This is a genomic window from Acinetobacter sp. YH12052, assembly GCF_013419835.1.
Lineage (GTDB): Bacteria > Pseudomonadota > Gammaproteobacteria > Pseudomonadales > Moraxellaceae > Acinetobacter > Acinetobacter amyesii.
Genome location: NZ_VOZI01000015.1, coordinates 1 through 57,671, shown reverse-complemented (window position 1 = coordinate 57,671; position 57,671 = coordinate 1). Strand labels below are relative to the sequence as shown.

The window sequence follows — 57,671 nt, the reverse complement described above, 5'->3', positions numbered from 1 at the left end:
GATAAAACCCTCGTCTTACTTAATGGACGTCGTTTAGCTTATAGCCCATTTAGTACCTCTGAGACCAACTTAAATACCATTCCGCTTGCAATGGTTGAACGTATTGAGGTTTTACGTGATGGTGCCTCTGCAATTTATGGTGCAGATGCAATCGCAGGTGTAATTAACTTTATTACCAAAAAACAATACACAGGCTTAGGTATTAGCGGTGGTTTACTCAAACCAGAAGATAAAGGCGGCGAAGAATACGATGTTTCGATTTTTGGTGGCTATGGCGACTTAGATGAACAAGGTTTTAACGTTTATGGCGCAATTGACTACCGTAAAGCCAAAGAAATTATGGCAAAAGACCGTAAAGTCAGCCGTCGTGGTGGCCTTCTACCTGAGTTAGGTATCGATGCTGGTTCAGCAAATGGCTTCCCTGCTAACTTTCTTGATCCAAACGGCGGGCCTTTAGATGCAGACGGAAATCCTGAAGGTGTATTAGCGAACCCATACGGTGGAGCTGCAAACTGTAATAACTTAGTCAATGTAGTTGAAGATGGCGGACTATGTTTCCTCAACACCCAAGCATTAATTGGTATTCAGCCAGAAACTGAGGACTTGTCTGCAATTGGTCGTGCAACCATCAAACTTAGCGATAACTTCAACGCTATTGGTGAATATGTCTATGCAAAAAGCAAAGTGACGACTTCTATTGCTCCAGACGTCTACAGCCGCTCTGTCACGATTCCTAAAAGCAGTCAATATTATCCAGGCGAGGGTATTACCCCTGGTGTAGATGGTCTAAGTGGTGATCCATTACAACTTTACTTACGCTCTCAAGCCGGTAACCGTGTTTCACAATCTATCAATGAATCACATCGTATTTTTGCCGGACTTGAAGGTGAAGCATACGGTTGGGATATCAACGGTGGCGTAACTTACGCAAAAGGCGAAGCATCAGATAGCTTTGTAAGTGGATACTTAAATCGTAACAAACTACAAGAAGGATTAAATGACGGCACAATCAACCCATTTGGTCCATCTGCAGATGCTAACGTTTGGAACTCATTAAATGTGAGTGGTACAACAAACGAAGCAACACTTGATTCCACAACATTTGACTTTACCGTGAGCCGCCCGATTTACACCTTACCAGCTGGTGATGTTGGTTTTGCATTTGGTGGAAGTTTTACAACTCAAGATTGGGAAGCAAAAGTAAACTCTGAGTTAGTACGCCTTGTACCGGGTAGTGGTATTGACCCTGATAAACCTCTGAGTAAAGGTGACCGAGATATTACTGCCGCTTTTGCTGAGCTTCAAATTCCAATTACCAAAACTATTGAAGCTCAACTTGCAGCACGTTATGACGACTACAGCGATTTTGGCGATACGTTCAATCCAAAAGTCGGTATTCGTTGGGAACCAATGAAGCAACTTATGTTCCGTAGTACATACAGTACTGGTTTCCGTGCTCCAAGCCTTTGGGAAATTAATGCGCAACAAAGCAAAACCTACACTGGTGCAAAATATAACGACCCTGTCCTTTGTCCAGGCGGTAATCCAACTTCACCTCAATATCAAACCGAATGTAATACTCAGTTCTACCGTATGCAAGGTGGTAACCCAGATCTTCAGCCAGAAGAATCTAAAACATTTACCGCAGGTTTTGTTTACGAACCAATTAAAAACTTAGTTTTAGCTGTTGATTATTACAACATTGAAATTGAAGAATTAGTTGGCCAAGTGGGTGAAACTTCAATTTTTGAAGATCCTGAGAAATATGCTTCATTATTCGTGCGTGGTGCCGATGGTCGTATTGAATACATCAATACCATTCTAATGAATACAGGGGGTATTAAAACTCAAGGTATCGACATTAGCTTAGATTATCTTTCACCATTAACCGCGACAGGTCGTTTTGGCTTTGGCATTAATGGTACCTATGTCATCAAAAATGACTACCAAGAAGAAAAAGGCGGTGATTGGGAAGGCTTAGTAGGTGTGTATGACGACCCTGCTGTTTTACGTTGGAAGCACACAGCGAACCTAAATTGGAGCTATGAAAACTGGAAAATCATCTTCGAACAACAGTTCTTCCGTGGCTACGATGACCAAAACCAAATCGGCGAAGAAAAATTTGATAAACACCGTGTGCCTGATTACACACTGTATAACGTTGCAGGAACATACAGTGGTTTCAAAAACTTAGAAATCACTGGTGGTATCAAAAACCTATTTGCTGAAGAGCCTGCTGCATCGAACGTATTAGATAACTTCCAATATGGTTATGACCCTCGTTATAGCGATCCTACTGGTCGTACATTCTATGTCCGTGGTACTTACAAGTTCTAAAAGCTAAATTTGCCAGTACGATTCCAACTGGAATTGTACTGGCACTATTTATTTAATTAATTAGTCAAACATAAAAAATGCAAAAAACACTTATATCTCAAGTGCCAATTTCACTATTGATTGTTTGTCTCACATTTCAGGAGTAGTAATGGGCAAAAGCTTTTCCGAATTAGAAAATAATTCCGGCAAACGCCTGATCGGAATTGGGGCAGTCATTCTTCTGCATCTCATTGTACTCTACGGATTAATTACTGGCCTGTCCAAAAAAGGTGAGAAAACTGTAGAAGAACCTGTTGAATTAATCATTATTCAAGATAAAAAACCTGAGCCAGAAAAACCGAAACCAATTGAAAAACCACCTGAACTACCAAAACTCGTTAAGGAAGTGCTCAAAACACCAGACCCTCAACCTGAACAAAAGGTTGTTGAAAAAGCTGCACCAACACAAACAGTTAAAGCCGTTTCAACACCTACGCCTACAACCTCTCCATCTCCTAGCCCTGTTGCAGCACCTGCACCAGTCGCTGCGGCAGCACCCGCTCCTGCCCCTGCTCCAAAACCAGCTGGGGAAACACGTGGTGCATCTGAGGGTAGCGTTGGATGTAAAGAACCAGATTACCCTCGTGAAGCTGCAATGGCAGAAGAAGTAGGAACTGTCCGCATCTCTGTATTGGTTGGGCCTGACGGCAGTGCGAAACAAGTGAAGGTCAAAAAATCGAGTGGTACTAAATCTCTAGATAAGGCTGCTAGCAAAGCATTCAGCTTATGTACATTTAAGCCTGCACTCAAAAATGGTGAGCCAGTTGAAGATTGGTTTGATATTGAATACGAATTTAAACTTGATTAATGAATCTACAAAAATTTGGAGAATATAAATGAATAAAATGATGAAATCTGCGCGTATTTTTGCATCTGCTACAGTTTTAGTAACAAGTACATTACTCCCACTGCAAGCAGCATTTGCTGAAGAATCTGCAAATACTGCAACAACACAAGTAGAAACTACGAATACAACAAATACACCTGCACCGCCACCAATGCCTACAGCAACCAAAGAAGTCTATAACCCGTATGGCTTAGAAGCACTATGGCGTGAAGGTGACATCGTTGCTAAATCGACACTCTTTATCTTGGTCCTGATGTCGATTGGAACTTGGTACATCATGGTCACTAAATTTATTCAACAAGCTAAAATTAAACGTCAAGGCAAAGAAGCCGAAGCTAAATTTTGGGATGCTGCTTCAATTGATAGCGCAGCAGAAACCTTAGACGAATCGAGTGCATACCGCTTTATTGCAGAAAAAGGCATTAATTCAACCAAAAAACATGGCGGTAATCTGCTGGAACGTATCGACTTCAACACATGGGTGACTATTTCAATCCAGCGTGCTATCGATAAAATTCAAAGCCATTTAAGTGGTGGATTGGCTTTTCTCGCAACTGTCGGTTCGACTGCACCATTTGTGGGTTTGTTCGGTACAGTTTGGGGTATTTACCATGCTTTAACGGCAATTGGTATTTCAGGTCAAGCATCTATTGATAAAGTTGCAGGCCCAGTCGGTGAAGCCCTAATTATGACGGCAATTGGTTTGGCTGTAGCAGTACCTGCGGTTCTTGGCTATAACTGGTTAACGCGTCGTAATAAAGCAGTTCTAGATAATGTTCGTACCTTTGGTTCAGATCTACACACCGTACTTTTAAGCGGTGAGATCAAAAACAATAATAACGACACAAAATAAGAGAGGCATCAGCCATGGGAATGATGGTCAATTCAGATGGTGACGAAGATGATGTAATTTCAGCCATTAATACAACACCTTTGGTTGATATTATGTTGGTGCTGCTCATTATTTTCTTAATTACAGTACCTGTTGCAATCCATACAGTTCCGGTGAAGTTACCTGAGGAAAAAAACACACCTTATGAAACCAAACCGATCAATATTCAGATTGCTGTCAATAAAAATGGCGATATCTTCTGGAATGAAAAATACATTGCAGATAAAGATACGCTGATCAGTCGACTACAAGCGGAAGCTAAAAAGCGTCCGCAACCTGAAGTTCATATCCGTGGCGATCAGGTGACAAAATATGAAGCGATTGATGAAGTCATTAGTGCGACACAAGCAGCAGGAATTGGCAAAATTGCTTTTGTCACTACTCCTGTTGCCGCACCATAATCGGATGAGGGACAAGGTATGGGAATGAATGTCGGTTCCGATAAAGACGATGATGTTATGTTGGACGTCAACATGACGCCATTGATCGATGTGATGTTGGTTTTGCTCATTATGTTTATTATCACAATTCCAATTCCAAATAATTCGATCAATATTGATTTACCAAACGGTACGCCACCGCCAACCAATGAAAAGCCGCCTGAGCCGGTCACCTTACGCATTGATGCGCAGGGTAAATTATTTTGGAATGGTCAACCCGTTGCCAATAAGCAAGCTTTAGAAACACTTTTTGCTGGTGTTGCACAACAAGCAGATCAAGATACGATCAAAGTGCAACCTGACAAAATGACAGAATATAAAGATGTCGCTATGGTGATGGCAGCAGCACAACGTTTGAATGTCAAAAAAATTGGTGTCTCAGCAAATCAATAATTGCTCTCCAACAAAAAAAGCCAACTGATCACCTCAGTTGGCTTTTTTAATTCTTCACAGAAATCTATACAGTTAGTGACTCAGAAAGAAACTCTTATTATTTATTAAGTATTTTTCTGCTTCCAAAAATCGTATAGCTCATGATCACAGTTTGGCTTTAACTGACTAAAACTCAACCCTTGCTGTTCATGAGGTTCATGTCTTAATTTTTCGGCAATCTCTGCTGTAGATAAGCCATAGGCTTCTGCATCAGCATTTGAATAGGCATACACAATTTTTTCAACTCCAACCATTCGCAGAGCTGCCAAACACATTGGACACGGTTGTCCGCTCGCATAAACGACACAGTCCTTCAAAGACGTCGTATTTAAATTTTGTGCGGCTTGTCTTAATGCATTTAACTCGGCATGAGATGTCGGATCGCCTGAGATTAATATTTGATTCACCCCTGTACTCACCACAGCACCATGCTTAACGATCACAGCACCAAATGGTCGCCCACCTTGCTCAATATTTTCTTTCGCAAGTTGAATCGCAAGTTCTATAAACGCATGATCCGTCATAAATACGCCCAATTATTGTCAATATAAAGAGTTAGCCCATTATGCCAATACAGGAACATCAATCCATAACGCCTCTGGAAAGTGTTTGGCTAAATATGCTTTTAAATATTCAGCAGTATCTTTAGAAATCAATGCATCTTGCGATTCATCATTTAAATTATAAGCCAGTGCATAAAGCACTAAGCCACGACTTTTTAGTGCTTCCAAACTTAAAATCGTATGGTTAATGCTGCCCAAACGACCTGATGTCACCAAAATAATGGGATATTGTTTCTCTACAACATAGTTGATGGTTAAAAGGTCTGTGGTTAAAGGCACCATCAAACCACCCGCACCTTCGACTAAAACGTTGTCATATTTTTCAGTTAAACGTTTTGTCGCATATTCAATTTTAGCAAAATCAATGTCACGTCCATCGATTTTGGTGGCGAGATGTGGCGACGCAGGATAACTAAATATTTCAGGCATCGTGAGTTTGGTTTCATCTTCGACCAACAACCCCGTGCCCATAATTTGACGATGTTGTTCTATATCCTCAGAAATATCGACATTGCCTGTTTGAATCAACTTTTGCGTGATCGTTCGCACCCCTTGTTCATTCCATATTTTAGCCAAATAGCCCGTGGTATATGTTTTACCGATGCCTGTATCGATCCCACTAATGAAATAAACTTGCCCTGTCATGGCATTCTCCGTGCAATACAAAAAATCGGATGATAGGTCAGTGCATAACGCATCTGCCCAGATTCATCACGCAAAGAAAACTGTTGATATGCTGAATAAAAATCAAAGAGCGATTGTTTCGTCCAACGAAAATGTGAGGCTGTCGCAGTCACACCTGTCGCTTTTAAATGCTGCAAAACCTGCTTTGGATGATCAAAATATAATGCCGCTGTCTGCTCTGAAAGATGCAGAATTTCAAAACCATTTTGACTTAATATAGCTTGAAGCATGTCGATATCGAGGTAGTCCAAACCCTGCCCAGTCAAAGCTTTTATTTCCTGTAAATTCTGCTGTCCAAAGGTCGAAAAACAAAAATATGCCTCTGGATTTAAACTTTGAAAGGCTTTTTCGACAATGCCCGCAAAGTTCCCTACCCATTGCAAAGCCGAACTCGATGCGATCAAGTCGATATGCTGTGGAAATTCAAGTTGTTCGATATCTCCAAGTCTGTACTGAATCTGTGGACTTGACGGAAAATGCTGTTGAATTTCTGCATATAGATCATTTAAAACCATACGATTGATTTGCATATTTTCCAGCATTAAATGGCTTAAATTCCCCGAGCCACATCCAATTTCAAAAAGCGTTTCCACAGGATGATTTTGCAACTTTGGATAATACTGCTGCATCAACTCAAATAAATGTTGAGCAATCTCTTTTTGTGCTACGGCATGTTCAGCATAGCTGTGCCCTGCCTGAGCAAAGCGTAACGCCACTTGGGATTTATCAATCTCAAAATTATTCACAAGTCACTCACAACAATTGAGTCAACTGATCAAGATCTGTTTGTGCAATCTGAGCAGTGAGTGAAATGCGTAAGCGCGAACTATGCTGCGGCACAGTGGGTGGACGTACAGGCATGATATAAAAACCTGCCGCTTGCAAAGCTTGAGCCTTAGCAACAGTTTTATTCGACTCGCCAATAATGACGGGCACAATATGTGATGTAGATGGACAATCAAAACCTTGGGATTGCACCGCTTGTTGCAAATTTTGACTGATTTGCTGTAAATGGTGACGCTCTGCTTTTAAATTTAAAACGTTCTTGAAAATAAAATCTGTCCACACCATACAGATCGGGGGCTGTGCAGTACTAAAAATCAACGGTCGCATCGAGTTAATCAAATAGTCACGAATAATCGAATGACAAATGAGATACCCCCCTATTGAAGCCAGTGCTTTACCAAATGTACCGACTAAAAGATCAATATCATCCATCACCTGATATTGCTCAGCACAGCCTAAACCACGCTCACCGCGCACACCGATTGCATGCGCCTCATCGACATACAACATCACTTTGGAAAATTGTTTTTTGATCCGTACCAATTCAGCCAAATCAGTTTCATCACCATCCATACTGAAAATCGATTCAGTCACCACAATGATCCGCTCAAAAGCCTCATCTTCATGGTATTTACATAAAAGCTGAAATAGATGCGCCAAATCATTATGGCGATAACGTACATATTTCGCACTCGATAATCGGATGCCATCAATCATACTGGCATGAATCAGCTTATCCGCCAATATCAAGGTTTTACTGTCTGCCAGTGCAGGTAAAATCCCGATATTCATGTGATAGCCGCTGTTAAATAACAGTGCTGATCGGCCATGAAAGGCATCACTTAATGTTGATTCAAGTTGCTCATATTCTGGAAAATTCCCCGTCAGCAACCGCGAAGAGGATGAACTCATCCAACGCTGTGCGTTCGGGGTTTCATCAAAAAATTGTTCACGTAGATGTTGGTTTGAAGCCAAACCTAAATAGTCATTTGACGCTAAATTCAACATGTTGTGATCGTGAATACTAATGTAACGATCGTGCTGATGATTTGAAGTGAACTGACGTAAGTTGCCTTGCTGTTTTAGTTGATCAAGTTGATCTGAAAAATGGTTGAGCAGATTCATGCTGGCTGCTCCATGTTTTTCACCACCTCAACCATTTGTTCTAGCAAAATTTTTAATTCATGCTCAGAAATAATATATGGCGGCATCACATAAACTAGCTTACCGAATGGACGAATCCAAATGCCACGACGGACAAACTCCTGTTGTAGCATTTTCATATCTACATTGAAGGTCAATTCCACCACACCAATAGCACCAAGTATTCGCACATCTTTGACATGTTCAAGCGATGAAAGTGCTAGTAAATGAAACTTCAATTGAGTTTCGATACGTCGAATATTGGCTTGCCAATCTTGAGAAAGCAGCAGTTCGGTACTTTTTACAGCCACAGCGCAAGCCAAAGGATTTGCCATAAAGGTTGGGCCATGCATAAACACGCCGGCTTCGCCTTGGCTAATCGTATTTGCGACTTTCTGCGTAGTCAGGGTTGCAGACAAGGTCATATAACCGCCTGTCAGCCCTTTACCAATACACATAATATCTGGCTCGACTGCAGCCCATTCCCAAGCAAAGAGTTTTCCTGTTCGCCCAAAGCCAGTCGCAATCTCATCAAAGATCAGCAAGATATTGTATTGCTTGCAGAGTAATTTAGCTTGACGCAAATATTCAGGATGATAGAAACGCATACCTCCTGCGCCTTGTACAATCGGCTCAAGAATCAATCCCGCAATATTTTCATGCTGTTCAATCAGAGTCTTTTCTAGTTCAGCAATATCCGCTGAATTCCACGCTTGGTCAAAGCCAATTTGCGGCGCAGGAACAAAAATTCGATTTGGCAAACTTGGGCCAAAAATTTGATGCATCCCTGTCACGGGATCACACACAGACATCGCATTCCAAGTGTCGCCATGATAGCCAGAACGTGGAGTGACAAAATTGGTTTTATTCGGTTGATGCAAAGACGCCCAATACTGCACTGCCATTTTCAAGGCTACTTCGACAGCAACCGAACCTGAATCGGCAAAGAAGATTTTATCTAAACTGGGCGGGGTGATTTTTAACAGTAATTTAGCCAGTTGAATCGCGGGATCATGTGTCAATCCACCAAACATGATATGAGACATCTGTTGCAGTTGATCGGTCACAGCTTGATTTAGCTCAGGATGGTTATAACCATGAATCGCACACCACCATGAAGACATACCATCAATCAATTGACGACCATCTTCAAGCTCAATCATCACCCCTTGCGCACGTTTCACTTTAAACGTTGGAAGGGGCTGAGTCATCGATGTATAGGGATGCCAAATATGCTGCTGATCAAATTGTAGATCGGTTAAATTGGCCATCCCTCACTCCATGTATCAGGCTAAAACATCAATGTGGCAAGATGTTAAACCCACGGCAAGGAAAAATAAATTGCCATAAAGCCCAGCTATTCAGAGATTTGTTCTATTTTCTTTAAATATTGGCAGATTTTGCAACTTATGACTTCAGATTCAAACAATGGAAAGCCATGTGAGCCAGAAACCAATTCTGTCTCAAAAAACTTTACAGCTAAATTACGCAATAATCGTTCAACTTTGTAACTAACCAAATAATCTTGTTTAGCAAAAATATGGTATTGATGACCAGTGTAATTTTTCAAGATACTGACATTATTAAGCTCCTCCAAACAGTTCAATCCTGCTCGAAGCACATCTAAATTTTGCGCTTGAATCAAACTTTGCAAGGTGATGAAATCTTGCTTGCTGCTATCAGTGCCCTGACAAACCATATAACCAAACTTTTTTAGGGTCGAAATTGCATCCTGCTCGAAAGATTGTTTGAAGCTTTGAAAACTGACTTGATCCATCGCAGCAGGCCACTGTTCATCAGCCACAAAACTTGGATTTGAACCTAATGTGATCAGCACTTTCTGTTGTTGATATTTTTTTTGAATTTCATCTACCAAAATCGTCGCCAATTGACCGCCAAGAGACCAGCCAATAATCACATCAAATTGCTTCGCCAATTTAACTTTCTGTTCGAGCACTTCTAGATTTAAGGCATCAAAAATATTCCATAATTCGACCTGATAACCTTGTGCGATCAATGCCTGCTGTAAAGGAGCAAGTAATTTACGACCGCCGCCCCAGCCAGTAATAAGTAAAATCTGTTGTTTCAATGCAAACCCTAAAATTAAACGATTCCAAATAGTATAAAAGTTCAGAGCATGTTTGATAGTGGCATTTCAGCACATCAACCGATTTGCCAAAAGACATTCGAAATCGACTTCAATAAATATAAAATCAGCTAGCCTACAGCGCTTTAAAATTTGCTAAGATCGGATAAAGAACGATATAAACTGATGCTCTATGAAAGTTTCTTCATTGCTAAAAATCTGTTTAATGACATGTGCTTTAATAGCAACTACCCAAATCACAGTTGCCGAAACATCAATACTCAGCACCAGTCAAAACAAACAAAAACAATGGGTAGGCACACCCGCACCCAACTTTAAATTGCAAGATCAAAATGGAAAATGGCACGAACTGAAGCAATATCAAGGGAAATGGCTCGTTCTGTACTTTTATCCCAAAGACAACTCACCCGGTTGTACAGAAGAAGCCAATCAATTTAAAACCCTATATCCACAATTTTTAAAAAGTAATGCGGTTGTTTTGGGCGCAAGCTTAGATGATGTTGCATCACATCAAAAGTTCTCTAAAGCACTCGGACTTCCCTTTCCAATTCTTGCCGACCAACAGCACATGCTGGCGACTCAGCTAGGTATTGTACGAAACTTAGGGATTTTGAAAGTTGCTAAACGTGAAACCTTTCTCATTGATCCGAAAGGCATTATTGTTTATCACTATACCAGTGTGAATACACAGACACATGCGGCGCAGGTCTTGGCAGATATCAAAAAACTACAACAATAGTTTTCATGGCCCAATAAAAAACCCAGCTTCTGCTGAGTTTTTTGGATATTTTTTAAATTACATTTGAGACTGAATATAGTTTGGGAGACCAATAAGTTCGATCAAACGCATTTGCTTTTCAAGCCAGTAAGTATGATCTTCTTCAGTATCTGACATTTGCTGACGGAGCATATCACGGGTCACATAGTCACCCTTTTCTTCACACAATTTTACGCCTTGAGCAAGTTTCTCACGAACATGATATTCAAGCGCCAAATCCGCTTTTAAACAAGTCACAACGTCTGTACCGACTTCAATATCATCACGATTCATATTCGGCGTTCCTTCAAGGAACAATACGCGACGAATCAATGCATCTGCATGTGAGCCTTCTTCTTGGCTTTCATGATCGATACGTTCAAAGATTTTGCTCAGGCCCCAATCTTCATACATACGGGAATGAATTAAGTATTGATCACGAGCAGCCAGTTCGCCACCGATCAGCATATTTAAGTAGTCTACGACTTCTGGATTGCCACGCATTTTCTTCACTCCATACCCTTTTCAAATATTATGGACAAGTTTCAAAATGAATGCAAAATATAATTTTTGTAAGTTTATGATTTATATAAAATTTAAATGATAAACATACGCATTTGCAGTTCAATTCCGCGCATTTTTCACATATAAAAGAAGCCCTTGCAGAAAATTTAAGGCATTTAGAACACGAAATAATCAAAAATCGCTGGATGCTGTTTTTTGTAACAATTAACAATGCGTCTTGTTTAGCAAAAATATCTCCAGATTGATTCAACACACTGAGCTTATCGCTATGGGAAACTTTATATTGATGCCCTATGCATTGCTGTCAAAGACAAGGCGAAAATCTCCAACGAAGACAGACTTAAGCTGAAGTCCAACGTGCATTCTTCCACGCTTGCTGTTGCCTTAAATCTAGAAAAGTCCAAGCGACAAAACGGCTTTCTTTTTGTCCCTGCGTCATTTTAATGGTTTTCACATCCACTGCACCGCTCTTCGCTAAGGCCTTTAAAAGCACTGGCAATGTTGTTTTCTTGGAAACTAGTGTACTAAACCAAAGGCATTGCTCTGCAAACTGAATGCTCTCTTGCACCATTTGGCAGACAAATCGTTCTTCGCCGCCATCACACCAGAGTTCGTTTTTTTGACCTCCAAAGTTTAACACCACCTTGGTACGATCAACCAGCTTGCCCAGTTTTCTTAATTTTTGCGTTGCTGTCGCGTTGGCTTCATCTTGCGAGGCATGAAATGGCGGATTACACATGGTCAAATCAAAACGATCTGAAGGTTTGATCACACCATTGAAAATATTGCTCGCTTTTTTCTGCAATCGAATCTGAATACCTTTACGCAGATTCGGATTGGCCTCCACAATAAATTGAGCACTTTTAACCGATGCAGCATGTATGTCTGAGCCTACAAATTTCCAGCCATAGCTCCGATGACCAATAATCGGATAAATACAGTTCGCGCCAACCCCAATATCTAAAACTTGAACAGCGTGTCCAGTTGGAATCTGAGCTTTATTGTTGGCACTCAACAAGTCAGCCAAATAATGAATATAGTCAGCTCTGCCTGGAATAGGCGGGCAAAGAAAATCTTTGGGAATATCCCAATATTGAATGCCATAAAAATGCTTGAGCAATGCTTTATTGAGCATTTTCACAGCGTGAGGATCAGAAAAATCTACCGATAAATCATTATATTTATTTGGGCTGACAAAGGGTCCAAGTTCCGGACAGCTCTGTATTAACTGAGGAAAATCGTAACGACTGCGATGCAGATTTCGTGCATGTAATTCCGATTTTTGCTGCGGAAAAGATTTCTTTACTTGCGCCATGTGTATGCCAATATTTAACGGGAGAACAGAATCATCTGATAAGGCAGGATCTATACCTGCAAATAAATCGATATTGTACGTGAATTTAACTGACAATGACGCCCCAATCCTTTTATTTGCCTATCTGCAAAATCCATAACCACTTGGAAGCCTATTCTTATTTTATCTGGACATTTTTGTTTGCTATAGCATTCAATCTCATTAAACAAAACTGTGAAAAATTGCTCAAAATTTAAGCATGGAACGGAAAGAATCTCGTAAAAAGCCCAATCACACATGATTGGGCTTTTTACATCAAGATAAAATCTTGTAATTTAAAGATAAATAAAAAGATGTTATTCCCAAGTAGAAATGTCCTACCTAATAACCAAATAGAAATGTCCTGTTTTTAACTACAAGAGTCAAGCACAGGATTTAAATTTCTTTGTTCAATAACAACTTTCTGAGCTTTACGACTCGGCATACTTTTCTTGAGACGGGAACGTTTATTCTGTTTCTCCAATTCCTCATGTTGCTGCTGGATATGGGCCAGGACCGAACCTAATCTTTTATTCTCAACCACATCATTCTGCTGTAGTCCAGCCAGTTTATTGAAGACGCTATAGTTGATCTTCCGTCCTTCATGCATGATTGCCACAGTACCATCCGGGTACTCCAGAAATGAAATGTATTGCCCAACAAGCTTATGATTCAGCTCTGTCGGTTCAAGCATATAAATACACTTGTCATAGGTCAGGGTCAGATTCTTGGTGACCTTACGCGGTTCCTGCCAGGTAAAAATATCATCCAGTTCAAGATCAGATTCGCTTAATGGCCGATGCAGGTTCTTTGAGTTTCGCGCACATTTGGCGAACTTCTGATTGAACTGCTCAATAAAGCAGGGTAACCATATATTGGCCTCTGCAATCGAACCGATGCCTTCCAGGCGCATCTCCTTGATCAGACGGTCCTGAAGGGTTCTGTTGGCACGTTCCACACGACCTTTGGCTTGGGGTGAGTTGGCAAAGATAATATCGATGTTCAAATTATTCAGAATCCGCCCAAATTGCGTAATCTGGCTGTCTTGCCTGGATTTCTGATTAACTCTGAATACCGAATGCTTGTCGCTATAAAAGGCTAGAGGTTTGCCGTATTGTTCAATGTAGGCTCGGGTTGAAAGCATGTAGTCAAAGGTCGTTTCAGCCTCACAAAAGCGCAGATGCAACAGCTTTCCAGTAGCATCATCGATATAAACCAACAAGCAGCATTTTGCAGCTCGACCTTCAAACCAGTCATGATATGAGCCATCAATTTGGATCAGTTCACCGAAGCAATCCCGGTTATAACGTGGCTGATATGGACGCTTCAGGCGCTTGGATCGCGGAATCCACAGGTCATTGGCCGTCATCCAGCGCCGAAGCGTTTCTACCGGGATATTCAGGTCAAACATGCTGCTGAGCTTCTCATGCGCCAAGGTGGGTCCAAAGCCCAGCAAATGTTCAGCAATAATGGAAAGGCACTTTGATTTTAACAAGTCATCATGGCGACGATGGCCAGGTTGACCACGACTGGCATGTGCCATACCTGAGACACCATCTTGATTGAGCTTCTGCAATAACCGGGTAATTTGACGGGTGGAAAGATTTAGGATTTCAGCAGCACGGACCTGGGTAATACGATGATCTCGAACGTCTTGCAGAACTGCAAGCCGTTGAATTTCTTTGTCAGACATAGTGATCAGCATCTATATTTATATCCAGTCCATGGTGATAAAAACCATCATAAACTAGACATTTTTATTGGTGAGAATATAGACACTTTAAATGGGTTCTAACAAAAGAATTTCGTATAACGTGTATTATGTTAATTTTAGATAATATTAACAATGTGGGAAATATGAATGAAAATAATTGAAGGTATTGAGTAATGCAAGATATTGGCGATCTATATCCAAATGGTGAAGTTGAAAAGAAAGTAATTCAAAACTTTGCTAATACTCTAGGTGTAGAATTCCCACCTGAATATATTAAACTTATTTCACAACATGATGGATTTTATCCCCAAATTAGTAGCTTTGATTTTGTTGATACTAATGGAGAGCTAAATATTTCTTGTATTGCTGAATTTGGTGGATATATACATACGCCTCGAATAGAAGGTATGCAGTTCCCTGAAGGTGACGATGACTATAGTGGCAAGTTAATTGGATTTGGTATGACGCCTGGAGGCGACTTTATTTGCTTTGATTACAGATTTCCATGGATAAAAGATCAACCTAAAATTGTCTTAGTCCTACATGATGATTTCTATGATTATGGTGTAAATGAGGATAAGAGAAAAGTTCTTTATTTAGCTGATAGATTTGAATATTTTATAAATTCATTACATGAATATATTGAATATTAAAAGGTTTCAAAAGACTATTTTTTATTTAAAATGATGGCTGTTATAGAAAATGAAGAAGCCTAGACCGAAGATCTAGGCTTTAAATTTAAAAAATATATAAAAATTAAGTCTATAGTATCAATTTTTTCAACTTCGCATCACGTGTATTATGCTAATTTTAGAGAAAATCAAGAATCAGTTGGAATAATCAATGACATTAAAAGCGTTATATATAGAACTTTGTTATGGAGAATATTCTTACTCAGAAAGGAGAAAAAAATTAATTGAATATATTGATAACAATGAAAATATTCCTGCTGAATTACTTGAACTATATCCTAATTATGAACCACTATTACTCAGTGTAATACAGATAAAAGATTCTGAATTTTCATCCAATTGTTTAGAAGCCGAAATATTGGCAGCTAAATTCTTTTTAGGTGTTTTAGCTGACTATAAAAATGGTAATTTAAGCCCTCTTAAGCTATGTAAAATTTTTAGTAATTTAGAAAAAGGGTTCCTTGATGCACCAAGAGGACTTGAAAATAACATAGCTTACTATCCCGAATGGATAGGTGACCTCTATGACGCTTGTGACTGGTGCGATGAAACATGGACAATCGAAAATTCACCTCATTTAATAGATGCTATACAGCATCAGATTAATGTCATTCATGGGTGGCTTTTGAAGCCTATTTAACATCATAGAGGTTATACGAAATAAAAAACCAAGACCTAAGATCTAGGCTTTAAATTAAAGCGCACAAGTTAGATATGACTCTTTGTCCATTTTTCTGTGAGATTTTGCATCCATACTCATAAGAATATACATCTATCCAACATTCATCCCATATTCACACTTTTTAAGATCATAAAAAAGTACTTTTACAGCATTCACATGTATTCTCTGCTGAATTTAGTGCGCATTAAACCCAATCATCAACATATATTTTTTCAAATCAATCAAAGACAAAACTAAATATTCTCAATATGATAAAAAAATGCGTCAATTAAAGTTGAAGAATATGAATAGCAAGACAACAAAACAGATACTCGTCACAGGCGCGACAGGCTATATTGCCAGTTGGGTCATTAAAAACTTACTTGAATTAGGGCACACGGTACATGCCACAGTTCGTGATCTGAATAAAACATCAGGATTTGCACATCTCGAAAAAATTGCAGCTGATACAACTGGCACTTTAAAACTGTTCCAAGCCAATTTATTAGATGAGGGTGCATTTGATTCAGCCATGCAAGGTTGTGACATTGTGATCCACATGGCATCCCCTTTTGTAGTGACCAACTATAAAGACGCAATAAAAGACATTATTGAGCCGGCTATTTTAGGCACTGAAAATGTACTCAACAGTGTCAATAAAACAGAATCTGTACAACGTGTTGTCGTGACTTCAAGCATCGCATCAACCTATGGTGATGCCATTGATATTCTACAGACCGAGCATAATGAATTTGATGAATCGCATTGGAATACCTCCAGTTCAGAAACTCATCAGCCTTATCCATATTCAAAAGTGATGGCTGAGCGCAAAGCATGGGATATGCAAAAAGCACAACAACGCTGGGATTTGGTTTGTGTAAATCCAGCCTTAGTGATGGGCCCTTCATTAACAGCATCGACTCAGTCTGGCAGTGTTGAGGTTTTACAGCAGTTTGCCAACGGTATGACTTTGGCGGGTGTTCCACCAATGTGGAATGGAATTGTCGATGTCCGTGATGTCGCCGATGCGCACGTACAAGCAGCATTAAACCCTAAAGCATCAGGTCGTTATATCATTAGCGGTGGTACTTTAAGTTTATTAGAAATGGGGAAAATATTACGCTCGCATTTTGGTAATAAATTTCCTTTTCCACGCAATACCTTACCGAAGTTTGCCTTTAAAGCATTTGGCCCTCTTGCAGGTTTCCCACGTAAGTTTGTTGAACTGAATATGGGTTACCCAATTTACTTTAATGCTGAAAAAAGTAAAACAGAATTAGGCATTGAGTACCGAGATATTCAACAAAGTGTGGTTGAACATTTCCAACAATTACTCGATGACGGTGTGGTTAAGCAATATATTCCGTAAATAATTCATCAGCAAAAAAGCCACCTTGAATAGGTGGCTGTTTATATTAAAAAAACTAATCTAACTTAGAAATCAAAAGTCACACCTACTTTATAGGTACGTGGGCCACCCACTAAGGCATAACCTGAGTTAAATGTACCTTCCCAATATTTTTCATCAGTCACGTTATCAATATTAGCTAAGAACGTTGTGTTCACACCACCTAATTGAGTTTTATAGTGCGCACCAAGATCTAAAATTGTGTAGTCTGGGAGTTTAAGTGCATTGGTTTCATTTAAGTACTGTTCACTCACGTAGTTTGCACGCGCATTGACATTCAAACCATCCACATACGGTACTGCATAATCTAAACCAAGCGTTGCGGTAAAGTCAGGAATACCATACACCGTATTGCCTTGATTAGTTACACCATTTTTCACCGCTGCTTTGGTATATTCAGCATCGATATAAGCCAAACTACCCATCAGATTTAGACCTGTATAAATCTCTCCTGAAAATGCCCATTCCACGCCACGTGAACGTGTTTCTGCATCATCTGTGGTAATTTGATTGATTGTACTATTGGGTTGACCATCAGAATATGAAGATACCATGGTCGATGGTTTTTCAATTTGATAAAGGGCAAATGTATTCAACCAAGAACCTGTTTGATATTTTGCACCCAATTCATATTGTTTGGTTTGGAATGGCGCAAAGGTGACATTATTGTTGGCATCTGCAACGTTATTCACCGTTACCCCTTCAGAAAGTCCCTCTACATAGTTTGCATAAATAGAAAGATTCTCACCAAAAGGTTTAACCACGACACCTAAGCTTGGCGAAATTTTATCATCTTGATAGCCAGTCTTTCTTTGTAAATTCTTGGTATCGATATCCTGATAGCGTGCACCAACAATCAGCTGCAATTTATCATTTAACATCGAAATCTGATCAGACACCGTATAGCTGGTATATTTATTATCTAAATTCGGTTTAACCATTGGGTACGCTGAAGGCATACCGATAGTGGTGTTAGGATCATACAAATTAGTTGAATCAATTTTCTCTTGTGTTGCCGCAACATGCTGATCTGTTTCTTTGGTCAAATAATCAGCTCGAACATTTACAGCATGTTTTACAGCACCCGTATTAAACTTATATTGAATACCTGTATTTGCTGATGTAATCGACTCTGACGACCCTGTACGATAGTACTGTGATGTAGCATGACCATCTGCTTGACCGACGACAAGACGCGTACCAAAAATATGCCCACTATACGCCTTGTCAATATGTCCTACACCTGCATAAACATTTAAGTCAGGTGTAAATGCATATTCACCACTTAAACCTACAAACTCACTATCAGTATGGCCTTCCAAATTTTTAAAATAATTGGTATCGCCTTTAGGTGCAGCAAGCACACCATTATAGGTACGGCCATGTGCATCTTTGACACCAAATGCCACCATCGCAGGCGAACCGCCATTACGGTCATCACGTACAGCATAGGCATCAAAATTCAGTTTCAATTTATCTGTTGTATAATCAGCAGCAATTGCACCTGAAGCATGTTTATCATCCATGCCTTCTATGATGTGCTCACCTTGACCATAAGCACCATTCACACGTAAGCCAAACTCTTTTTCAGCACCAAAGCGACGTGAAACCTCAAAGCCTGATTGATAAAAGCCACCATCTTCCATTGACGCTGAAACTTGGGTCTTCTGCTGATCTGCACGCTTAGTTTTGGCAATGACAACACCACCCACTCCACCTGCTGGTGACATCCCAGCAACTAAAGCATTTGGGCCTTTCAATACAGTAACCGAATCTAAAAATTCAGTTGGTACACGCCCATAAGGTGCCATACCATATATACCATTCAATGCAATATCATCATGATTGACATCAAAGCCACGAATATTAAAGTTTTCGTTTAAATGGCCTTGGTTTGTTGTGATACGAACACTCGCATCATTTCTCAGCACTTCCCCCACGGTTGTCGCTTGATGTTCTTCAATTAACTTTTCACTATATGCAGCAACGCTAAATGGCGTATCAACAATTTTTTTATTTCCCAAAGCACCAAGGTCTGTATTGGCTTTCAACTTACCATTTGCAAGTTGCTTTTCTGCAGGTACCTCAACCTCAATTGTCTCAAGTACCGTTGTATCCGCTGCAAGCGCAGATGTTGCCCCTCCAACACCGAGCACCACCATAGTTATAGAACGTACTAAGTGTGTTTTTGCAAAATTATTCATCATTTCAAGATTAGTTTTATTTGAATAAGAATCATTATTATATTTAGAATAATTCTTAACTGCATTATGAATCCCGATGATTTAAATTTTTTTATGAGAAATACAAATATTCATTTTTTATAAATTGTAGATAACACAAATATAAATATTTGTTTTTAATTTATTTTATAAAAAATAAAAACACAAACTGTGTATGTTCAATTAAAGCTCTTAGGCAAACAGATGATTAATTAATATACAATAGTTTGAATTTTTACATGCTTAATTGCCACATGAATAGATAAATCCTTTTACATCCAACGATTATTTAAAAGTAAACAACGCTTTTGCGTTAGTGCCTTTTAGCCAAATTTAAATCTCCTTTTTTAAATTTTTAACAAAAAAAAGCGACTCAAAAGAGCCGCTTTTTTCTAACCGAAGTTAAACTCAAATTATTGAGCTTGACCAGGTTGAGCCACTACAGTACGGCTACCAGAAATCGTAGCGAATACGCGACGGTTCATAGCACGGCCTTCTTTAGTGTTGTTGTCAGCGATTGGTTGATCCCACGCGAAACCTTGAGTAGATAAACGAGCTGGGTCAACGTTGTATTCGTTAACAAGCGAAGATTTAACAGAGTTAGCACGAGCTAGTGATAAACGTTCGTTTAGAGCACGTGGACCAGTGTTATCTGTGTGACCTTCGATGTTAGCTGTAGCATTAGGGTATTCACCTAATTTTTCAGCAACTTTAGCGATTTCAGGTTTGTATTGATCTTTGATGTTAGATTTGTTTGTATCAAAGAACACACGAAGTTCCATGTTAAGATCTTCAGTCAACTCTTGAGGAGCTGGAGCAACTGGAGCAACTGGAGCAACTGGAGCAACTTCAACTACAGGAGCAGCAGGTTTCAAGTGACCGCCAAGAACTACGTTAAGACCAGCTAAAGCTGTGTAGTTCCAGAAATCTTCATCGATGTTGTAAGTAGCACGAGCTTCAGTACGTAGAGATAAAGCATCGTTTAAGCGCCAGAAAGCACCTAAACCAGCATTACCCAAAGTACCTTCTTCAGTAGTACCACGAGCTTGTGCAGATGGAGCTAAACCACGAGCAGCAGCTTCGTCAAATTTGTATTTGTAGTGACCAGCACCCAACAATACATATGGCTTAACTTTGCTGTCATAGTTTTTAGTGATCAAATCAGAAGTAGCATAGAAGTTACCGTTGATTTGAGTTTGTTTGTATTCGCCGAAATCAACGTCTACATCACCTTTAACTTGGTTATATTCAGCTTCGAAACCTAACCATGGAGTTAATTCAACACCAAGTGCTGCACCAACAAACAAGTCATCTTGTAGCTCAGGACTTTCAGTTAAGTTACCACGGCTGTTGTTGTGTTGAGAATCTTGGAAAGTGTAACCAAGCATTAATGGAGTAACAGTTACGCCTGCGTTTGCAGCTGCTAAAGGAGCAGCTACGAGCATTGCTAATGCAATACGACTCATTTTCATGGATTTATCCTCCAGAGATAACAATTGTTGTTCAAGCTCAAGCCGAAAAATTGGCTATCCTGAGATAGGCTTTCTTATACCCCAGTTTTTTTTTAAGCTATTTACGCTGAATCATACAAACACTTTATTCTTTTTCCAAGTGCTTGATTAATCTAATCAAGTAAATTATTGACAAAATTACTTACAATTTCCGTTGTAATTCGGTAAATTTTTACTCAATTTTGAGCAGTGAATCGCCTATTGTCACTTGCTATTTTCATTTTAACAGCTTTATCTAAAATTGAGTAATAAAATTCTATACTCAAAATTAATATCGCCATTAAAAACACATATAACATTAGACATATAAAAATAATATTAAATTTTGGATTAAATCAATGCTTTACAATAAAGAAACCGGCTTTACGTTATTTGAACTTTTGGTCTCAATTGCGATTATGGTCATTATCGTGACGATAGCTTTACCACATTTCAACAATTTAATGGCGCAGCGAGAAGCGAATAACATCAAATCGACTATTCAAAATCACAATGCATTCGCACGAGCTCAGGCCACTATTTATCATTCCAATATTGTGATTTGTCCTAGTCTTGACTTTAAACTTTGCCAACCTAACAACTGGAACAGTGGTCTGATTATATTTATTGACAGTAATAAAAACCGCCAAGTCGACGCAAATGAAAAAATATTACTACAAGACAAACTTAACTTAAAATATGGGGACCTCTCTTGGCGTGGGACTTTACACATTCCGAGCCTAACCTTTCAGGCCAGCTCCGGTTTACCCAATGGTTCAAATGGTAGTTTCTACTACTGTTCGAAATCAACGCTTCAACCGATCCGAGCAGTCTTAAGTCGAATGGGACATTTACGATTTGAAAACCCAACCAGTTGCTAATTTGAGAACCGGTGAGTCCAAAGCAGCCTTTTAAATTTGCTTTATTCCTGTTCAATTTTACTTATACTGCTGACGTATTCAAAAATTAATGTATAAGAAAATGGAGATATGTAATGACTGATATCGTCATCGTGAATGGTGCCCGTACAGCAATGGGTGGTTTTCAAGGGAGTTTAGCCGCTGTCACTGCACCTGAATTAGGCGCAGTCACAATTAAAGCAGCCATCGAACGCGCGGGTTTACAACCAACAGATGTTGAAGAAGTCATTATGGGCTGTGTGCTTCCGGCTGGTCTGAAACAAGGTCCTGCCCGTCAAGCGATGCGTAAAGCTGGTCTTCCAGATTCAACTGGTGCCGTAACCATCAATAAGCTGTGTGGTTCAGGTATGAAGGCCGTGATGCAAGCGGCAGATATGATTAAGGCAGGTTCGGCTCAAGTCGTGGTTGCAGGTGGTATGGAGTCAATGACCAATGCACCGTATGTATTGACCAAAGCACGAGCTGGCTACCGTATGGGCCATGGTGATGTTAAAGATCATATGTTCTTAGATGGCCTAGAAGATGCAGAAACGGGCCGACTCATGGGTTCTTTTGCACAAGACATGGCGAACACTAAAGGCTATACACGCGAACAAATGGATGACTTTGCCATCCGCTCACTTAAACGTGCGCAAACTGCAATTACTGAGGGTTATTTTGCTGACGAAATCGTGCCTGTCACTGTTTCGAGTCGTAAAGGCGATGTGATTATCGATAAAGACGAACAACCTTTTAACGCTAACATCGAAAAAATTCCAACGCTGCGCCCTGCTTTTGCTAAAGATGGAACGATTACCGCTGCCAATGCAAGTTCTATTTCTGATGGTGCGTCTGCTTTAGTTTTAACTTCAGCAGATCAAGCTTCAGCAAAAGGTTTAAATCCGCTCGCAAAAATTGTGGCTTATGCATCAAATTCTCAGCATCCATCCGAGTTTACCATTGCACCTGTAGGCGCAATTCAAAAAGTTCTAGATAAATCGGGTTGGAATGTTGCTGATGTGGATTTATGGGAAATCAATGAAGCCTTTGCCATGGTAACGATGTGCCCAATTGATGAATTTAAATTAGATGCTGAAAAAGTAAATATCAATGGTGGTGCTTGTGCGCTTGGACATCCTGTTGGTTCTACCGGTTCACGCATTATCTTAACGCTGATCCATGCATTAAAACGTACAGGTGGTAAGCGCGGTATTGCAGCGCTGTGTATTGGTGGTGGTGAAGCAACTGCTGTGGCGATTGAATTGCTTTAATGCTCTGTAGACTCCCTTCGCAAAGGGCGATTTAGAGGGAATATTCTTTAATCCTCCCCTAACCCCTCCTTTAATAAAGGAGGGAGACTGAAAATCCCTCTGTGAGAGGGATTTTTTATGCTTACATTTTAGACATAAATTGTTCACATACAGGTCAGCAAAGGCTCTTAAAATAAATGTCAACATAATAAAAAATGGATGACCATTATGCAGCTCAATCACTACTTGAATTTTCAAGGCAATACCGAAGCAGCCTTTAATTTTTATCGCTCTGTACTTGGTGGAGAATTCCTCAATGTGATGCGTTATGGTGATATGCCTGCTGAGGATGGCATTTCACTATCCGATACAGAACTGCAAAAGATTATGCATATTTCCCTGTCGATCAATGAATTTACCGTGCTGATGGCCTCAGATGTCAACGAACAATTCTGTGCGCAATCCAATCAACCCTTTACCTTAGGCAGCAATCACTATATTTCGATTAATTTAGACAGCAGTGAACAAGCTGAAGCCAAACGACTGTTTGATGCATTGTCCAAAGGAGGCTCTATAGAAATGCCTCTCGAAAAGACCTTTTGGGGTGCGCTGTATGGCGCATTTACCGATCAGTTCGGCATTAAATGGATGATCAATTGCCAGCTTGAAAACGAATAATCACTCATTAAAAGTATTTCGATCAATAAAAAAGCCTCCAAAAGGAGGCTTTTTTAGTCAATCAAGGTACTTAAGCGCCTGTTTGATAACGCGCTTGCGGCACAGCAGTTGAAGCTTGGTATGGATTGGTAAAATCACCTAAGCCAGCAGCAGCTTCAGCAATATCTTTACCTTCTTTCACCACAAAAGTATCGAAACCTGAACGCTTCATGTAGTTCAACACGTCTTTGAATACATCACCTGTCGCACGTAGTTCTCCTTGGAAACCTTGGCGACGTAACAATGCAGCAAATGAATAGCCACGACCATCATTAAAACCGGCAAATTCGATGAAAATGGCATCTAACTGGTCAAGCGGGAATTCATTGGTTTCAGGTGAAGCATCCACCGTTACGAAAAGTGCTTTTTTACCAGACACATTCGCAAGTTGATCTAACTGCTCAACTGTTAAAACCACGTCACCTTGTGGTAACACACCATCTTCACCAATGACTTGGTAAGTATTGTCTGCAATCGAGCCATCTTTAGAGAGGACTTGTAGTGCTGTATTAAGCATATGCACGCTCCTTAAATGGTTGGATGCCAACACGGCGGTAAGTATCAATAAACTCTTCGCCTTCTGCACGAAGGTCTAGATAAGTATTTAAGATCTCTTCGATGATGTCAGGTACAACATCAGCTGCAAATGATGGGCCTAAGATGTCACCAATTGATGCATCATGGTCGGCATTACCACCCAAAGTGATTTGATAGAACTCAGCACCCTTTTTGTCTACACCTAAAATACCGATGTTACCGACATGGTGGTGACCACACGCATTCATACAGCCAGAGATGTTCAGATCCAATTTACCCAAATTGTAAATAGTGTCTAAGTCATCAAAACGACGTGTAATGGCTTCAGAAATTGGAATCGATTTCGCGTTCGCCAATGAACAGAAATCACCACCAGGGCAGCAAATGATGTCGGTTAAGAAACCGATATGCGCACGTGCAAGATTGTGTTGATCAAGGATCTTCCATAGATCAAACAAATCTTTTTGCGGTACATCTACAAGCGCAATATTTTGCTCATGTGTGGTACGGAACTCACCAAAGGTATATTTATCAGCCAAGTCAGCAATTAGGTTCATTTCTTCAACGGTCATATCGCCCGGTGCAATACCCGCACGTTTCAAAGAAATCGTAACGATGCGATAACCTTTGACTTTATGTGCATTGGTATTGATGTTGAACCATTGTTTAAATTTCGGCTCTGCGGCAAATTGCTCTGCGAAGTCTTCATCCGCATAATCTTGGTAATCAAATGGTGTGAAGTTCTCATCCATTTTCGCCAAGGTATCAGCATCAATTTTTAATGTTTGGATGGTATGTGCAAATTCAGCTTCCACTTTCTCTGCAAATACTTCTGGTGTTAATGCTTTCACCAAAATTTTGATACGCGCTTTATATTTGTTATCACGACGACCGTGTAAGTTGTATACACGAAGTACCGCTTCTAAATAAGCAATCAAATCTTCACGTGGCAAGAAGTCACGAATAAAGCTACCAATCACTGGAGTACGGCCTAAACCACCACCCACTTTGATTTTATAGCCAATCTCGCCTGCTTCATTTTTCACGATATACACACCGATATCATGGAAAGACGTTGCCGCACGATCAGTTTCTTCCAGTGCTGAAACTGCAATCTTGAACTTACGTGGCAAGAAAGCGAATTCTGGGTGGAAAGTTGACCATTGACGAATCAATTCACACGTTGGGCGTGGGTCAGCAATTTCACCTGCAACCACACCTGCATATTGGTCAGTTGTGGTGTTACGAATACAGTTACCCGAAGTTTGAATCGCATGCATTTGAACAGATGCGAGCTCTTGTAACATATCAGGCACATTTTCTAGTGCAGGCCAGTTAAACTGAATGTTTTGACGAGTAGATACGTGCGCATAACCACGGTCATAGTCCTGAGCCAATGACGCAATTTTACGTAATTGTTTAGAATTCATCAGGCCATAAGGTACTGCAATACGTAGCATCGGTGCATAACGTTGTACATAAAGGCCGTTTTGAAGACGCAGTGGACGGTATTCATCTTCCGTCAATTTACCTGCTAAATAACGTTCCGTTTGATCACGGAACTGTGCAACACGTTCATTAACCAGTTGCTGGTCAAAATCAGTATATAAATACATGGCGTACAGCTAGTAATTTCTATTATAACAATGCACAGCATAACGAGATTTTATCTATCAAGAAAATGCGTTTTTTACATATTTAATAGCGATTTTATTGATAAGACTGTCGCAATTTCACTGATATAGCGGATTTCGGTCCTTTACTTTTTATTTATTAATATATTGAATTATTTTTCTATTACTTAGCATAAATTTACATAAAGAATTTCAGCCAATAAAAAGCCCGATAAATCGGGCTTTTTATTTAGCGATGTAAAATCACTTATTTTTTATCTGGTAAAGCATACGCAACAAGGTAATCACCAAGTTTTGTACCAAATGAACCATGACCACCAGCCATGATCACAACATATTGTTTACCATTTGCTTCATAAGTCATTGGAGTCGCTTGACCACCTGCTGGTAGACGACCTTCCCACAAAGTATCACCATTCGTTACATTGATTGCACGGATATAGTTATCTTGTGTTGCGCCTACAAACATGACATTACCAGCAGTCGAGATTGATCCACCAAGACCCGGTACACCAATTTTCACAGCAGGTAATTGGAACAATTTCGGTAAACTGTCACGAATTGTACCTATACGTTTTTTCCAGACTACTTCATGTGTATTTAAATCTACACCTGCAGTAAAGCCCCATGAAGGTTGTTTACAAGGTAAGCCAAGTGGTGACAAGAATGCTTTGATTTCCACACCATAAGGTACGCCATACATCGGTTGCACGCCTTGTTCAGTACCCGCACCTTTCGCAGTTTGCTCACGGTTTGGATCTGTAGGTATCAACTTAGTGACAAATGGCAAGCCAATTGGGTTCATCACAGCAACTTGACGGTCTTGGTTCACCGACATACCACCCCATTCGAATACCCCAAGGTTACCTGGGAATACCAATGTGCCATTTTCAGAAGGTGGTGTATAAATACCGTCGTAGTTTAATGATTTGAAATACACACGACACATCAACTGGTCAAACATAGTGGCACCCCACATTTGTTTATCAGTCAATTTATCTTTTGGTGCTAAATCAAAATCAGAGAACGGTTGAGTTGCAGAATAATGCTCACCTTTAGTTTGTGGACCACGTTTTACAGTTTGTGGAACTGCTTTTTCGGTGATTGGCACAATCGCTTTACCGGTACGACGGTCAAGGACGAATGCATTACCTGTTTTGGTTAAGACATAGATCGCAGGAACAGTATTACCTGATTTATCTTTGATATCTGCCAATGAAGGTTGTGATGGTACATCCATATCCCACAAATCATGATGTGTGGTTTGGAAATTCCAAATTAATTTACCTGTTGATGCATTTAATGCCAACATTGAGTTTGCATAGCGTTCATCTAATGGCGTACGGTGACCACCAAAAATGTCTGGTGTGCCTACACCTGTTGGCACATAAACGATGTCAAGTTTTTCGTCATATGCTAAAGGTGCCCATGCATTCGGTGAGGCTACAGAGTATTTTTGACCTTCGCCTGGCATGGCATTTGGATCTTCCGCCCCTGTATCAAAGATCCACAATAATTCACCAGTATTAACATCATAACCACGGATGACACCAGATGGCTCTTTAGTCGAGAAGTTATCAGTTGTTGAACCGCCAATCACAATGGTTGTGCCAGTAACCACTGGAGGTGAAGTTGGGATATAACCGCCCGGATACGGATAAGGCATATCTTTTTGTAGATCGACTTCGCCATTATGACCAAAATCACTACATGCTTTACCTGTGTCAGCATTGACTGCAACCAATCGACCATCATTTACAGGCAAGATCACTTTGCGCGGACATTCAGTTGAAGTCGAGCGTTTGTTCTTTAAGCTTTTTGCAAACTGAGTGGTATTTGCTGCGTCAAAATAAGACACACCACGACATGTTAAATGTTGATAGGTATTGTCCGCTTTAAGTTTAGGATCGAATGCCCATTTTTGTTTACCTGTCGCAGGATCAAGTGCAATTAAACGTTGGTGAGTTGTACACATAAACATGTCATTGCCGACTTTAATCGGAGTGACTTGGTTTGTGGTTTCACCTGAGTCATTTTCTGTTGGTAACTCACCTGTACGGAAAGTCCACGCTACTTCTAAATCTTTAACGTTGTCGCTATTGATTTGGGTGAGTGGAGAATAACGTACACCACCTTGTGTACGACCATAGGCAGGCCAATCTTCAGGAGCAATACCCTCAATCGCTTTGGCTGTTTGAGGTTGTGCATTTTTAATTTCACCGTGAATTTCTTGCGGATCATTAAAAATTGAATAGATCATCACAATAATCGCAATCACCAGTGTGCCTGATAATGTAATTTTCGCAGTTTTGCCATTTTCCATACCGCGTGTCACGGCAGGAATCAGTAACCAAAGGCCCAATAAGCCTAAAATATCAAAACGCGGTGCAAGTGCCCAAAAGTCAGAACCTGCCTCCCAAAGTCCCCAAATCACTGTACCCAGCATCAACGCTGCATAAATGTATAAAGAACTGTTTTGAATTTTTCTTAAGTATATTGCTGAAGCCAGCATTAACAGGCCGGCGATAATGTAGTACCAAGAACCGCCAAGGACTGCCAGCCAGATACCACCAATCAATAGAACCAAGGCGAAAATTGCCATCACAACGACGGTAAATGTTCGCATCCCAGTCCCAGTAGATGGGTTGCTCATGTTGACCACCTCTATTGTCGAATGTTGTATTTAGTGCGTGAAATACATTCAACGCACCACCGTTTTTATGTCGCAAAGAGAAGTTGTTACAAAAACAATTCAAGGGGGAAATATCGTAATTTTTCTCAGAATTACCGAATTGCTTTTATAAGAACCCTAATCGGACATCAATTAAAATGCTGTTTGAAATTTGATACCGCCGACCCACGCATTCTCACCATTTTTGTAAGCACCGACGTGACGGATATATTGAATATTTGGACGAATAGTCAGCCAGTTTGCCGCATGAATACCGTAGTAAATTTCTGCGTCATACTCTTCACTTTGTAGACCACGTGCATCATTGGCAATATTGGCGTCATTCACATCATCATTAATGCTGATACGACCTAAGCCAATCGCGATTTCATCTTGAGGACGTGCATCGAATGCGCCTTTGTATACCAAGCCAATGTTTTGCATATCACTCACATTGTTGGTGTCTGAGTCATGCACAGTGACATTCACAAAACCACTTAAGCCACGTGAGGTATCGTCTTTATGTACTGTCAGTTGTTGTTTCGCCACAATCCAACCACCTTGATGGTGATCTTTTTCATTTATTGGGCTATCAATGACATCGGCATCAGCGGTACTGTAGTAGTAACCTGCACGGTATTCACCCGGAAGCTTTTGTGTCCCTACTTTTGGCGTCCACACCACTTCAGCAGGAATAATCGCACCTTTAGAACCATCGGTACTCAAGTTCCAACCTTTACCACGTTTTAGATTTTCAGGGTTGTATTCATAAACCCCGACTTGTGCGTAGAGTTCAGGCTGAATGTTATATTTCACGCGAGCAGCCCATTGGCTGACTGGCCAGTTGTACCATTGGTCACCGACCCAGTTACCCACTTGTGAACCACAAAGTGCTAAGTTTTGAAAGTCACAGTCAAAGCTGTTGAAATCTTCACCTTCACCAAAACGACCGACTTTAATATCTAATTTTTGGTCTAAGAATTTTTTCTTGATCCAAAAATCAGTCAAACGCCAAGTTTGACCACGACCCCACACTTCTTGTGTTGCACTTAAATGACCATTTAATGCATCTGAAGTTTGAGACAATGAACGACCATTACGTTCAGTGATATTGATTTGTGCTTCGGTATCTTTCCAACCCGCAATTTTTTCTAAATCGAGATGTGCCCCGATCGCGAATTGGTCCGCATATTCAGTGCCATGACTTGAAGCATGCTTTGCATCTAACAAAGTAGCTAATTCGCCACCATAACTAAAACTAAAATCGTAACCTTTCTGTTGAAGCGCTGTTCGTTGACCGTTCCAATCACCGAACATCCATGGGCTTTCAGAACTGAAAGCATCTGCAGTAGTTGCCGCTTGGGTTGCTGAACCCGCAAGCATTATTCCGAGGCTAAGATATAAAGATCCAAGTTTACTCACAGCTATTTTCATTTGGAGACCTATATACCAATTATGTTAATAGTTCATATAATACTCTCACATTTGTATAATTTATTTATTTTTTTGTTAACAACCCTCAATATTTACATGGATGTTTATCTAATTAAGAGATTTTAAAGGTTTTATTGTTTAACTTATCACCTTTTTTATACCATTCATAACCAATTATCCGCACCTAAAGTTTTACCCACATGGGTATAAATCAATGCTGATCTAGAAAATTTAATCGGACATGCCAGTTGAGTTTGTGTCATTGTGTCGCCTTCTTGTAGCGGAACTTCAACACACCAATGCCGCTCTTGGGCCAATTGTGAATTTAGAGCTTCGTCCAAACTTAAAACTGGTTCCACACAGACATCTTGAGAGGCAAAAATCTTTTTCCACTCAGCCCATGTTTTGGTTAGTATTTTTCGGGCAATTGCATGCTTAATTTCAGTCTGGTCTTGCGGATCAAATGACATGCCTTGCGTTGCTAAAGCGGGTAAATCTAGAATTTGCGCCAATCCATGTAAAAACTGTGGCTCCAAACCACCTATAGACAGATAACGACCATCTTGAGTTCGATAATAGTCATAGAAACTGCCGCCATTCAGATGCGCCGTCTCTGCCGCGGTTACCGCATTGGCAGCCAATACTCCTGCTGCAGCCATATTGTTCAATGCTACGGCACAATCGGTCATGGAAATATCAATATATTGCCCTAAGCCGCTACGGTAACGCTCAATCACCGCAGCTAAGATGCCAGTAATTGCATGCATTGACCCGCCTGCGACATCGGCGATTTGAATCCCCATCGGTGGCGGGCCACTATCTTGGCGTCCGCTATGACCTGAAATGCCCGATAAAGCCAAGTAATTGATGTCATGCCCTGCGCGGTCTTTGTAATGTCCGGTTTGACCATAACCCGTAATCGAGCAATAAATAAGTCGCGGATTGATTTCGGCCAAATCTGCATAATCCAAACCCAAGCGTTGCATGACACCTGGACGAAATTGTTCTACCACAATATCAAAATCTGAAATTTTGGCTTTGATCAATTCAATGCTTTTCGGGTCTTTTAAATCCAATGCGATGGATTGTTTATTGCGATTTAAATAACTATGCGCGGTGGCTTGCCCATTGGCATAAGGTGGCATCAAACGAACCAGATCGGGACGCGTCGGTGACTCAATATGCACAACTTCCGCACCCATATCAGCCAAATACAAGGTCGCAAATGGTCCTGGGAGTAATGTCGAAAAGTCGAGTACTTTCAATCCTTTTAAAGCAGCTTCCATGGATATTTTTCTCTAATTGTGTAGATTTTTTATCCATGGTAGAAATATAAAATGATTAAAACAATGTCATGTTCAGCCATTTACCTTGATAGTTTCGGCAATTTACCATGTAAAAATGGCAAAACCGCTGTTGTAAATTGCCATGATTTCTTTTTTTAGCGTCATTTAGGTCAAACATTTGTGAACATTAAAGAGACTGAAGGATTAAACATGAGTCGTGATACGATCAGTATCCATTTCGTCAACGCAGCCTTAACTGGTGTGAAACGTCTCGGCATGGATGTCGAAACTTTATTGTCTCATGTTGGCATTGAGGCTGAACTTCTACGCCAACCCAAAGCCCGTATTTCACCTGAACAATACACACGTTTTATTAAAATGTTGTGGATGGTGACCCAAGACGAACATGTCGGTTTTGATATTCAACCGCGCCGCTTGGGTACTTTTGCCATTATGTGCCAATTGATTATTCATGCAAAAACCCTTGGTGATGCACTTGAATTGTCTTCGCAGTTCTACAAACTGTTTGGTGATGAATGGTCAGTGACACTAGAACGTGATAAACACGAAGCACGTTTAGTTCCTCAAATTCCAAAATCTATGGACCCAGACCATTTCATTACAGAAAGTATGCTGATGATTTGGCATGGTCTCGCTTCTTGGTTGATTGAACGTCGTCTGCCTTTAGAGCGTGTTCACTTCGGTTATGAACGTCCTGAACATGCTGACGAATATGATGCCTTGTTTTTTGCACCTGTAATGCAGTTTGATACACCACGAACTGAAATTACATTTGCAGCGGATTATTTAGATTTACCCATTCGTCAAAACGAAGAAACGCTTGAAGAATTCTTAAAAGCGGCTCCTGCACAGTTATTGGTTAAATTTAAAAATACCAATTCATTAACATCTCGTATCCGTGATGTGCTGAAGAGTCAAATTGGCGAAGAAATGCCAACCTTGAACGATGTTGCTTCAATGCTGTATCTATCGCCACAAACACTTCGTCGTCGTTTAGCCGCTGAAGGTAAGAGCTACCAAGGTGTGAAAGATGCCTTACGTCGAGATGCTGCAATTCACTTATTGCTTAATCCAGACTTAACGCTTGAAGATGTTGCACAGCAAGTCGGCTTTAGTGAAACCAGTACTTTCCACCGTGCATTTAAAAAGTGGACCGGTGTAACACCAGGCCTATACCGCCAATTACATGGTTATCACTAAGCATCATTCAAAACTAGCATTCTCTAAAACCTGATCTCGATCAGGTTTTTTATTTCGGAAAATCTGCGCGTTGTTTTTGACAAAGCAATGGATCGACAGGCGTAATCACTCGTTTGCCATCCTGTATCCGATACATTTCTGCCTTGGTCACATGATCATTTCGATCATACTCACAGGCTAAACCGCCCGTCCCTTCATCTGAAGGATGAATGCCATAGATCATATAAATATAAAAACCGATCATGCATACAAAACCTAAGCAGCCTGCAAAAACAAGCCAAGCCAGACCTTTCAACACTCGCTTCACATTTTTATGCATAAGTAGATCTTCAATTTCAACTAAATCGATAGCAACTGATCTTAGCCGATCCTCGCTTTCAATATGCAGGTTTATTTTGACCTTATTTAGCAGCAAGCGTTGACCAAAAATATCAAACGACTCGCCCGTTCTCATCATTGCACTGGCTTGATTAATCCGTACACTCAAAAAACCAATAAAAATTTATAGATCATAGGGACAGGATTATGAGCGAGGCTTACATCATTGATGCCATTCGCACACCGCGCGGCAAAGGAAAAAAAGACGGTTCACTACATGCCGTTAAACCGATTAGCCTACTGACCGGTTTATTGAACGAATTACAAAACCGCCATCAATTTAACACAGCTGCAGTAGACGACATTGTACTGGGCTGTGTAACTCCAATTGGTGACCAAGGCGCAGACATTGCCAAAACCGCAGCCATTGCAGCAGGTTGGGACAATGATGTAGCAGGCGTTCAAATCAACCGTTTTTGTGCATCAGGTTTAGAAGCGGTGAATATGGCTGCGCAAAAGGTGCGTTCTGGCTGGGAAGACCTTGTGGTGGCTGGCGGTGTAGAGTCGATGTCACGTGTGCCGATGGGCAGTGACGGCGGCCCTTGGGCGCTCGACCCTGAAACCAACATGGCCTGTGATTTTATTCCGCAAGGCATTGGGGCCGATTTAATTGCCACAATTGACGGCTACAGCCGAGCAGATGTGGATGCCTTTGCAGCAAACTCTCAGCAAAAAGCCGCAGCAGCCCAAGCCAAGGGTTATTTTGATAAGTCTGTCGTTCCTGTCAAAGACAAAGCAGGCGTCACTGTTTTAGCCAAAGATGAATTTATTAAACCAACGACCACAGCTGAAGGCTTAGGCAAACTCAACCCTAGTTTTGCCATGATGGGGCAAATGGGCTTTGATGCCATTGCCTTGCAAAAATATCCTGAAGTGGGTGCTGTTAGCCATGTACACCATGCAGGCAATTCATCGGGCATTGTCGATGGCGCTGCAGTGGTGTTGCTTGCCTCTGAAAAAGCCGTAAAAGAACAAGGCCTAAAGCCACGTGCCAAAGTGCTCGCAACTGCATTAGTGGGCGCAGACCCGACCATTATGCTGACAGGTCCTGCACCTGCTGCACGTAAAGCCTTAGCCAAAGCTGGCCTAACAATTGATGATATTGACCTATTTGAAGTGAATGAAGCTTTTGCAGCTGTGGTGATGCGTTTTATGACCGAACTCAACGTTGACCCTGCCAAAGTCAATGTGAATGGAGGCGCAATTGCATTAGGACATCCGCTAGGTGCAACAGGTGCCATGATTTTAGGCACCCTAATGGATGAACTGGAACGCCAAGGTAAAAAGCGCGGTTTAGCGACTTTGTGCGTAGGCGGCGGTATGGGCATCGCAACGATTATTGAGTTGGTATAAGGAGACTAAAATGAGTGCAATTCAATTTGAAAAAAATGCTGACAATATCGTCATTTTAACTTTAGATTCTCCAAACCAATCTGCCAATACCATGAATGCAGACTTCCGTACGGCACTGGCTGAAACACTAGACAAACTGCAAGCTGACGAAAACATCGCAGGGATCATTTTCCGCTCGAACAAAAAAACCTTCTTTGCAGGCGGTGATTTAGACGAGCTGATTCAAGCTACACCTGAGCATGCAACTGAATTCTTCAATATGATTGAAGAGATGAAAGCCAAACTTCGTTATATCGAAACCCGTGGCATTCCAGTTGTCGCAGCCTTAAATGGCACAGCGCTTGGCGGTGGCTGGGAGTTAGCTCTTGGCTGTCATTATCGTATTGCGCTGAATGATGCTAAGGCGAAATTTGGCTTACCAGAAGTGACCTTAGGCTTACTGCCGGGCGGTGGCGGTATTGTACGTATGGTACGTTTATTAGGTCTGCAGAATGCATTTCCGCTCCTGATGGAAGGCAAACAAATTGGTGTCGATAAAGCTAAATCACTGGGACTGATTCAAGACACGGCAGATAGCCTTGAAGAATTGATGGATAAAGCCATCTCTTGGGTCAAAGCTAATCCAAAATCACAGCAGCCCTTTGATGTAAAAGGCTACAAAATTCCGGGCGGTACGCCATCTTCACCTGCAGTGGCGCAAATGCTCGCCATTGCCCCTGCTATGCTGCGTGACAAAACCAAGGGCTGTTACCCTGCACCCGAAGCCATTATGTCGGCTGCGGTTGAAGGCGCTCAAGTCGATGTCGATACGGCGCTCACGATTGAATCACGTTATTTTACTTACCTTGCAACTGGTCAAATTTCTAAAAACATGATCGGCACCTTTTGGCATGGTCTTAACGCCATTAAGTCAGGTGCAAGCCGTCCAAAAGACGTCGCGAAATGGCAAGCCACTAAAGTCGGCATTTTGGGTGCAGGCATGATGGGTGCAGGCATTGCTTATGCCACAGCATCAAAAGGCATTGCAGTTGTACTCAAAGATGTTTCTCTTGAGGCTGCTGAAAAAGGCAAAGCCTATAGCCAAAAACTGCTAGATAAAAAAGTATCTCAAGGCCGTTTAAGTGCAGAAAAACGTGATCAAGTTTTAGGACTGATTCATGCCACTGCAAATGCGGCAGATTTACAAGGCTGCGACTTGATCATTGAAGCTGTGTTTGAAAATGTCGAATTGAAAGCCAAAGTGACGCAAGAAACAGAAACCTATTTGGCAGAGGGCGGTATTTTTGCATCCAATACCTCAACCTTGCCAATTTCAGGCTTAGCCAATGCATCTCAAGATCAAGCTAAATTTATCGGTCTGCATTTCTTTAGCCCTGTCGATAAAATGCAATTGGTCGAAATAATTAAAGGTAAAAACACGTCAGCTGAAACCTTAGCCAAAGCCTATGACTATGTACAGCAAATTGGCAAAACACCAATTGTGGTGAATGACAGTCGCGGCTTCTTTACCAGCCGTGTCTTTGGCACTTTTGTACAAGAAGGTTTACGTCTACTGTCTGAAGGCGTACACCCTGCCCGCATTGAAATGGCTGCACTAAAAGCTGGCATGCCTGTAGGCCCATTGGCGATTCAAGATGAAGTGTCTTTAACACTCTCTGAACATGTCGCGGCCGAGACACGTAAAGCCTTGCAAGCTGAAGGCAAAGACCTGCCTCGCTCAGGAGTGGATGACGTGATTCAAACGATGATTCATGAGTTTGGCCGTAAAGGTAAAGCTGCCGGCGCAGGTTTTTATGAATATCCTGAAGGCGGTAAAAAGCACCTCTGGGAAGGCTTGAGTAAATGGAAGAAAGATAATGCTATTTCTGAACAGGAAATGATTGACCGCTTCCTATTTGTACAGTCGCTCGATACGCTACGCTGCCTAGAAGAAGGTGTTTTGGAATCGACTGTCGATGGCAATGTCGGTTCAATCTTCGGGATTGGTTTTGCCCCTTGGACAGGTGGTGCACTTCAATTTTTAAATCAATATGGTTTGGAAAAAGCGCTATTGCGTGCCAATACACTAGAAGCAAAATATGGCGAACGCTTCAAAGCACCGCAATTGCTGAAAGACAAAGTGGCGAAAGCTGAGAAGATTTAATTATTCATTTTGAGCATGCAAATTTTGCTGTTCAATCATATCAAAAGGAGCTTCGGCTCCTTTTAATTTTCCTTCGCATTCGCGTGTTTGCAAACAAGTCTAGATTTTACGCGAACTCTCATCTGTTTTATGTTATAAAGTAACAAGTTTTTTGATTTCTTTTTATCCGATTGAGTAGCTTGTTATGACTGATCATACTTCTCCTGAAAAATCACCATGGGGCTGGAAAGCACTGATTATCTTCTGTATTTTAGGTGCGCTATTCATGGGTATTTTCTGGCTTGCTGTGACCAATGAACCAGACTATATGCCGAGCCAACAGAAAAAAGACAATACTCAACAGCATGCATTTAAAAATGCCCCTGTGATGTCAGAAGAAGCGTTGAAAAAGGCGCAAGCTGATCAAGCAGCTCGTGAAGCTTCTGCGCCGACTGCAGCAGATATGCAGATGACTGAAGAACAACATGCACATATGGATGACATGAGCCCTGAACCTACTGCATCGAATGATCATGGCCACTAAGCTTTGACCCAATCTATGCAAAAAAACGCTTAAAATTTTAAGCGTTTTTTTATTTATAGCTGTCCAATTTTAAGTATTTAAGCCAAAGCCATATACATATCTTGATGCGGAATACCACAATCTAAATATTCATCACCTTCAACAACAAAACCCAACGCTGCATAAAAAGGGATAGCATGCACTTGTGAAGATAGTTTTAAATATTCACGTTGCTCTAATGTCGCTTGTTGAATGATGGCTTGCATCAAGATTTTACCAATCCCCTGACCGCGATGAGCCTTTAAAACAGCAACACGACCTATACTGTTATTTTTCAACAAACGTGCAGTTGCAATAGCTTTCATCCCATCATGAACAATAAAATGCAGTGAAATCTCATCTTCTGCATCCCATTCATCTTCGGGCGATATCTGCTGTTCTAAAATAAAGACCTGTTCACGTATCGATCGAGCTGCAGATGCCAGTTGCTCCCACGGACCGAATTGAATATTTAACTGCTGCATCCCTTCATCCTTTAGCATTTACAGCCAATATCTTGCTGGTCCCATTGATCATTTAACAATAATTCCAAGGAATGCTTTTGAATGCCATACATGTCTTTTAAAGCTTGGATCTGCGCCAATACCGCTTGATCAGGCTCGACATAGTCTGCACGTTTGGTTGCCAAGATCATTTTATTTTTACTGGTATGCTCAAGTGCCACAAATTCAAAGACTTTGGTTTCATAACCATATGCTTTCAATAAAAGTGCACGAATCGTGTCAGTAAGCATCTCTGCTTACTGGCCCGCATGAATGCCAAATTGCAACATCGGTGCAAGTACTTGCGGCGCTTTCAATTGCGGACGCAATTCTTTATGACAACACGGCGCACACATGATCATTTGCGCATTTAATCGAATGCCGGTATGAATCGCAAAGTCCGTTGCTACATCACAAGCGTGCAGTGCAATCATGACATCTAAGCGCTCAGGCGCATATGTACGAACATCGCCTTGGAAAAAATCCAGTTGGCTGAAATTCGACTGCTGCGCAACGCTTTGGCAAAATTCCACCATTTTCGGATTTAGCTCAACCCCTGTCACTTTAGGCACTTGCTGGTGTTTTGCTAAATAATCATATAATGCAAAAGTCAGATAGCCTTTACCTGAACCAAAATCCACGACATGTAGAGATTGATCGCTCTCTTTGATCTGGCTTAAAGCGCCTGAAAAAATTTCTACAAATTTATTAATTTGTTTCCATTTACGTGCCATGCTCGGAATAATTTGTGCTTTTGCATCCGTAATACCGAGTGGCTGTAAGAAATAACTGTTTTGATCGACATAGCGATGTTTCGCTCGATCATGTCCTTGCTGCTCCGTAGGAATTTTCCCTAAGGCTGGCTGCTTTTTGCTGATGCTTAGCATCGCTTTCTTTTTATTTTTTTTGAGCTGAATTTCTTCATCCAAGGTCATCAGGTTGGCTTGCTTACAACAACTCAATAAACTTTCGACTTGTTGATATGCGGATGCGATTGGATAGTTTTTGGTGATGTCTTGGGTTTTGTAACGATATAAACAGCTGAGAAATGACTCACCTTGCAGCGAAATGACTCGCAAGGTCATTTTTTCTAATTGCTCTAATTCACCTTTATACTGACTCAAGATCATGCGATCAAAACGCTGTGTTTCAATGGCTTGCTGAAAGGCTGCTAAAAATTGCTGCTCTTGCGTAGAGGGAGAAGCCAAAGATGACATAATATAAACCTAGATAAATTTGCAAAACAATTTTAAATCTTCTTACACCAAAAGCAAAATTGAATTACTATACATATGTATATTTAAATTATTATAAAAGATACGTTATGAATGCTCCCCATCTTTTAGCTTATGACCCAGCTGAAGAAAGACTGAATTTCTATACCCATGCTTTCGGTGCGGCTTTGTCTGCCATCGCAGGTATCCTACTGATTTTAAAAGGCTCCTACCTTCCAACTGGACAATGGCTTGCACTTTGGGTGTATGCATTCAGTATGCTGTTATTGTTTTCAGCATCGAGTCTATATCACTTCGCAGAGTCTCCTGAGCGCCGTGGTTGGTACAAAAAACTCGACCATACTGCAATCTATTATCTAATTGCAGGTACTTACACCCCGTTTCTGGCAATCGCACTGCCTACCGCAAAAGCGCATTATTTACTCATTGCACTGTGGGTGATTGCCGCAATTGGGACACTATTCAAATTAATTTTCATTCATCGTTTTCAAAAGATTTCGTTGATTGCTTATTTGGTGATGGGATGGCTTGCAGTACTGGTAATGGATGATATGCAACGCTTTTTATCTGATCAAGCTTTAACCTACCTGATCATTGGCGGGCTATCTTATACAATCGGTGCATTGTTTTATGCCTTAAAAAAGGTAAGATATACACACGCTATCTGGCATATTTTTGTATTGATAGGTGCAGGATCACATTTCCTGTCGATTTATCTCTACGTGATATAACCCACTGACACTGCATTCTTTAGTGACCCTAATTCCGCAGTTCGTAAGTTGGTATTTCGTATTTTTTTAAGAAATTACGCCTTTTTTAAAAAGATTACGCTTTTAAAACTAAGTTCAATTATTTTTAGTAAGTGTAAGGTCCACCATGGCGTCTTCAAGTGCTGCTGCCACTGAACAGCAACCAACAAATTCAAAATTCCGCGTACTTACAGCAAGTCTTGTAGGTACCACAATCGAGTTCTTCGATTTCTACATCTATGCAACTGCGGCTGTAATTATCTTCCCGCATCTGTTCTTCCCTGCAAGTACAGATCCAACAACCGCAACAATTCAATCTTTAGCAACGTTTGCGATTGCCTTTATTGCTCGCCCGATTGGTGCAGCATTCTTTGGCCATTTAGGTGACCGTATCGGTCGTAAAGCCACATTAGTTGCCGCTCTCCTCACCATGGGGATTTCTACAGTATGTATCGGCTTGCTTCCAACCTATGCTCAAATTGGTATCGCTGCTCCGCTCATGCTTGCACTTTGTCGCTTAGGTCAAGGTCTGGGTTTAGGTGGTGAATGGTCAGGTGCCGTGCTACTTGCAACTGAAAATGCGCCAGAAGGCAAACGTGCTTGGTATGGTATGTTCCCTCAATTGGGCGCGCCAATCGGCTTTATTCTTGCAACAGGCTCATTCTTGACCTTAGGTCACTTCATGTCTGAAGCTGAGTTTATGCAATGGGGTTGGCGTATTCCATTCATTGCAAGTGCGCTATTGGTTATCGTCGGTCTGTGGATTCGTTTAAAATTACATGAAACACCAGCGTTCCAAAAAGTATTGGATAAGCAAAAAGAAGTAAATATTCCATTTAAAGAAGTGATCACTAAGCACTGGGGGATGTTAATTCTCGGTACGATTGCCGCGATTTGTACATTCGTTGTGTTCTACTTAACCACAGTATTCGCTTTACAATGGGGTACAACCCAGCTTGGTTACACACGTGAAGAATTTTTAAAACTTCAACTGGTTGCCACACTTTGTTTCGCTGCCTTCATTCCACTTTCTGCTGTATTTGCTGAAAAATTTGGTCGTAAAACGACTTCGATTGCGGTATGTGTTGTATCTGCATTGTTTGGCTTAGTCTTCTCAAGCATGCTTGAGTCTGGCAGTACTGCGATGGTGTTCTTATTCCTATGTATCGGTCTTGCGATCATGGGTTTAACCTATGGTCCAATTGGTACGGTATTGTCTGAAATCTTCCCAACGTCTGTACGTTACACAGGTTCAGCTTTAACCTTTAACATGGCTGGTATTTTTGGTGCATCTTTCGCGCCATTGATCGCAACTAAACTTGCAACTGGCTATGGTTTATATGCAGTAGGTTACTACCTAACTGCGGCATCAATCCTTTCATTGATCGCGTTCTTAATGATTCGCGAAACTAAAAATGATGATGTGAATAATCAGGTTTAATCTGCACATAATAAAAAAGCCAGCACATATTGCTGGCTTTTTTATGTCTCAAATTGAGTCAATGAACTGATGAATACTCTGTAGTTGACAGCATTTTGATGTAATTCATGAATGCAGCTTAGATCCAACTGAGCAATACACATCATCTGTTCCAAGACACTGTCATTCACTCAACTTCAAACAGCAAATGTTTAATGGCACGGTTCAATTTTATTAACAAAGCAAGGTCTGTAGCTCTTCATCAAGAGGAACAGTCACCAAACCGTTTAGCGATAATGAACGGTAGTTTTTGATTAAACCAACTCGATAATATCAATGGTCGGTGGCACAAGAAAACGAAAAGGCACCCCAACCATGCCCGTACCAACAGTGACAAAGACATCTGCATTGTCATGCTGATATAGCCCTTTTTTATGACCTAAAATCGACACTTTTTTCATTACATAATCGGTCAACCATGGCAATTCCACTTGTCCACCATGTGTATGACCCGACAACATCAATGGTCGTCCTGGCAGTTTAGGTACCATATCAACGGTATCTGGATTATGCGACAAAATGATCCAAGGTTTATCTTGTGGCAATTCTGGCAAATAGCGCATATCGGCTTTACCTGCCCACAAATCCCCAACACCTAATAAACGAAACTCATTAAACTCCACCACTTGCCCTTCGATATCCACCACATGATTACTTTCTAATGCATTTTTTAACAGCGCTTGAATAGGCGGACCGGGATATTGCTCATCATGATTACCATTCACCGAATAAATTGGAGCAATAATTTTTTTCAGTACATCCAGTTCTTCAGCCAACTTATTTTCAGGTTCATAAGTCCAATCCCCTGCAACCACGACCAAATCAGGATTTTGTGCATTGATTTTATCGACGATCATTTTTAACTGACGTTCATGGCCCGAAAATAAACCAATGTGTAAATCACCAATTAAAGCAATGCGTACAGGCTTTAATAATTGTCGTGTTTCATGCAATTGATATTGGCATTTTTTTACCTGAATCATGTGCGGCTCGATAAATCGGGCATAGCATAAAAGGCCCGTAACAGCACCGACAAAAATCGCTTCATGCAGTGAATAATAACCACTCCAGCCTGCATAAAAGCTAAAGAAGAATAAAGGGATAAGTAAATACGAAAGATAAAATGCCAACAAATGTACGAAGGCTTTAAACGGATGAATCGTTTCCGTGCGCGACTGACTTAACCAAGCTTGGGAAATTGCCCAAACGCCCAGCACAGCCAACCCGATATAAAAATACATCACTACGGAATCTAATTCCCACATACATTTGCTCTACAATTTGCCTAACGAGAAAACTCGGTCACTATATTTATCTTTTCACAGCTGACACTTATACTCAAATCAAATTTTTTAGTATGTCTAACAGTATGAACTCAGCTACACCGAAACAGCAAAATTTGCCCTTCATACACAACCACACTAAGGCGGTTTTGCTGAGTTGTAGCCTTGTTTTGACTTTATCTGCATGTAGTACCTTGCCTAAACAGCAAACTCAACCTGTGGAATATGCCTTTAATACTCCCACTGACGATACTAGCCTTGCCAAAATTGTGCTGCCGCTACGTGAACAAAATCCCAACTTAACCGGTTACCACGTTCTGTATGACCCATTAGAAGCCTTAGCGGCTCGAATCGAGCTAATCAATAAGGCCGAAAAAAGTTTAGATCTACAATACTATATTTGGGATAACGACAAAATTGGTGCTTTGGCTCTACATGCCATGATCAAAGCTGCAGATCGTGGGGTCAAAATTCGTTTATTGGTCGATGACAACAATGCCAAAAAAATGGAAGGCATTTATATGGCACTCGACCAACATACTAATATTGATGTCAAACTGTATAACCCGTACCGCTTCCGACATTTCCGCCCTGTCGATATGGTGTTGGATCTAAAACGCATCAACCGTCGTATGCACAACAAAAGCTTTATTGCAGACAATCAAATCGCATTGATTGGTGGTCGCAATATGAGTAACCAATACTATAACGTCAGTGATAATTATCAATTTTCCGATGTCGACGTCATGTTGGTCGGTGCGGCATCCGATGAAATCATCCATTCTTTTGACGAATATTGGAATGATGATTATGCCTTTCCAGTACGTCAATTGGTCAATCCACGCCACTATAGTTTGCGCTTTGACAGTCTCAAACAACAACTCGATGACTATAACCAAGAAGCCACTGTGGTCAATTATTTGGACTTAGCTAACCGTTCACATGCCTTTGATGACTGGCTCAACAATAAAATCCAATTTGACTGGGTCAAAGCCGAAGTGGTCAAAGATTCCCCGAGCAAAATCAAATCTAAAGCCAAAAAAGAAGAGCACCTCAACTTTCAGCTCCTCAACCGTTTAGATAAACCGGAACAAAGTGTCGATATCGTTTCAGCCTACTTTGTTCCAGAAAAACAAGGGGCGGAACGCCTGAAAAACCTCAGTGCTGATGGCGTGAAAGTCAGAGTTTTGACCAACTCATTCCAGGCCAATGACGTGCCATTGGTTCATGCTTTTTATAGTAAATATCGTCAAGATCTCTTGGAGCATGACGTTCAACTCTATGAGTTTCTGTCTAGACCTGATGCAGAAAACCTCAACACCAATACCAAAGAGTTGGCGGAAAAATCCAAAGTTAGCCTAAAAGGTTTAAGCCGTTCGAGTCTGCATGCCAAACTGATGGCAATTGATGAAAAACAAGTTTTTATTGGCTCATTTAACTTTGACCCTCGCTCAGCATATTTAAATACTGAAATTGGGGTATTACTAAATAGCCCACGCTTAGCCAAAGCCGTCCACTACACCATGGATGAAAATTTGAGTAAATATGCCTATAAGTTGGTGCTCAATGCAGACCAACAGATCAATTGGAAAATTAAGCTATCAAATGGTCAAACGCGTATTTATCCACGTGAACCGAAAATCAAGTGGTGGCAAAAAGCAGGGGTGAAATTTATCTCTTGGTTGCCGCTCGAAGGCTTTATGTAAGGATTGTGCTGCAAAGGCATCCCCCCCTTGCAGCCTGAATCATTAATTCATTAAGCTTCAACTGGAACTGGCGCTTTAAGGACTTTGGCTTGAAGTTCTGCCAATCCCTGATTCATTTTTTGCTGCACTTCTTGTGTCAGACTGTCAACAGTATGACCTGCCGAATCAATTGCGGGCAATGTCATGAGATGCGCAGTGACATTCGGCATTTCTAAGACATTTTTGACATGTCGATCAAAGCTAATGTCTCCGACGTAGGGTGCAATATTATCGAGTTCACCGTCCTGATTCACATAGCAAATTAAGCAAATTTGGACTGGACGTTCGGCTTCAATTGCCGCACCTAAAATACGACCATGAATTTTTTTAATTTTGCTGCCATCTGAAGTGGTGGCTTCTGGGAAAAAGAGTACCGGCGTATCTTGTTTTAAGAAGCCCGTAATTTGTTCTTTAATTTTAATCGAGTCGCCAGAGCCACGCTTAATAAATAAGGTGCCACCGCCTTTCGCCAAATTACCCAGCACTGGCCATTTTTCAATCTCAGCTTTCGCCAAAAAGAAAACACGTGCGCCAGAACCCAAAACTGCCACATCTAACCATGAAATATGATTACTTACCCAAAGGGCTGGTTGACGTGGAATTTCGCCATGCACTTTGACTTCAAGATTAAATACTTTGCATAACTTGCGACAAAAATACTGCACATAGCGGGTATTTTGCGGGTTATTCGGGTCTTTATACAATTGATGACGATAAACCAAATAAAAACCCTGCGTCACGGCAACAGCTGCTGCACCGACTTTTTTACAATACAAATAAAATTTTGAAAACACATTAATTTGCGGTGTATTGACGATTTGAGGTTGATTCATAAACGGTTCACTAAAAGGACACGGTGCCACAATTTGGCGTAAATTTTCATCATCATATACCGAAGACAGTTTTTTTGCATTGATCATAAAAACCGAAGTCGAAGATAATATTTTCCCATTTTAATCGTTTTTAAAAATCAAATATTATTTTTATATCGGTTTTAAAGGTTAAAATTATGAATCATTCACATTCAGATACCCCTCCTATTTCTTCATGGCAAGCTTTAAAAGCCATTGCTGGTTTTTCACTGATATATATGAGTGTGCTTTTTTTACTGGCACTGAGCTTTCACAGCTTTCTCTAATTGAATAGCACAACATACAGCAACTTAGCCATTAATCCCTCACTTAGATTAACCCTCGCACTGCATTTTCGCCTAAAATGAATCTTTAAATAGGAGTGTGTGCTGAGTGGAAAATTTAAATCAACATCAAGCGAGCGGTGAACGCGTAATTTTAGTCAGCGTAGCAGTACAAATGCTCGCAGACCTTGATGCCGAAGAATTTCACTTACTAGCTCAATCTGCAGGTGCCAATATTCTGCAGCATGTGCATGCTCAGCGTATTAAGCCTGATGCCAAATTATTTATTGGCTCAGGGAAGGCGGAAGAAATTGCAGAAGTGGTTGCAGAGCATGAAGTAGAATTGGTCATCTTTGACCATGCCCTCACCCCTGCCCAAGCACGTAATCTTGAACGCATCATGCGATGTCGTGTGGTCGATCGCACGGAATTAATCTTAGATATTTTTGCTCAACGCGCACGCACCTATGAAGGTAAATTGCAAGTTGAGTTGGCCCAATTACAACATATGGCTTCACGACTGATTCGTAGTCGCGGCGATCTCGATAGCCAAAAAGGCGGGATTGGCTTACGTGGACCGGGTGAAACCCTGCTTGAAACCGACCGTCGTCTACTCAAGCTCCGCATGGGACAACTCAAAGCAAAACTTGAGAAAGTCCGCCAAACACGTATGCAAGGTCGTGTGGCACGTCAAAAAGCCGCAGTTCCAACCGTGTCATTGGTCGGTTATACCAATGCGGGTAAATCGACCTTATTTAATAATTTAGCAAAAAGCGATGTCTATGCAGCAGACCAACTGTTTGCAACGCTTGATCCAACCTTACGCCGTCTACATTGGGATGGCATCGGCAACTTAGTGCTCGCTGATACCGTAGGTTTTGTGCGTAATTTGTCGCACTCATTGGTCGAGTCCTTTAAAGCCACCTTAGAAGAAACCTTGGAGGCGACCTTATTGTTACATGTCATTGACTCCAGCAGTCCAGACATGATGGAACAAATTGAGGCTGTCGAAAAAGTACTGAAAGAAATTGGTGTCGATGTTCCGATTCTGCGCGTTTATAACAAAATTGATGTCAGTGGCGAAGATCCTAAAATCATCTATGGCAAGCCACATCAGCCGGAACGTGTTTATGTCTCTGCGCATAGTGGTAAAGGTTTACCCTTATTACGCCAAGCGGTTCAAGAATGTTTAATGGGACAAATTCAAAGCTTTGAAGTCCATCTAAAACCGGCTTATGGTAAATTAAGAACACAACTGTATGCGCTCAATGTGATCCAAAATGAAAGTTATGATGAACAAGGCAACTTAATTTTGCATGTCATCATTGCGCCGCATAAGTTAGAACAACTGATTAAACAGGCGCATTTACCCATTGATGAAATTTTGGGAACACGTGCGCAACAATTCCAACGTCCTCTTGAAGAATTTGAAATTAAAGATTAAATCGGTTAAAACTTGATTTGTATAATTTTAACGAAAGACAAAAATGGACTGGATCAAGCGCATCGACTGGAAAGCCTGGATAGGCACTATTGCATTAATTATTCTTTTCCGTGAAGGCGCGGTCTGGGTCATGAAGCAATTCAATCACCCCGAATTAGGCAATCTCGTCGGACTGATTAGCTTACTGATCGTGCTTTCATTTTGGAGAAAATTCAACAAAATTCCGGCCAGTTTGGTCGACACCAATAATAAAATCATGAAAGAAAGTGCCTTTGCCTTCTTACCCATTAGTGCAGGCTCATTGCTGATGATGATGCATTTAGGCGATGAAATTCCGATATTTTTGATTGTTCTCTTTGTCAGCACCCTCATACCGCTGTGGGTCTACGCAAAAATGTCTAAGAAATGGCTATAAGGAGAATCAACATGCTTTCAATCCTCTCTGGATTCATCATTACCCTGATCGCCTATCTTGTCGCAAAACCTATTAATAAAAAATTACCGCAAATCCCCGTGATTGTGATTGGGATGTTTTTCGTCATTGGTATGCTCTATCTGTTTGGCATTTCCTATGAAAGTTATATGACACAGGTGAATCCACTATTCAATAACTTACTCGGCTATGTCACGGTGGCTCTAGCCATTCCTTTAGCAGCGATGCGTTACGATGACTTACCATTAAAAGCCGTAGGCGGGATTTTAGTCTTTGCCAGTATCAGTGCCGTTGCCCTCCCTATGGGGCTGGCTTATTTACTGCATCTGTCTGATCCAACCATTATGGCTTTCGCTACACGAGCTGTGACGACCCCTATTGCCATCAACATTGCGACGCTGCTGCATTCCCCGATTCCTTTGGTGATTTTGATTGTGATTTTATCAGGGGTGATTGGTGCAGCATTTTCACCCATCATACTCAAAAATATTCATGATGAACGTGCATCAGGACTCGCCTTAGGACTTGCTGCACATGCAATTGGCACAGCTCAAGCTTGGCAGCGCGGCAGCATTGCTGGGCGCTATGCGGCATTTGGCATGGCGGTAAATGCAGTATTCACAGCAATCTGGTTGCCAACTTTCATACTCTATCTACAAAATATGTGACTGAGCAATCACTTTTAAATGATTGTTTTGTATAAAAAATAAACTTAATATAAATTCTAGGGTACACCACAACACATTGAACGATGTGCTGTGGATGTTACATTTTTGGTAAAGGCACTTTTGTGCAACATGTCAACTTTCCCGAATAAAATGTAAATATTTAGGCTTAGAGTAGTTGCTCTAAGTTCAAATATTACCTAGTATGATCAATAAACCCTCACAAAGTGTATTGATAAAGGATTATTAATATGATCGAAAAAAGTTTGAAATGGGCTGCATTATTTGGTGCTGTAGTCACAAGCTCTGCACTCTATGCTCAAGATCTTACAGGGACTTGGCAACAAATTGACGATAAAACCGGTTCGCCTAAAGCACTGATCGAAATTCGAAAAGATGCCAAAGACACCTATACCGGCAAAATTGTCAAAGTGACGCCACGTCCGGGTTATACACCAAAGGAAAAATGTGTGAATTGCCCTGCACCTTATACCAACCAGCCTATTTTAGGGATGGATGTATTTAAGGGGCTGAAACTTGAAAGTGAAAATACCTACTCTCAAGGAAAAATTATTGATCCTTTAGCAGGCAAAATTTACAGCTTAAAAGGCAAAATTTCTGCCAATGGTAAGCGCTTACATTTACGTGGATATCTGGGGATTTCCGCAATTGGTCGTACACAGACATGGATTCGCGCTGAATAAATTTTAAATTTATTCAGTAAATTGATTTGATATAGGTGAACCACCTACAGGGAATATCTGATGAAAAAATTAAAAGTGAGCCTCTTATTCTTAGCTGCTGTAATGAGTGGTTCAGCTTTTGCTCAAGACCTTTCAGGGACTTGGCAACAAATTGATGATAAAACAGGTTCACAAAAAGCCATTATTGAAATCCGTAAAGAAAGTAATGGCACATTCGTGGGTAAAATCATCAAAGTGACGCCGCGTCCGGGCTATACACCACGCGACACCTGCGTAAACTGCCCTGCACCCTACAAAAACAAGCCAATCTTAGGCCTTGATATCTTAACAGGTTTAAAACATATTGAAGGCACTAATAACTACGACAAAGGCCGTATTATTGACCCTCTTTCAGGCAAAGTTTACGACACAAAAATCCGTTTAAATGCCAGTGGCAAACGTCTCACGCTACGTGGCTATATGGGTGTTTCTGCACTTGGTCGTAGCCAAACTTGGATTCGCCAAGAGTAACCTCAAACAAGTAAAAAAACCGCCGACATGGCGGTTTTTCTTATTCCGAATATCTTCAAATTATTTTTAAATTAAAGTTGACTATTCTCATAAACTTTCTAACATACGTGCTCATAAATCATGCTTCTCGGGGACAAGCGATTATGTTTAAAAAAATATTATTCAGCCTTTGCACATTCGGATTGATGAATGGTGCATTTGCAAATGACATTGCTGGCACGTGGCAACAAATTGACGATAAAACAGGAGCGGCTAAAGCAATTATTTCGATTCACAAAGAATCAAATAATACCTATACCGGTAAAATTATTAAAATTACACCACGTCCGGGCTATACACCGCAAAAAAACTGTAATAAGTGCCCTGCGCCTTATACCAACCAACCGATTCTCGGCATGGAAATTGTTAAAGGTTTAAAGCAAATTAATAATACGAATAATTATGAAAAAGGTCGTATTATCGACCCTCTTTCTGGCAAAGTTTATGATGCTAAAGTCCGCTTAAACAGCACAGGAAAACGTATTTCGATCCGTGCAAGTATTGGCGTTTCAGTCTTAGGTCGTAACCAAACTTGGATTCGCGTTGATTAATTCATACGGATCAATAAAAAAGGCCACATCGATGTGGCCTTTTTTATATCTTAGATTACATTTAATCATTACATCACTGGGTTATCGACCGCAAACATGCGCTGATCTTCTAAACGATAGGCCATCAACTGATTGCCCCAAACACATCCGCCATCCACATTTTGGATTTTTGCTGAAATGCTTTTTCCTTGTAAAGCAGCCCAATGACCAAAAAGAATTTGATGGGTCTGCGCTGCTTGTGACTCAAACTCAAACCATGGCTTAAAACCCTTCGGCATAGGGTCATCGAGTGAATCTTTAAAACTGAACTCTAATCGACCTTCTGCATCGGTTAAGCGCATGCGGGTCAAATAGTTGGTAATACAGCGTAAGCGCGCATGACCAGACAAATCATCCGACCATAGGTTCGGCTCTTTACCGTACATCACTTGAAGAAACGCATCGACCACATCAAAGTCGTCATGACCAATCACCGCTTCCACTTCCTTTGCCAAGTCTGCGGTTTGCTGCGCAGTCCAATTCAAAGGAATACCCGCATGAGTCAAAATGGTTTGCTCATTCGGAAATAGACACAGCGGCTGCTTGCGTAACCAATCAATCAAATCATCACTTTCTAAAGCGTGAATCACATCATCGATATTGTCTTTAGGATTGATATCCTTAATACCACGAGCGCATGCCAGCAAAGTCAGATCATGATTGCCCAGTACCGTCGCCGCAACTTCACTATCCACTAATTTTTTGATGAACCGCAAAGCGCCTACCGAGTTTTCACCCCGTGCGACGAGATCACCGGCAAACCATATAAAATCTTGGTCTGCATCAAACTTGATCTCTTTCAGTAAAGCTTTTAATGCTTCAAAACAGCCTTGAACATCACCAATGACATAGTTATAGCGAATATTGCGAGTCATAATTATTTAAGCCACCATTTGATCTGCTAATGCGACAAATTCTGCAAGTGTTAGGGTTTCAGGACGCGCCATTGGATCAACCCCTGCATTTTCAAAACCATCTTCAACCAACATGCCTTTTAAGCTGTTACGCAAGGTCTTGCGGCGCTGAGTAAAGACATGTGAAACCAAACGCGCAAGCGCTTTTTCATCTTTCGCCACAATCGGTTTAACGGCATAAGGCTCTAAACGGAATACCGCAGAGGTGACTTTTGGCGGCGGATTAAACGAACCCGGCGGCACTTCAAATAAAAACGTCGGTTTACAGAAGTATTGGATCATCACCGATAAACGGCCGTATTCTTTGGTATTCGGTGAAGCGGTAATACGGTCCACGACTTCTTTTTGCAGCATGAAGTGCATGTCTTTGACTTTGTCGCCAAACTCCAAGAGATGAAACAGCAGCGGTGTCGAGATGTTATACGGCAAGTTGCCAACCACACGCAGTGGACGGCCTTCTTGGAATAATTCGGTAAAGTCATATTTCAGCGCGTCGGTTTCAACAATGGTCAAGCGCTCGGGATGAGGCACACGGCCCGGCAAACCTGCGGCTAAGTCACGGTCCAGCTCAACCACAGTTAAAGCATCGCATTCACCAATTAAAGGCGATGTAAGCGCAGCAAGACCGGGACCAATTTCGACAATATTGTCACCAGTACGCGGATTTACCGAACGCACAATTTTGGCAATAACACGTTGATCATGTAAGAAATTCTGTCCAAACCGCTTACGCGTGTGATGCCCTTCATCTTTTGGGTTTAGGGCATTAATTTGATACATAAAATTCTCCGCATAGGTTTATTACAACGATTACTGACTTGATTCAAATTCACTCAAGCGAGCAAAAATTTCTTCGGACTTGGTCACATTATCCCGAGCCGCTTTAATTACACTGAGCAATGGCTCTCTTTGTTTCAACAAAGCCATTGTTTCAGATTTCATCATTTCTTCAGTTTCAGCCTGAATGGAGAGCAAACTTTCACGCATTTCAGCATTGTTTACGCGCTCTACACCGAGTTCGGGATTACCATTCAGTTGAGCCTTCAAAAAAATATTGAAAGTTTCAAAATCTGCTAAAAAGTCATCTAAATCGTCTGGATGAATAGAATTTACATCAGTTAACTTCAGCAAAGAATCCAACAGCCGTCCCGCAATATAGACTTGATTTTTGGCAATCATTGCTTGAATAGCTGAATTGTTTGCTCTAGCCATCATATCAGCCAGAATGTTATATTCAGCTTGAATACCTGGAATGGTTTCACTTACAAGAAGTTGATATTCATATAGCGCACTCAGGCTATTTTGATGCTGTACAAGCAGATCAATATTAGCATTGATTGCCTGTCCATCTTGAAGCATTTTATCAGCTCCATCACGATTCGCATATTTTTTATGCACCGCGGTCAGCGCTTGATTAAATTTTTGCTGATTATGTTTAAAGCCATCCACAGCACCCGGTAATGCAAAACGTATAAATCCTTCCGTCTGTTTTGGAATTTGCAGCGATAATACTTTTAATTCACAAAAATGATGATCTGTAGCGAGCGTTGAACATGCTGACAGCATCAACGCTAACGCAATCCCAAAAAATGGGCGAATGATCGATTTCGCCCTAAGCATCTTGTTATTTTCCTGTTTTATTTTTGATAATTTTTTACTATTATTCATATAAAATTCAAACCTTTATTATTAAGTTTCGTTATTTTTCGCACGTGCTAATTCTAAAGCCAAATCAACCGCCACCTGTAAACTCGAACTTTTAGCAAGACCAGTTCCAGCCAGTGACAGTGCTGTGCCGTGATCCACTGAAGTCCGAATAAACGGCAAGCCCAAAGTGATATTGATGGCTTCGCCAAAGCCCTGCGACTTTAACACAGGCAAGCCCTGATCGTGATACATCGCCAAAACCGCATCGGCATCTTTTAAATTTTCAGGGGTAAATAAGGTATCGGCAGGTAAGCTCAGGCTCATATTCACCCCTTGAGCGCGATAACGCTCAAGCACCGGATTAATCACTTCAATCTCCTCCATGCCCAAATAGCCATCTTCACCCGCATGTGGGTTTAGACCGCAGACCAAAATATGCGGATGATCTTTTTTAAATTTGGTTTTTAAATCATGAATTACAATATCAATGACTTGATGCAAACGTTCTTGAGTAATGGCATCTGAAACATCACGAAGCGGTAAATGTGTAGTTGCCAATGCGACACGGAGCGTTTTTGTCGCAAGCATCATGACGACACGCTCAACGCCTGCAAATTCTTGATAAAACTCCGTATGTCCGCTGAAATGGATACCGGCATCATTAATAATCGACTTTTGCACAGGTGCAGTTGCAACACCTACACTTTTGCCAGACATCGCATAATCTGCAGAACGACGTAATTGTTCCAACACATAGGCTGCATTATTCACATCTAACTGACCTGCAATAACAGGTGTAGTTACAGGTACATGTTCCACATAAAGCTGACCTAGAGCTGCCGAACCCTCCTGCCCAACATAGTCAATCAGTTCAACTTCGAGCTTTAACTGTTGAGCACGCTTGAGCAGCAAATCTTTATCAATAAGAACCACAAGTGGCCTTTCATCTATTCGATTGGCTAAGCTCAAACAAATATCAGGTCCGATACCTGCGGGTTCACCGCTCGTGATATATAAAGGCAGCATGGGTCTATCCTGTGTGTGCGATAGCATTATTATACTGTGTGATGCACATGACAGACCTAATTTTATTGATTAAAAATATCGGACTAAAACTCAAAAATAAGCGCGTTGTGCGACATTGTATGGAATGAAATCGAAAGCAAAACCTGAAATGCCAATGATCCAAATCAATGCAATAAGAATTACAATGCCGCGCTGAACGGCTGACACATGCTGCGGGTACTTCGTTATCAGCCAAAAAGACATACCACCCACAAGCAATAATCCAATCAACAGATAAACCAATAAATAACTAAGGAAAAATAAAGTGAGCATCATTAACAAAACGATGATCGCACCATCCGCCCCGTGCAAATACACCAAATACAAAAAAGTTGGGCTTAAAACCAAGGCGCTACATAAGCCCATTAATTGCAACCATTGCCGCCAAAATGAGGGTTCAGATGTGTTTTTTAACAGATTAGAATTCGACATGATTTACTTTCATCCGCTTTTTTTATAATTTCTGGATTATCTACTGTTTATTGCTGAAGAAATATACTACAATACAGCGCTTGAAATTTTATATTTTCATTTGTGATTCTTCACGTATTCGTATAGAATCGCGTCTCCTTTTGTTTGGACAGCTTCCATAGTCCAAACCAACTATAATAGGTAGTGGTTTAATGAAAACTCTCAGCGCTAAGCCAGCTGAAGTTCAACACGACTGGTACGTTGTTGATGCTTCTGGCAAAACTTTAGGTCGCCTTGCGACTGAAATCGCTCGTCGTTTACGCGGTAAGCACAAAACTTCTTATACTCCTCACGTTGACACTGGTGACTACATCGTTGTTATCAATGCTGAGCAAGTTCAAGTGACTGGTAAAAAATCACTTGATAAGAAATATTATCGCCACACTGGTTTCCCTGGTGGTATTCGTGAAACTAATTTCGAAAAATTAGTTGCTCACAAACCAGAAGAAATCTTCGAACGTGCTGTAAAAGGCATGTTGCCAAAAGGTCCTCTTGGTTATGCAATGATCAAGAAAATGAAAGTGTACGCTGGTACTGAGCATCCACATACTGCTCAACAGCCACAAGTTTTGGACATCTAAGGGATACAGCACATGGCTACTAACTATGGTACAGGTCGCCGTAAGACCGCAACTGCACGTGTTTTCCTATCAGCTGGTACTGGTAAACTCGTAATCAACAACCGTTCTTTAGAACAATATTTCGGTCGTGAAACTGCTCGTATGGTTGTTAACCAACCACTTGAGCTTTTAGAAGCTACTGAGAAATATGACCTTTACATCACTGTTGCTGGTGGTGGTATCGGTGGTCAAGCAGGCGCTATCCGTCACGGTATTACTCGTGCATTGATCGCTTCTGACGAAACTCTTAAACCTGCTCTTCGTCAAGCTGGTTTCGTTACTCGTGATGCTCGTGAAGTTGAACGTAAGAAACTTGGTTTACGTAAAGCTCGTAAACGTCCTCAATTCTCTAAACGTTAATTCGTTTACCGAATCGGACAAAAAACCTTGGCTTATGCCAAGGTTTTTTTATATCTTGATTTTTATGAAGATGATGCAAATATAACAACGAACCGATAAACCAAGAGACTCAAACTCGCAATTAAGCATATAACCGACAGTGTTAGTGTAATTGTACAGATGGTGATTTTGTTTTTTTGTTCAGGGCTATCATCCTCTGCTCCATAATCAGAGGCATAACCTCCAGCGAGTGCCGTATAAAAGCCAATGCCCATAAAAATAACCGCAGCGAAAAATAATAATTTTTGTACAAGTGCAATGGTCATCATGCGGTGACGATCAGGTAAATGAATGACATGAAAAGCTATCAGATAAAATCAAATAAAACAAAACTGTAATTTTCACTGTAGCTGCATTGATATTGCTAAAGTCTCCGTGATTTTACTGTCTAATTTTAGTATCCTATCTTATTCATTTCTCATCGTCTCGGATTATGTCAGTCGAAAATGCACCTCTTCAAGGGATTACGCTTTACAGTCATGCGGATGACTTTCGCTCACACTGGATACGCTATGTACTTGCAGAGAAGCAAATCAAACATAATTTAATTATTGCTGATGATGAAGACGAAGATCTTGCAAGTTTAAATCCCTACAATCAACTTCCGATGATGATTGAAAATGGCCTAAAACTCTATAAAAGCAGTATTATTGCCGAATATCTGGATGACCGATATCGTCAAAATAAACTGTATGCAGATGCACCCATGCCTCGTGCAGAGCAACGTCAATATGTATGGCGCTTCGAACAAGATTGGTTAAGACTTGCCGATATTATGCTTCGCCATCCCGATACCCTCGATGAAAAAGCCAAGCAAAAAGCACAAAAACAATTACGTGATACACTCATTTCACTAACCCCCTTGTTTCAGCATTATCCTTATTTTATGTCTGAACAATTTAGCATGTTAGACTGTATGCTCGCACCTGTATTTCTGCGCCTAAAAGCCATGGGGATTGAGCTTCCCAAACAGCAATGCCGCCCTATATTTCTCTATTGCCAACGCATCTTTAGCCGTCCTGCATTTATCAAATCGATGACATTGCAGGAAAAAAATCGCTATAGCGAGCTTTTAGCAAAAAATTAATTTCCCATAAATATTCGAGTAAGCATTATGTCTGAACAGGAACTACAACTCACTCCAACGCGTCCATACTTAACACGGGCACTTTATGAATGGATTTGTGACAATCAACTTACACCGTACCTACTTGTCGATGCGACACAGAATGGTACGATGGTACCAGTTCAATATATCCAAGATGGCCAAATTGTCCTGAATATCGCACCTCATGCAACGCATGCGCTACACATGAGTAATGAGACGATTACTTTCTCTGCACGCTTTGGTGGCGTTTCGCAAAACCTCTATATCCCCTTTTCTGCTGTTCTAGGCATCTATGCACGTGAAAATGGTCAAGGCATGTTCTTCGATCCTCAAGAATATGAAGGTATTCAGAATGATCAAAATGCTTTAAAATCAAACGACCAAGAACAACAAGAGCAACCGAAGAAAAAACCGGGTTTAAGGTTGCTCGATTAAAGAATAAGGAAGCGAATAATGGCTTTTGATTTAGTACAATATTTTGTCGAACAAATAGAATCTCAAAAGCCTACGCTTTTAAGTCATTTAAATCGTGAAGAAAAACGACAACATTTACGTGAAATTAATGCTTTAACCTTAGGTGAATTGATTCATCAGCTACGCATTAATGGTGAAAAGGTTTATCAAGAAATTACTCAGCCTGATGAACTCTATATTCAGGAAGTTTCACGTCATCTCACCACCAACCCTTCAAATGCATCAACATTAGAACGCTCTGAACTCGAAAACCTAACTACAGAAGTTTTTCATTTACAATTAAATGAATTAAAACAACTTCATGATACAGGCTCACATTCACCGCAAAGTATTCGAGAATTACTCAACGGACAAATTGAACATCTTTCTGGTCAAGCGGATGATTGGGTTTGGTCAACAAACAACCTAACAGAGCTCCTTGGTTCTAAACCAAATCTTCAAGAAGAGATATCATTAGAGGCATCAATGAAGGAGTTCAATCAAATGGTTAATCAACAACATACACAAGAAGACGTAACAACTGAAGTACAAGTACCGACTTGGTCAAAAATTGTAGAGCCAGTAGTTGCAGTGGTGATTCTATGGATTTTGGCATCTGCAGCATGTAATATTTTTGCTTAATTGACTTCATTTCTCTAAATCTATGACCTGCTTTTTAAGCAGGTTTTTTTTAATCGAATATTTAGGATATTGATATTTTAAATATAAAATTTACCCGATAAAGGTAGCCAAATAATGATCCCAGGCAGTATCGTGGACAACCTATCCCTCTAAATTCTTAAAATATTTCTGCTCAAAGGCTTCTGGGCTTAACCAACCATTTGCAGAGTGCCTTCTCACTCGATTGTAGTAAATCTCAATATAGTCAAACAAGACAACATTGGCTTCTTTTCGGGTCAAAAATACACTGCCATGTACCACATGACCTTTAAATGTGTGAAAGAAGCTTTCTGTTACTGCATTATCCCATGAGCAATATACTGCGCAAGGCCTCGTCTAGACATGCTTTGGATGCAGTTATTCATCAATAATAGCGCTCTAAAATCACGACTACAGTGCTGTGAGCCTTGGTCAGAATGGACCATGATATTCGTTGGATACCCGCCCACAATTCAAATTATGCAGTCATTGGCTTATGTTAGCTTGGATGATTTCAGAAGAACGAACCATTCATGAAATTTTAAATAAACCCTTTTATCATCCAACTTTAGAAGAAGGGTTAAGAACTGCATTAAAGCATGCACGACGTCAGTTAAAATAATTTTATCGTTTTAGGTCGATTTATAGCGTTGGATTTCCAACGCTTTATTTTCGCCCCCTTT

Annotated in this window: 56 protein-coding genes and 3 pseudogenes (1 of these 59 running past the window's edge); 31 read left to right on the top strand and 28 right to left on the bottom strand. The window is 40.8% G+C overall.

What is annotated here, in order from left to right; genetic code table 11:
• From FTU06_RS12425 to FTU06_RS12405, 5 genes are all read left to right on the top strand, one after another.
• Nucleotides 1–2,337: the 3' portion of a TonB-dependent receptor gene (locus FTU06_RS12425; protein ID WP_180146917.1), read on the top strand. The gene continues 375 nt to the left of window position 1, outside the view; 2,337 of the gene's 2,712 nt are visible here — the last part of the coding sequence; the start codon falls outside the window, past its left edge; it ends in the stop codon at nt 2,335–2,337.
• A 148-nt stretch (nt 2,338–2,485) separates the two neighbouring features.
• On the top strand, nt 2,486–3,184 hold the full coding sequence (locus FTU06_RS12420; protein WP_180022671.1) for an energy transducer TonB: 699 nt from the start codon (nt 2,486–2,488) through the stop codon (nt 3,182–3,184).
• A gap of 28 nt (nt 3,185–3,212) precedes the next feature.
• On the top strand, nt 3,213–4,076 hold the full coding sequence (locus FTU06_RS12415) for a MotA/TolQ/ExbB proton channel family protein (RefSeq protein WP_078194237.1): 864 nt from the start codon (nt 3,213–3,215) through the stop codon (nt 4,074–4,076).
• 14 nt (nt 4,077–4,090) lie between these two features.
• Nucleotides 4,091–4,516 carry a biopolymer transporter ExbD gene (locus FTU06_RS12410; protein WP_078190074.1) on the top strand — a complete coding sequence of 142 codons (426 nt, stop codon included), beginning with the start codon at nt 4,091–4,093 and terminating at the stop codon, nt 4,514–4,516.
• 18 nt (nt 4,517–4,534) lie between these two features.
• Nucleotides 4,535–4,948 carry a biopolymer transporter ExbD gene (locus tag FTU06_RS12405; protein WP_078190075.1) on the top strand — a complete coding sequence of 138 codons (414 nt, stop codon included), beginning with the start codon at nt 4,535–4,537 and terminating at the stop codon, nt 4,946–4,948.
• Nucleotides 4,949–5,052: 104 nt separating this feature from the next.
• Here the strand turns inward: FTU06_RS12405 and FTU06_RS12400 are convergent, their stop codons facing one another.
• The 6 genes from FTU06_RS12400 to FTU06_RS12375 form a co-directional block, all read right to left on the bottom strand.
• Nucleotides 5,053–5,511 (bottom strand): nucleoside deaminase, encoded by a 459-nt coding sequence (locus FTU06_RS12400; protein WP_180146914.1) that lies wholly within the window; start codon nt 5,509–5,511, stop codon nt 5,053–5,055.
• A 39-nt stretch (nt 5,512–5,550) separates the two neighbouring features.
• Nucleotides 5,551–6,195, bottom strand: a complete 645-nt coding sequence (gene bioD / locus FTU06_RS12395; RefSeq protein ID WP_180146911.1) for a dethiobiotin synthase — start codon at nt 6,193–6,195, stop codon at nt 5,551–5,553.
• Nucleotides 6,192–6,980, bottom strand: a complete 789-nt coding sequence (gene bioC, locus FTU06_RS12390) for a malonyl-ACP O-methyltransferase BioC (protein ID WP_180146908.1) — start codon at nt 6,978–6,980, stop codon at nt 6,192–6,194. Before bioC ends, bioD begins: the two co-directional genes overlap by 4 nt.
• A gap of 7 nt (nt 6,981–6,987) precedes the next feature.
• On the bottom strand, nt 6,988–8,145 hold the full coding sequence (locus FTU06_RS12385) for an 8-amino-7-oxononanoate synthase (protein WP_180026717.1): 1,158 nt from the start codon (nt 8,143–8,145) through the stop codon (nt 6,988–6,990).
• Entirely contained in the window at nt 8,142–9,434 is a 1,293-nt protein-coding gene (bioA, locus tag FTU06_RS12380) for an adenosylmethionine--8-amino-7-oxononanoate transaminase (RefSeq protein WP_180026716.1), read from the bottom strand. The genes FTU06_RS12385 and bioA overlap by 4 nt, the downstream gene beginning before the upstream one ends.
• An 86-nt stretch (nt 9,435–9,520) precedes the next feature.
• A complete protein-coding gene (locus FTU06_RS12375) occupies nt 9,521–10,252 on the bottom strand; it encodes a YqiA/YcfP family alpha/beta fold hydrolase (protein ID WP_180146905.1) in 732 nt (243 codons plus the stop codon).
• 190 nt (nt 10,253–10,442) lie between these two features.
• Between FTU06_RS12375 and FTU06_RS12370 the strand changes: the two genes are divergently transcribed.
• Nucleotides 10,443–11,009, top strand: coding sequence for a peroxiredoxin (locus tag FTU06_RS12370; protein WP_180146902.1), 567 nt, complete (start codon nt 10,443–10,445; stop codon nt 11,007–11,009).
• 57 nt (nt 11,010–11,066) lie between these two features.
• Here FTU06_RS12370 and bfr read toward each other — a convergent pair whose 3' ends face one another.
• From bfr to FTU06_RS12355, 3 genes are all read right to left on the bottom strand, one after another.
• A complete protein-coding gene (gene bfr, locus FTU06_RS12365; RefSeq protein WP_067762676.1) occupies nt 11,067–11,531 on the bottom strand; it encodes a bacterioferritin in 465 nt (154 codons plus the stop codon).
• Nucleotides 11,532–11,892: 361 nt separating this feature from the next.
• Nucleotides 11,893–12,867 (bottom strand): 23S rRNA (adenine(1618)-N(6))-methyltransferase RlmF, encoded by a 975-nt coding sequence (gene rlmF / locus FTU06_RS12360; protein ID WP_180146952.1) that lies wholly within the window; start codon nt 12,865–12,867, stop codon nt 11,893–11,895.
• Nucleotides 12,868–13,255: 388 nt separating this feature from the next.
• Nucleotides 13,256–14,590, bottom strand: a complete 1,335-nt coding sequence (locus tag FTU06_RS12355) for an ISNCY family transposase (protein ID WP_180089363.1) — start codon at nt 14,588–14,590, stop codon at nt 13,256–13,258.
• Between the two features lie 182 nt (nt 14,591–14,772).
• Here FTU06_RS12355 and FTU06_RS12350 point away from each other — a divergent pair, with 182 nt between their 5' ends.
• The 3 genes from FTU06_RS12350 (at nt 14,773) to FTU06_RS12340 (ending at nt 17,321) form a co-directional block, all read left to right on the top strand.
• The gene (locus FTU06_RS12350) at nt 14,773–15,252 is read left to right on the top strand and encodes an SMI1/KNR4 family protein (RefSeq protein ID WP_168379535.1); all 480 of its coding nucleotides are present in this window, start codon (nt 14,773–14,775) and stop codon (nt 15,250–15,252) included.
• Between the two features lie 190 nt (nt 15,253–15,442).
• Entirely contained in the window at nt 15,443–15,931 is a 489-nt protein-coding gene (locus FTU06_RS12345) for a hypothetical protein (RefSeq protein ID WP_180146899.1), read from the top strand.
• A gap of 301 nt (nt 15,932–16,232) precedes the next feature.
• Nucleotides 16,233–17,321: an aldehyde reductase gene (locus FTU06_RS12340; protein ID WP_257221013.1), complete on the top strand. Its 1,089-nt coding sequence runs from the start codon at nt 16,233–16,235 to the stop codon at nt 17,319–17,321.
• A 65-nt stretch (nt 17,322–17,386) separates the two neighbouring features.
• On the opposite strand, the gene FTU06_RS12335 is transcribed toward FTU06_RS12340, so the two are convergent.
• Both FTU06_RS12335 and omp38 read right to left on the bottom strand, forming a co-directional pair.
• Nucleotides 17,387–19,564, bottom strand: coding sequence for a TonB-dependent siderophore receptor (locus FTU06_RS12335; RefSeq protein WP_180146896.1), 2,178 nt, complete (start codon nt 19,562–19,564; stop codon nt 17,387–17,389).
• 431 nt (nt 19,565–19,995) lie between these two features.
• On the bottom strand, nt 19,996–21,054 hold the full coding sequence (omp38, locus tag FTU06_RS12330) for an outer membrane protein Omp38 (protein WP_180005113.1): 1,059 nt from the start codon (nt 21,052–21,054) through the stop codon (nt 19,996–19,998).
• Nucleotides 21,055–21,431: 377 nt separating this feature from the next.
• Between omp38 and FTU06_RS12325 the strand changes: the two genes are divergently transcribed.
• From FTU06_RS12325 to FTU06_RS12315, 3 genes are all read left to right on the top strand, one after another.
• The gene (locus tag FTU06_RS12325) at nt 21,432–21,953 is read left to right on the top strand and encodes a GspH/FimT family pseudopilin (RefSeq protein ID WP_180005114.1); all 522 of its coding nucleotides are present in this window, start codon (nt 21,432–21,434) and stop codon (nt 21,951–21,953) included.
• Between the two features lie 113 nt (nt 21,954–22,066).
• The gene (locus FTU06_RS12320; RefSeq protein WP_180011606.1) at nt 22,067–23,242 is read left to right on the top strand and encodes a thiolase family protein; all 1,176 of its coding nucleotides are present in this window, start codon (nt 22,067–22,069) and stop codon (nt 23,240–23,242) included.
• Between the two features lie 207 nt (nt 23,243–23,449).
• Nucleotides 23,450–23,899, top strand: coding sequence for a VOC family protein (locus tag FTU06_RS12315; protein ID WP_180041629.1), 450 nt, complete (start codon nt 23,450–23,452; stop codon nt 23,897–23,899).
• A 70-nt stretch (nt 23,900–23,969) separates the two neighbouring features.
• Here the strand turns inward: FTU06_RS12315 and FTU06_RS12310 are convergent, their stop codons facing one another.
• From FTU06_RS12310 to FTU06_RS12290, 5 genes are all read right to left on the bottom strand, one after another.
• Nucleotides 23,970–24,455, bottom strand: a complete 486-nt coding sequence (locus FTU06_RS12310; RefSeq protein ID WP_180022843.1) for a DUF934 domain-containing protein — start codon at nt 24,453–24,455, stop codon at nt 23,970–23,972.
• Nucleotides 24,448–26,091: a nitrite/sulfite reductase gene (locus FTU06_RS12305; RefSeq protein WP_180055243.1), complete on the bottom strand. Its 1,644-nt coding sequence runs from the start codon at nt 26,089–26,091 to the stop codon at nt 24,448–24,450. The genes FTU06_RS12310 and FTU06_RS12305 overlap by 8 nt, the downstream gene beginning before the upstream one ends.
• A gap of 265 nt (nt 26,092–26,356) precedes the next feature.
• Nucleotides 26,357–28,762: a glucose/quinate/shikimate family membrane-bound PQQ-dependent dehydrogenase gene (locus tag FTU06_RS12300; protein ID WP_180107878.1), complete on the bottom strand. Its 2,406-nt coding sequence runs from the start codon at nt 28,760–28,762 to the stop codon at nt 26,357–26,359.
• 171 nt (nt 28,763–28,933) lie between these two features.
• Nucleotides 28,934–30,163, bottom strand: coding sequence for a carbohydrate porin (locus FTU06_RS12295; protein ID WP_257234428.1), 1,230 nt, complete (start codon nt 30,161–30,163; stop codon nt 28,934–28,936).
• Nucleotides 30,164–30,378: 215 nt separating this feature from the next.
• On the bottom strand, nt 30,379–31,500 hold the full coding sequence (locus FTU06_RS12290; protein WP_180055237.1) for a CaiB/BaiF CoA-transferase family protein: 1,122 nt from the start codon (nt 31,498–31,500) through the stop codon (nt 30,379–30,381).
• Between the two features lie 210 nt (nt 31,501–31,710).
• On the opposite strand from FTU06_RS12290, the gene FTU06_RS12285 reads away from it, so the two are divergent.
• The gene (locus FTU06_RS12285; protein WP_078190094.1) at nt 31,711–32,721 is read left to right on the top strand and encodes an AraC family transcriptional regulator; all 1,011 of its coding nucleotides are present in this window, start codon (nt 31,711–31,713) and stop codon (nt 32,719–32,721) included.
• A 49-nt stretch (nt 32,722–32,770) separates the two neighbouring features.
• On the opposite strand, the gene FTU06_RS12280 is transcribed toward FTU06_RS12285, so the two are convergent.
• On the bottom strand, nt 32,771–33,040 hold the full coding sequence (locus tag FTU06_RS12280; protein WP_168379566.1) for a hypothetical protein: 270 nt from the start codon (nt 33,038–33,040) through the stop codon (nt 32,771–32,773).
• Nucleotides 33,041–33,246: 206 nt separating this feature from the next.
• Between FTU06_RS12280 and FTU06_RS12275 the strand changes: the two genes are divergently transcribed.
• The 3 genes from FTU06_RS12275 (at nt 33,247) to FTU06_RS12265 (ending at nt 37,118) form a co-directional block, all read left to right on the top strand.
• Nucleotides 33,247–34,452, top strand: coding sequence for an acetyl-CoA C-acetyltransferase (locus FTU06_RS12275; RefSeq protein WP_180146890.1), 1,206 nt, complete (start codon nt 33,247–33,249; stop codon nt 34,450–34,452).
• A gap of 10 nt (nt 34,453–34,462) precedes the next feature.
• Entirely contained in the window at nt 34,463–36,595 is a 2,133-nt protein-coding gene (locus FTU06_RS12270; protein WP_180146888.1) for a 3-hydroxyacyl-CoA dehydrogenase NAD-binding domain-containing protein, read from the top strand.
• A gap of 184 nt (nt 36,596–36,779) precedes the next feature.
• Complete coding sequence (locus FTU06_RS12265) at nt 36,780–37,118, top strand: hypothetical protein (RefSeq protein WP_078194261.1); 339 nt, start codon at nt 36,780–36,782, stop codon at nt 37,116–37,118.
• Nucleotides 37,119–37,195: 77 nt separating this feature from the next.
• Here the strand turns inward: FTU06_RS12265 and FTU06_RS12260 are convergent, their stop codons facing one another.
• The gene (locus tag FTU06_RS12260; protein ID WP_252725871.1) at nt 37,196–37,621 is read right to left on the bottom strand and encodes a GNAT family N-acetyltransferase; all 426 of its coding nucleotides are present in this window, start codon (nt 37,619–37,621) and stop codon (nt 37,196–37,198) included.
• A gap of 11 nt (nt 37,622–37,632) precedes the next feature.
• Nucleotides 37,633–38,856, bottom strand: a pseudogene (locus FTU06_RS12255) (SAM-dependent methyltransferase).
• A 107-nt stretch (nt 38,857–38,963) separates the two neighbouring features.
• On the opposite strand from FTU06_RS12255, the gene FTU06_RS12250 reads away from it, so the two are divergent.
• Together FTU06_RS12250 and FTU06_RS12245 are read left to right on the top strand one after the other, a co-directional pair.
• Nucleotides 38,964–39,605 (top strand): hemolysin III family protein, encoded by a 642-nt coding sequence (locus FTU06_RS12250; protein ID WP_180011623.1) that lies wholly within the window; start codon nt 38,964–38,966, stop codon nt 39,603–39,605.
• A gap of 145 nt (nt 39,606–39,750) precedes the next feature.
• Nucleotides 39,751–41,064 carry an MFS transporter gene (locus FTU06_RS12245; RefSeq protein WP_111885003.1) on the top strand — a complete coding sequence of 438 codons (1,314 nt, stop codon included), beginning with the start codon at nt 39,751–39,753 and terminating at the stop codon, nt 41,062–41,064.
• Nucleotides 41,065–41,357: 293 nt separating this feature from the next.
• On the opposite strand, the gene FTU06_RS12240 is transcribed toward FTU06_RS12245, so the two are convergent.
• Nucleotides 41,358–42,368: a metallophosphoesterase gene (locus FTU06_RS12240; protein ID WP_180146884.1), complete on the bottom strand. Its 1,011-nt coding sequence runs from the start codon at nt 42,366–42,368 to the stop codon at nt 41,358–41,360.
• A 104-nt stretch (nt 42,369–42,472) separates the two neighbouring features.
• Here FTU06_RS12240 and FTU06_RS12235 point away from each other — a divergent pair, with 104 nt between their 5' ends.
• Nucleotides 42,473–44,092, top strand: a complete 1,620-nt coding sequence (locus FTU06_RS12235) for a phospholipase D family protein (RefSeq protein ID WP_257234423.1) — start codon at nt 42,473–42,475, stop codon at nt 44,090–44,092.
• Between the two features lie 50 nt (nt 44,093–44,142).
• On the opposite strand, the gene FTU06_RS12230 is transcribed toward FTU06_RS12235, so the two are convergent.
• On the bottom strand, nt 44,143–44,964 hold the full coding sequence (locus tag FTU06_RS12230; protein WP_180011647.1) for a 1-acyl-sn-glycerol-3-phosphate acyltransferase: 822 nt from the start codon (nt 44,962–44,964) through the stop codon (nt 44,143–44,145).
• Between the two features lie 411 nt (nt 44,965–45,375).
• Between FTU06_RS12230 and hflX the strand changes: the two genes are divergently transcribed.
• From hflX to FTU06_RS12200, 6 genes are all read left to right on the top strand, one after another.
• A complete protein-coding gene (gene hflX, locus FTU06_RS12225) occupies nt 45,376–46,710 on the top strand; it encodes a ribosome rescue GTPase HflX (protein ID WP_180146878.1) in 1,335 nt (444 codons plus the stop codon).
• Between the two features lie 43 nt (nt 46,711–46,753).
• Nucleotides 46,754–47,125 (top strand): hypothetical protein, encoded by a 372-nt coding sequence (locus tag FTU06_RS12220; protein ID WP_180050320.1) that lies wholly within the window; start codon nt 46,754–46,756, stop codon nt 47,123–47,125.
• Between the two features lie 11 nt (nt 47,126–47,136).
• Nucleotides 47,137–47,811, top strand: coding sequence for an LrgB family protein (locus FTU06_RS12215; RefSeq protein ID WP_180050323.1), 675 nt, complete (start codon nt 47,137–47,139; stop codon nt 47,809–47,811).
• Nucleotides 47,812–48,059: 248 nt separating this feature from the next.
• Nucleotides 48,060–48,512, top strand: coding sequence for a DUF2147 domain-containing protein (locus FTU06_RS12210; RefSeq protein ID WP_111884999.1), 453 nt, complete (start codon nt 48,060–48,062; stop codon nt 48,510–48,512).
• Nucleotides 48,513–48,572: 60 nt separating this feature from the next.
• Nucleotides 48,573–49,022, top strand: a complete 450-nt coding sequence (locus FTU06_RS12205; protein WP_168379558.1) for a DUF2147 domain-containing protein — start codon at nt 48,573–48,575, stop codon at nt 49,020–49,022.
• 143 nt (nt 49,023–49,165) lie between these two features.
• Entirely contained in the window at nt 49,166–49,612 is a 447-nt protein-coding gene (locus tag FTU06_RS12200) for a DUF2147 domain-containing protein (RefSeq protein ID WP_180089377.1), read from the top strand.
• Between the two features lie 68 nt (nt 49,613–49,680).
• Here the strand turns inward: FTU06_RS12200 and FTU06_RS12195 are convergent, their stop codons facing one another.
• The 5 genes from FTU06_RS12195 to FTU06_RS12175 all read right to left on the bottom strand — a co-directional run bounded on the left by FTU06_RS12195 (nt 49,681) and on the right by FTU06_RS12175 (nt 53,709).
• A complete protein-coding gene (locus tag FTU06_RS12195) occupies nt 49,681–50,526 on the bottom strand; it encodes a symmetrical bis(5'-nucleosyl)-tetraphosphatase (protein ID WP_180089378.1) in 846 nt (281 codons plus the stop codon).
• A gap of 6 nt (nt 50,527–50,532) precedes the next feature.
• Nucleotides 50,533–51,345 carry a 16S rRNA (adenine(1518)-N(6)/adenine(1519)-N(6))-dimethyltransferase RsmA gene (rsmA, locus tag FTU06_RS12190; protein WP_180128812.1) on the bottom strand — a complete coding sequence of 271 codons (813 nt, stop codon included), beginning with the start codon at nt 51,343–51,345 and terminating at the stop codon, nt 50,533–50,535.
• 30 nt (nt 51,346–51,375) lie between these two features.
• On the bottom strand, nt 51,376–52,185 hold the full coding sequence (locus FTU06_RS12185; RefSeq protein ID WP_180146874.1) for a pilus assembly protein PilJ: 810 nt from the start codon (nt 52,183–52,185) through the stop codon (nt 51,376–51,378).
• Nucleotides 52,186–52,254: 69 nt separating this feature from the next.
• Nucleotides 52,255–53,238, bottom strand: a complete 984-nt coding sequence (gene pdxA / locus FTU06_RS12180; protein WP_180146871.1) for a 4-hydroxythreonine-4-phosphate dehydrogenase PdxA — start codon at nt 53,236–53,238, stop codon at nt 52,255–52,257.
• 90 nt (nt 53,239–53,328) lie between these two features.
• Nucleotides 53,329–53,709 carry a hypothetical protein gene (locus FTU06_RS12175; RefSeq protein WP_143221714.1) on the bottom strand — a complete coding sequence of 127 codons (381 nt, stop codon included), beginning with the start codon at nt 53,707–53,709 and terminating at the stop codon, nt 53,329–53,331.
• 191 nt (nt 53,710–53,900) lie between these two features.
• On the opposite strand from FTU06_RS12175, the gene rplM reads away from it, so the two are divergent.
• Nucleotides 53,901–54,329 carry a 50S ribosomal protein L13 gene (gene rplM / locus FTU06_RS12170; protein ID WP_004722943.1) on the top strand — a complete coding sequence of 143 codons (429 nt, stop codon included), beginning with the start codon at nt 53,901–53,903 and terminating at the stop codon, nt 54,327–54,329.
• A gap of 12 nt (nt 54,330–54,341) precedes the next feature.
• A complete protein-coding gene (rpsI, locus tag FTU06_RS12165) occupies nt 54,342–54,728 on the top strand; it encodes a 30S ribosomal protein S9 (RefSeq protein ID WP_078190115.1) in 387 nt (128 codons plus the stop codon).
• Nucleotides 54,729–54,790: 62 nt separating this feature from the next.
• Here the strand turns inward: rpsI and FTU06_RS12160 are convergent, their stop codons facing one another.
• Nucleotides 54,791–55,036, bottom strand: a complete 246-nt coding sequence (locus FTU06_RS12160; RefSeq protein ID WP_180108978.1) for a hypothetical protein — start codon at nt 55,034–55,036, stop codon at nt 54,791–54,793.
• A 164-nt stretch (nt 55,037–55,200) separates the two neighbouring features.
• On the opposite strand from FTU06_RS12160, the gene FTU06_RS12155 reads away from it, so the two are divergent.
• Genes FTU06_RS12155 through FTU06_RS12145 form a run of 3 tightly spaced genes read left to right on the top strand, consistent with a single transcriptional unit; the run spans nt 55,201 to nt 56,970 of the window.
• Nucleotides 55,201–55,854 (top strand): glutathione S-transferase N-terminal domain-containing protein, encoded by a 654-nt coding sequence (locus FTU06_RS12155; RefSeq protein ID WP_180005135.1) that lies wholly within the window; start codon nt 55,201–55,203, stop codon nt 55,852–55,854.
• 27 nt (nt 55,855–55,881) lie between these two features.
• Nucleotides 55,882–56,310, top strand: a complete 429-nt coding sequence (locus tag FTU06_RS12150; protein WP_078194278.1) for a ClpXP protease specificity-enhancing factor — start codon at nt 55,882–55,884, stop codon at nt 56,308–56,310.
• An 18-nt stretch (nt 56,311–56,328) separates the two neighbouring features.
• Complete coding sequence (locus FTU06_RS12145) at nt 56,329–56,970, top strand: hypothetical protein (protein ID WP_180041715.1); 642 nt, start codon at nt 56,329–56,331, stop codon at nt 56,968–56,970.
• A 141-nt stretch (nt 56,971–57,111) separates the two neighbouring features.
• On the opposite strand, the pseudogene FTU06_RS12140 reads toward FTU06_RS12145, so the two are convergent.
• A pseudogene (locus tag FTU06_RS12140) lies at nt 57,112–57,452 on the bottom strand (IS3 family transposase); the annotation flags it as partial.
• A gap of 32 nt (nt 57,453–57,484) precedes the next feature.
• Between FTU06_RS12140 and FTU06_RS16910 the strand changes: the two are divergent.
• Nucleotides 57,485–57,610 (top strand): annotated as a pseudogene (locus tag FTU06_RS16910) (hypothetical protein); the annotation flags it as partial.
• Between the last annotated feature and the right edge of the window lie 61 nt (nt 57,611–57,671).

Excerpts from the sequence above, each read along its gene's own strand:
- FTU06_RS12370 (WP_180146902.1), top strand. The coding sequence starts at position 10,443 with ATGAAAGTTTCTTCATTGCTAAAAATCTGTTTAATGACATGTGCTTTA.
- FTU06_RS12235 (WP_257234423.1), top strand. The coding sequence starts at position 42,473 with ATGAACTCAGCTACACCGAAACAGCAAAATTTGCCCTTCATACACAAC.
- FTU06_RS12280 (WP_168379566.1), bottom strand. The coding sequence starts at position 33,040 with ATGCATAAAAATGTGAAGCGAGTGTTGAAAGGTCTGGCTTGGCTTGTT.
- omp38 (WP_180005113.1), bottom strand. The coding sequence starts at position 21,054 with ATGAAAATGAGTCGTATTGCATTAGCAATGCTCGTAGCTGCTCCTTTA.
- FTU06_RS12270 (WP_180146888.1), top strand. The coding sequence starts at position 34,463 with ATGAGTGCAATTCAATTTGAAAAAAATGCTGACAATATCGTCATTTTA.
- FTU06_RS12355 (WP_180089363.1), bottom strand. The coding sequence starts at position 14,590 with ATGCTGATCACTATGTCTGACAAAGAAATTCAACGGCTTGCAGTTCTG.
- FTU06_RS12220 (WP_180050320.1), top strand. The coding sequence starts at position 46,754 with ATGGACTGGATCAAGCGCATCGACTGGAAAGCCTGGATAGGCACTATT.
- bioD (WP_180146911.1), bottom strand. The coding sequence starts at position 6,195 with ATGACAGGGCAAGTTTATTTCATTAGTGGGATCGATACAGGCATCGGT.
- FTU06_RS12315 (WP_180041629.1), top strand. The coding sequence starts at position 23,450 with ATGCAGCTCAATCACTACTTGAATTTTCAAGGCAATACCGAAGCAGCC.
- FTU06_RS12230 (WP_180011647.1), bottom strand. The coding sequence starts at position 44,964 with ATGAATCAACCTCAAATCGTCAATACACCGCAAATTAATGTGTTTTCA.
- FTU06_RS12420 (WP_180022671.1), top strand. The coding sequence starts at position 2,486 with ATGGGCAAAAGCTTTTCCGAATTAGAAAATAATTCCGGCAAACGCCTG.
- rpsI (WP_078190115.1), top strand. The coding sequence starts at position 54,342 with ATGGCTACTAACTATGGTACAGGTCGCCGTAAGACCGCAACTGCACGT.
- FTU06_RS12300 (WP_180107878.1), bottom strand. The coding sequence starts at position 28,762 with ATGAGCAACCCATCTACTGGGACTGGGATGCGAACATTTACCGTCGTT.
- FTU06_RS12310 (WP_180022843.1), bottom strand. The coding sequence starts at position 24,455 with ATGCTTAATACAGCACTACAAGTCCTCTCTAAAGATGGCTCGATTGCA.
- rsmA (WP_180128812.1), bottom strand. The coding sequence starts at position 51,345 with ATGTATCAAATTAATGCCCTAAACCCAAAAGATGAAGGGCATCACACG.
- FTU06_RS12415 (WP_078194237.1), top strand. The coding sequence starts at position 3,213 with ATGAATAAAATGATGAAATCTGCGCGTATTTTTGCATCTGCTACAGTT.
- FTU06_RS12265 (WP_078194261.1), top strand. The coding sequence starts at position 36,780 with ATGACTGATCATACTTCTCCTGAAAAATCACCATGGGGCTGGAAAGCA.
- rlmF (WP_180146952.1), bottom strand. The coding sequence starts at position 12,867 with ATGGCGCAAGTAAAGAAATCTTTTCCGCAGCAAAAATCGGAATTACAT.
- FTU06_RS12325 (WP_180005114.1), top strand. The coding sequence starts at position 21,432 with ATGCTTTACAATAAAGAAACCGGCTTTACGTTATTTGAACTTTTGGTC.
- FTU06_RS12195 (WP_180089378.1), bottom strand. The coding sequence starts at position 50,526 with ATGACTCGCAATATTCGCTATAACTATGTCATTGGTGATGTTCAAGGC.
- FTU06_RS12345 (WP_180146899.1), top strand. The coding sequence starts at position 15,443 with ATGACATTAAAAGCGTTATATATAGAACTTTGTTATGGAGAATATTCT.
- FTU06_RS12250 (WP_180011623.1), top strand. The coding sequence starts at position 38,964 with ATGAATGCTCCCCATCTTTTAGCTTATGACCCAGCTGAAGAAAGACTG.
- FTU06_RS12350 (WP_168379535.1), top strand. The coding sequence starts at position 14,773 with ATGCAAGATATTGGCGATCTATATCCAAATGGTGAAGTTGAAAAGAAA.
- FTU06_RS12240 (WP_180146884.1), bottom strand. The coding sequence starts at position 42,368 with ATGTGGGAATTAGATTCCGTAGTGATGTATTTTTATATCGGGTTGGCT.
- FTU06_RS12200 (WP_180089377.1), top strand. The coding sequence starts at position 49,166 with ATGTTTAAAAAAATATTATTCAGCCTTTGCACATTCGGATTGATGAAT.
- FTU06_RS12290 (WP_180055237.1), bottom strand. The coding sequence starts at position 31,500 with ATGGAAGCTGCTTTAAAAGGATTGAAAGTACTCGACTTTTCGACATTA.
- FTU06_RS12335 (WP_180146896.1), bottom strand. The coding sequence starts at position 19,564 with ATGAATAATTTTGCAAAAACACACTTAGTACGTTCTATAACTATGGTG.
- FTU06_RS12145 (WP_180041715.1), top strand. The coding sequence starts at position 56,329 with ATGGCTTTTGATTTAGTACAATATTTTGTCGAACAAATAGAATCTCAA.
- FTU06_RS12275 (WP_180146890.1), top strand. The coding sequence starts at position 33,247 with ATGAGCGAGGCTTACATCATTGATGCCATTCGCACACCGCGCGGCAAA.
- FTU06_RS12215 (WP_180050323.1), top strand. The coding sequence starts at position 47,137 with ATGCTTTCAATCCTCTCTGGATTCATCATTACCCTGATCGCCTATCTT.
- FTU06_RS12150 (WP_078194278.1), top strand. The coding sequence starts at position 55,882 with ATGTCTGAACAGGAACTACAACTCACTCCAACGCGTCCATACTTAACA.
- pdxA (WP_180146871.1), bottom strand. The coding sequence starts at position 53,238 with ATGCTGCCTTTATATATCACGAGCGGTGAACCCGCAGGTATCGGACCT.
- FTU06_RS12205 (WP_168379558.1), top strand. The coding sequence starts at position 48,573 with ATGAAAAAATTAAAAGTGAGCCTCTTATTCTTAGCTGCTGTAATGAGT.
- FTU06_RS12160 (WP_180108978.1), bottom strand. The coding sequence starts at position 55,036 with ATGATGACCATTGCACTTGTACAAAAATTATTATTTTTCGCTGCGGTT.
- FTU06_RS12340 (WP_257221013.1), top strand. The coding sequence starts at position 16,233 with ATGCGTCAATTAAAGTTGAAGAATATGAATAGCAAGACAACAAAACAG.
- bfr (WP_067762676.1), bottom strand. The coding sequence starts at position 11,531 with ATGCGTGGCAATCCAGAAGTCGTAGACTACTTAAATATGCTGATCGGT.
- FTU06_RS12305 (WP_180055243.1), bottom strand. The coding sequence starts at position 26,091 with ATGTATTTATATACTGATTTTGACCAGCAACTGGTTAATGAACGTGTT.
- FTU06_RS12410 (WP_078190074.1), top strand. The coding sequence starts at position 4,091 with ATGGGAATGATGGTCAATTCAGATGGTGACGAAGATGATGTAATTTCA.
- FTU06_RS12385 (WP_180026717.1), bottom strand. The coding sequence starts at position 8,145 with ATGAATCTGCTCAACCATTTTTCAGATCAACTTGATCAACTAAAACAG.
- FTU06_RS12400 (WP_180146914.1), bottom strand. The coding sequence starts at position 5,511 with ATGACGGATCATGCGTTTATAGAACTTGCGATTCAACTTGCGAAAGAA.
- FTU06_RS12155 (WP_180005135.1), top strand. The coding sequence starts at position 55,201 with ATGTCAGTCGAAAATGCACCTCTTCAAGGGATTACGCTTTACAGTCAT.
- rplM (WP_004722943.1), top strand. The coding sequence starts at position 53,901 with ATGAAAACTCTCAGCGCTAAGCCAGCTGAAGTTCAACACGACTGGTAC.
- FTU06_RS12245 (WP_111885003.1), top strand. The coding sequence starts at position 39,751 with ATGGCGTCTTCAAGTGCTGCTGCCACTGAACAGCAACCAACAAATTCA.
- FTU06_RS12295 (WP_257234428.1), bottom strand. The coding sequence starts at position 30,163 with ATGCTTGCGGGTTCAGCAACCCAAGCGGCAACTACTGCAGATGCTTTC.
- bioA (WP_180026716.1), bottom strand. The coding sequence starts at position 9,434 with ATGGCCAATTTAACCGATCTACAATTTGATCAGCAGCATATTTGGCAT.
- FTU06_RS12405 (WP_078190075.1), top strand. The coding sequence starts at position 4,535 with ATGGGAATGAATGTCGGTTCCGATAAAGACGATGATGTTATGTTGGAC.
- FTU06_RS12320 (WP_180011606.1), top strand. The coding sequence starts at position 22,067 with ATGACTGATATCGTCATCGTGAATGGTGCCCGTACAGCAATGGGTGGT.
- FTU06_RS12210 (WP_111884999.1), top strand. The coding sequence starts at position 48,060 with ATGATCGAAAAAAGTTTGAAATGGGCTGCATTATTTGGTGCTGTAGTC.
- FTU06_RS12260 (WP_252725871.1), bottom strand. The coding sequence starts at position 37,621 with ATGCAGCAGTTAAATATTCAATTCGGTCCGTGGGAGCAACTGGCATCT.
- FTU06_RS12175 (WP_143221714.1), bottom strand. The coding sequence starts at position 53,709 with ATGTCGAATTCTAATCTGTTAAAAAACACATCTGAACCCTCATTTTGG.
- FTU06_RS12285 (WP_078190094.1), top strand. The coding sequence starts at position 31,711 with ATGAGTCGTGATACGATCAGTATCCATTTCGTCAACGCAGCCTTAACT.
- FTU06_RS12185 (WP_180146874.1), bottom strand. The coding sequence starts at position 52,185 with ATGCTTAGGGCGAAATCGATCATTCGCCCATTTTTTGGGATTGCGTTA.